35 protein-coding genes are annotated in these 41,344 nt (G+C 50.0%); 13 read left to right on the top strand and 22 right to left on the bottom strand.

The window, feature by feature from the left end; all coding sequences use genetic code 11:
• The 4 genes from WKT05_RS07650 to secG all read right to left on the bottom strand — a co-directional run.
• Positions 1 to 4,707, bottom strand: a 4,707-nt coding sequence (locus tag WKT05_RS07650; protein WP_340413611.1) for a leucine-rich repeat protein, incomplete at its 3' end; no start/stop codon positions are given.
• Positions 4,708 to 4,766: 59 nt separating this feature from the next.
• Positions 4,767 to 9,023, bottom strand: a complete 4,257-nt coding sequence (locus WKT05_RS07645; RefSeq protein WP_340413610.1) for a S8 family serine peptidase — start codon at positions 9,021 to 9,023, stop codon at positions 4,767 to 4,769.
• Positions 9,024 to 9,491: 468 nt separating this feature from the next.
• On the bottom strand, positions 9,492 to 11,495 hold the full coding sequence (locus tag WKT05_RS07640; protein WP_251374966.1) for a sodium-translocating pyrophosphatase: 2,004 nt from the start codon (positions 11,493 to 11,495) through the stop codon (positions 9,492 to 9,494).
• Between the two features lie 12 nt (positions 11,496 to 11,507).
• Positions 11,508 to 11,741, bottom strand: a complete 234-nt coding sequence (secG, locus tag WKT05_RS07635) for a preprotein translocase subunit SecG (RefSeq protein WP_215508672.1) — start codon at positions 11,739 to 11,741, stop codon at positions 11,508 to 11,510.
• A 162-nt stretch (positions 11,742 to 11,903) separates the two neighbouring features.
• Here secG and WKT05_RS07630 point away from each other — a divergent pair, with 162 nt between their 5' ends.
• Together WKT05_RS07630 and WKT05_RS07625 are read left to right on the top strand one after the other, a co-directional pair.
• Positions 11,904 to 13,529 carry a gamma-glutamyltransferase family protein gene (locus tag WKT05_RS07630; RefSeq protein WP_340413609.1) on the top strand — a complete coding sequence of 542 codons (1,626 nt, stop codon included), beginning with the start codon at positions 11,904 to 11,906 and terminating at the stop codon, positions 13,527 to 13,529.
• Positions 13,530 to 13,551: 22 nt separating this feature from the next.
• Positions 13,552 to 13,776, top strand: coding sequence for a hypothetical protein (locus tag WKT05_RS07625; protein WP_340413608.1), 225 nt, complete (start codon positions 13,552 to 13,554; stop codon positions 13,774 to 13,776).
• Positions 13,777 to 13,829: 53 nt separating this feature from the next.
• Here WKT05_RS07625 and WKT05_RS07620 read toward each other — a convergent pair whose 3' ends face one another.
• The 14 genes from WKT05_RS07620 to gap all read right to left on the bottom strand — a co-directional run bounded on the left by WKT05_RS07620 (position 13,830) and on the right by gap (position 28,573).
• Positions 13,830 to 15,239, bottom strand: a complete 1,410-nt coding sequence (locus WKT05_RS07620) for a phospholipase D-like domain-containing protein (RefSeq protein ID WP_340413607.1) — start codon at positions 15,237 to 15,239, stop codon at positions 13,830 to 13,832.
• Between the two features lie 78 nt (positions 15,240 to 15,317).
• A complete protein-coding gene (locus WKT05_RS07615; RefSeq protein WP_340413606.1) occupies positions 15,318 to 16,112 on the bottom strand; it encodes an ATP-binding cassette domain-containing protein in 795 nt (264 codons plus the stop codon).
• On the bottom strand, positions 16,105 to 17,088 hold the full coding sequence (locus tag WKT05_RS07610; RefSeq protein ID WP_340413605.1) for an ABC transporter ATP-binding protein: 984 nt from the start codon (positions 17,086 to 17,088) through the stop codon (positions 16,105 to 16,107). Before WKT05_RS07610 ends, WKT05_RS07615 begins: the two co-directional genes overlap by 8 nt.
• Position 17,089: 1 nt before the next feature.
• Positions 17,090 to 17,941, bottom strand: coding sequence for a nickel transporter permease (gene nikC / locus WKT05_RS07605; protein ID WP_215508676.1), 852 nt, complete (start codon positions 17,939 to 17,941; stop codon positions 17,090 to 17,092).
• A gap of 9 nt (positions 17,942 to 17,950) precedes the next feature.
• A complete protein-coding gene (locus WKT05_RS07600; protein ID WP_340413604.1) occupies positions 17,951 to 18,877 on the bottom strand; it encodes an ABC transporter permease in 927 nt (308 codons plus the stop codon).
• A 72-nt stretch (positions 18,878 to 18,949) separates the two neighbouring features.
• A complete protein-coding gene (locus WKT05_RS07595) occupies positions 18,950 to 20,479 on the bottom strand; it encodes an ABC transporter substrate-binding protein (protein ID WP_340413603.1) in 1,530 nt (509 codons plus the stop codon).
• Between the two features lie 96 nt (positions 20,480 to 20,575).
• Positions 20,576 to 21,841, bottom strand: coding sequence for a UDP-N-acetylglucosamine 1-carboxyvinyltransferase (gene murA / locus WKT05_RS07590; protein WP_340413601.1), 1,266 nt, complete (start codon positions 21,839 to 21,841; stop codon positions 20,576 to 20,578).
• A 144-nt stretch (positions 21,842 to 21,985) separates the two neighbouring features.
• Positions 21,986 to 22,363 (bottom strand): lactoylglutathione lyase, encoded by a 378-nt coding sequence (gene gloA, locus WKT05_RS07585; RefSeq protein WP_340413600.1) that lies wholly within the window; start codon positions 22,361 to 22,363, stop codon positions 21,986 to 21,988.
• Positions 22,360 to 22,803, bottom strand: coding sequence for a SixA phosphatase family protein (locus WKT05_RS07580; RefSeq protein ID WP_340413599.1), 444 nt, complete (start codon positions 22,801 to 22,803; stop codon positions 22,360 to 22,362). The genes gloA and WKT05_RS07580 overlap by 4 nt, the downstream gene beginning before the upstream one ends.
• Before the next feature lie 9 nt (positions 22,804 to 22,812).
• Positions 22,813 to 24,090 carry a phosphopyruvate hydratase gene (gene eno / locus WKT05_RS07575; protein WP_340413598.1) on the bottom strand — a complete coding sequence of 426 codons (1,278 nt, stop codon included), beginning with the start codon at positions 24,088 to 24,090 and terminating at the stop codon, positions 22,813 to 22,815.
• Between the two features lie 9 nt (positions 24,091 to 24,099).
• A complete protein-coding gene (gene gpmI / locus WKT05_RS07570; RefSeq protein WP_340413596.1) occupies positions 24,100 to 25,611 on the bottom strand; it encodes a 2,3-bisphosphoglycerate-independent phosphoglycerate mutase in 1,512 nt (503 codons plus the stop codon).
• Complete coding sequence (gene tpiA, locus WKT05_RS07565; RefSeq protein ID WP_215508684.1) at positions 25,604 to 26,338, bottom strand: triose-phosphate isomerase; 735 nt, start codon at positions 26,336 to 26,338, stop codon at positions 25,604 to 25,606. The genes gpmI and tpiA overlap by 8 nt, the downstream gene beginning before the upstream one ends.
• Position 26,339: 1 nt before the next feature.
• Positions 26,340 to 27,518 (bottom strand): phosphoglycerate kinase, encoded by a 1,179-nt coding sequence (locus tag WKT05_RS07560; RefSeq protein ID WP_340413595.1) that lies wholly within the window; start codon positions 27,516 to 27,518, stop codon positions 26,340 to 26,342.
• A 44-nt stretch (positions 27,519 to 27,562) separates the two neighbouring features.
• A complete protein-coding gene (gap, locus tag WKT05_RS07555) occupies positions 27,563 to 28,573 on the bottom strand; it encodes a type I glyceraldehyde-3-phosphate dehydrogenase (protein ID WP_215508686.1) in 1,011 nt (336 codons plus the stop codon).
• A gap of 159 nt (positions 28,574 to 28,732) precedes the next feature.
• Here gap and WKT05_RS07550 point away from each other — a divergent pair, with 159 nt between their 5' ends.
• Together WKT05_RS07550 and WKT05_RS07545 are read left to right on the top strand one after the other, a co-directional pair.
• Positions 28,733 to 29,257 carry a hypothetical protein gene (locus tag WKT05_RS07550; protein WP_340413594.1) on the top strand — a complete coding sequence of 175 codons (525 nt, stop codon included), beginning with the start codon at positions 28,733 to 28,735 and terminating at the stop codon, positions 29,255 to 29,257.
• A 92-nt stretch (positions 29,258 to 29,349) separates the two neighbouring features.
• Entirely contained in the window at positions 29,350 to 30,300 is a 951-nt protein-coding gene (locus tag WKT05_RS07545; protein ID WP_340413593.1) for a DMT family transporter, read from the top strand.
• Between the two features lie 67 nt (positions 30,301 to 30,367).
• Here the strand turns inward: WKT05_RS07545 and WKT05_RS07540 are convergent, their stop codons facing one another.
• A complete protein-coding gene (locus WKT05_RS07540; RefSeq protein WP_340413592.1) occupies positions 30,368 to 31,186 on the bottom strand; it encodes a copper amine oxidase N-terminal domain-containing protein in 819 nt (272 codons plus the stop codon).
• A gap of 202 nt (positions 31,187 to 31,388) precedes the next feature.
• Here WKT05_RS07540 and panD point away from each other — a divergent pair, with 202 nt between their 5' ends.
• Positions 31,389 to 31,772: an aspartate 1-decarboxylase gene (gene panD, locus WKT05_RS07535; RefSeq protein ID WP_340413591.1), complete on the top strand. Its 384-nt coding sequence runs from the start codon at positions 31,389 to 31,391 to the stop codon at positions 31,770 to 31,772.
• Between the two features lie 114 nt (positions 31,773 to 31,886).
• Here the strand turns inward: panD and hcp are convergent, their stop codons facing one another.
• The 3 genes from hcp to WKT05_RS07520 form a co-directional block, all read right to left on the bottom strand.
• Positions 31,887 to 33,506 (bottom strand): hydroxylamine reductase, encoded by a 1,620-nt coding sequence (gene hcp / locus WKT05_RS07530; RefSeq protein WP_340413590.1) that lies wholly within the window; start codon positions 33,504 to 33,506, stop codon positions 31,887 to 31,889.
• A gap of 91 nt (positions 33,507 to 33,597) precedes the next feature.
• On the bottom strand, positions 33,598 to 34,251 hold the full coding sequence (locus WKT05_RS07525; protein ID WP_340413589.1) for a Crp/Fnr family transcriptional regulator: 654 nt from the start codon (positions 34,249 to 34,251) through the stop codon (positions 33,598 to 33,600).
• A complete protein-coding gene (locus WKT05_RS07520; RefSeq protein ID WP_340413588.1) occupies positions 34,241 to 34,573 on the bottom strand; it encodes a hypothetical protein in 333 nt (110 codons plus the stop codon). The genes WKT05_RS07525 and WKT05_RS07520 overlap by 11 nt, the downstream gene beginning before the upstream one ends.
• Positions 34,574 to 34,780: 207 nt before the next feature.
• Here WKT05_RS07520 and WKT05_RS07515 point away from each other — a divergent pair, with 207 nt between their 5' ends.
• The 8 genes from WKT05_RS07515 (at position 34,781) to WKT05_RS07480 (ending at position 41,314) form a co-directional block, all read left to right on the top strand.
• Complete coding sequence (locus WKT05_RS07515; protein ID WP_215508693.1) at positions 34,781 to 35,467, top strand: nucleotide-binding protein; 687 nt, start codon at positions 34,781 to 34,783, stop codon at positions 35,465 to 35,467.
• 12 nt (positions 35,468 to 35,479) lie between these two features.
• On the top strand, positions 35,480 to 35,701 hold the full coding sequence (locus WKT05_RS07510) for a 4Fe-4S dicluster domain-containing protein (protein WP_108831611.1): 222 nt from the start codon (positions 35,480 to 35,482) through the stop codon (positions 35,699 to 35,701).
• 12 nt (positions 35,702 to 35,713) lie between these two features.
• A complete protein-coding gene (locus WKT05_RS07505) occupies positions 35,714 to 36,772 on the top strand; it encodes a 3-methyl-2-oxobutanoate dehydrogenase subunit VorB (RefSeq protein ID WP_215508694.1) in 1,059 nt (352 codons plus the stop codon).
• Position 36,773: 1 nt separating this feature from the next.
• Positions 36,774 to 37,520, top strand: a complete 747-nt coding sequence (locus WKT05_RS07500; RefSeq protein ID WP_340413587.1) for a thiamine pyrophosphate-dependent enzyme — start codon at positions 36,774 to 36,776, stop codon at positions 37,518 to 37,520.
• On the top strand, positions 37,520 to 38,077 hold the full coding sequence (locus WKT05_RS07495) for a 2-oxoacid:acceptor oxidoreductase family protein (protein ID WP_340413586.1): 558 nt from the start codon (positions 37,520 to 37,522) through the stop codon (positions 38,075 to 38,077). The genes WKT05_RS07500 and WKT05_RS07495 overlap by 1 nt, the downstream gene beginning before the upstream one ends.
• Positions 38,067 to 38,561, top strand: a complete 495-nt coding sequence (locus WKT05_RS07490; protein WP_340413585.1) for a ferritin-like domain-containing protein — start codon at positions 38,067 to 38,069, stop codon at positions 38,559 to 38,561. The genes WKT05_RS07495 and WKT05_RS07490 overlap by 11 nt, the downstream gene beginning before the upstream one ends.
• Positions 38,562 to 38,767: 206 nt before the next feature.
• Entirely contained in the window at positions 38,768 to 39,646 is an 879-nt protein-coding gene (locus WKT05_RS07485) for a MoxR family ATPase (RefSeq protein ID WP_340413584.1), read from the top strand.
• Positions 39,647 to 39,649: 3 nt separating this feature from the next.
• Positions 39,650 to 41,314: a VWA domain-containing protein gene (locus WKT05_RS07480; protein ID WP_340413583.1), complete on the top strand. Its 1,665-nt coding sequence runs from the start codon at positions 39,650 to 39,652 to the stop codon at positions 41,312 to 41,314.
• The last annotated feature ends 30 nt before the right edge of the window (positions 41,315 to 41,344 follow it).

Here is a 41,344-nt window from a genome sequence, read left to right as displayed (position 1 = left end):
TTTCTTTATCTCCTTCGTAAAAGTTAGCGTTATTGTTTGCTCAATTCCATCTGCAGTTTCTGCCAGTAATTCTACAGTGCCCGGCTTTTTCCCATAAACACGACCATCTGGAAGTAGCCTTGCAATCTTTCTCTTTGTACTTGCCTTCGACCCGTAGCTAAAGATTAGATTTTGATTTGTCGCTGTTTGAGGGGTAAAAGTGCCTACAATTTTAAACGGTTCATTTAAAGCGTGTTCTGTTTTTCCATCCAGAGTACCCAACTGAAGTTTTTCTATGGGGGTATATTCGCCTGACGGATTGGCTACAACTTTAATTTTACTGTATCCGGTCTCCGTGTCATTAAAGTTTTCATCGCGCCGATTACGGTAAACGACATATCCGAACATGGACTCTCCTACTTTTTTAGCGTAAACTGTTCCGTCCGGTAAAATTGCAATGTTCTCATCATATGGCTTTGTTGCGTACGACGCTTGCGTATAGAATGTTTCGATATCTGTTAATGGATCGACAACATAATCTGATGGATCTGCCTTAAATTTAAGTTTTACTGAAGTTCCCACCGGAATTTCGTAGGTTTCTTGTTCCGGCATAATGGATTTGATCGCCGGTAATGCCGAACGTACTGTTATTTCAATATAATCAGCAAATCCCTCCTCATTCAACACTGTGACAAGGGTCTTCCCCGGCTTTTTCCCTTTAATTACTAGTTTGTTTCCTTCCAATTGGGCGTCGATAATCTCCTTATTAAAATCTAATTTAAGGTTTTCAAACTCCGCTCCTTTTATGGAGGTATTCAAAGAATAACTCGTCGATTGACCTACAGCAATCACATTTGATTGATTATTATTACGCCATATTTCCACATCTGTCGCTTTGGGTGCCACGATCTCTAATTGACACTCTGCGGTCAAACCATTTTTGCTCGTCGCTACAACGGTGATTTTTCCCGCCTTTGGATAGTATCCGCTCTTCGCTACAACAGTTGCTTCAAAATCTCCTCTCTTGTCATAAGGAATACTTGCTTTTCCTACGCTTCCACTTTTAATTTTCCAGCTTTGAATGACATCTCCTGTCCCATCTGGTGTGAAAATGGCTTTAATCTTTGCTTCTTCCCCAAATGTTATAGTCTTTTTATCCGACTCAAGGGTTAATTTCTTTTCTACAGGTTTTTCGCTATCGCCCACTGTAATGTGACATGTTGCGGACGTTCCGTTTGCTAGTGACGCTTTAATCGTCGCCTTCCCTTTGCTTTCAGCATACACTTGCCCTTGTCGGTCCACACGAACGATTCCTTCCGGCTCTACTTCCCATTGCATTGCTTTCAATACGTTGCTCGATATTTGAGGGCTAAACTCCAATTGTTTTTGTTCGTATTGTTGCATGCTTAGCTCTGCTTCCTTAAAAGCGAGAGTTTTTGGGTAGATCGTTTCGTCAACAATAGCATAAATCGACGACGCAAAATCTTTGATTGCCACATTAAACAGCATTTGTCCATCATGCTCAATCGGCTTAACCGCTGTGTCATCAAAACTTCCTTGATCCGTTTTCCGCAATAGTTTTACGGTTTTCACATCAAACTGATCATTGACAGGGATCTGGAGCATACCTTTTTCCAGTTTTCCTCCGTTTAACGAAATTTGGAAAATTTGGGCATGGTCGTAGTTATCTATCTTATTGTTCTTTTTAACCACATTTAACGTTATCTTAGGATCCATTTCGCCGCTAACCGCAATGCCGGTTGCCGCATCTTTTATAATCCTCTCATGTTTTTGAGATAAAAGCTCTTTCAAGTGTTCCGGACTATTATATTCGATGTATCGAATACCTTTTTCTATGGCAAACTGTTTACCTGGCGACGCTTTAAAAGGCGTGTCAGCCGGAACATATAAGGTGACATTTTTATTTACTTTTTCCAACGCATAGTCCGATCCAAACTTTACAAAAGTGGTAGGTACTACAATGCGTTCCAAACTCGACATACCATCAAAGGCAGCCGGTTCCGACTGCAAAAAGCCTTCCGGAAGGTCCAAATGCGTCATCGCACTGCAATCTCTTAGGGCATAAAGTTCCAGGTATTTAAAATCTTCCGGCCATTTTATGTCCTGCAATGCTACACATTTTTCAAAGAAACATTGCCCGATACTCTCTGCCTTGGCATTGATGGTAACACTTTTTAAATCCTTACATTTCTTGAACATGGAATCCCCAAGGATTTCAACCGTTTTCGGAATCGTACAATCAACCAGTCCACTCTCTGCAAAAGAAGCAGTGCCCAATTCTTTAAGATTGCGGCTAATGGTGATGTGCTTTAATGCTTCCGCACCTTCAAGAGCGCCCGGCCATGTTTTTGTCACCTTATGTCCTTGAACAGACTCGGGAATCGTATAGTCCGGTCCTTTACCGCTGGGGTAAATTTGCAGGCAATAGGTATTATCTTCAACGTCTCGGTTTTTAGCAAAAATAACGCCATCTTGCTCAATATATTTATTATCTTCTACAGGTCCTGCCAGTTTAACTTCTTTTATTGCCGTACTTCCCTTAGTAATATTCCCTGTAATCTCTTTTACATGTTTCGGTAAGACGAGCGTTTTCAGTTTTGGACATCTGGCAAAGGCATCTAATCGAATGGTCAATTGGGTACCACCCGGTTCAAAGGTCACCTTTTCCAAATTGGGCATATTCTCAAACGCTTCATAACCAATCGTTGTAACACTGGCAGGTATTGTTATTTCTGTAATCTCTTTATTACCTTTTAAGGCTTCCGACTTAATGCTTGTTACACTACTTGGAATTTCTACTTTCCCGCCGGGTCCATGGTAACCTGTTAATAAGCCATCCTTAATTAGGCAATATCTATCACTTGCATTTTTTCCTTCTACGGTTACATGGCAAGACGCCTTTAAACCGTTCGATGTTTTTGCCACAATTGTCGCCGTTCCGGGACGTTTGGCGTACAAGCTTCCTTGCTGATCTATCATTGCAATAGAAGAATTATCAGACTCCCATGTTACTTTTTTATAACTAACATTGTCAGGCGTGAAAATAGCTTGTAATTGTTGAGATTCTCCTGCTTTAATAACGAGCTCCTTCGGCTCTAATTCTAAGCTCGATGCCATAATGGAATGGTCTACTATTCCATAAATGCCCGTATTGTTTTGTGGCAAGAGCAATTCATTCGTTTCAGCAGCTAATGACGATGGCAACAATATGGCCTCATCTCCCGAAAGATCATAAACAGCCGTTGTTTTTCCGTCATAATAATCCTTTAAGGATATTGCCAATGATGTTTTCGACGATGATGAAGTGCCTTTGGGAATGAGCCCTATATTCAGAACCTTTTTATTTCCCACATTGGGGTCCTTTATCTTAGATAGCAACTGATCGCTTTTTTCTTCTACTACACTGAGATTGGTTCCTATTGGAAATTTACCCTTTAAGGACACACCATATTGATCATTCCGCAAAACCATATCTAAATCGCCAACATCTGCAGGTGATACTAACTTTTTCAGGCGATACCTACGCGCCTTAAGGTCTTTAACAAGTTCATTCTTTTCCAGCCATTTATCTGCGAAAGAATTCATTTCGACGTATACTACCAAGTCTCTTGAGCAGTTTTCAAAAGGATCATAGTTTAAACCCATCTGAATCGTCGACGGAATGGCGACACGAGATAAGTTCTTGCAGCCGTCAAAAGCACCGATTTCAACCAATGACAAGCTATTGGGCAAATAAACACTGTTTAATGAAGTGCAGTTTTTAAAAGCGTCTGCTTCAATGCTATTGACTGCTTTTGGAAAATTAAAGTCTGTCAATGCTGTGCAGCCATAAAAAAACCGATTGGGAATGGCTGTTATATGGTCAGGCAGATGTACTTTTTGTAGCTTGGAGCAACCTTCAAATAAAGAAGATCCTACACTTTCTACTGTATCCGGAATATACACTTCGGTTAAACTCGTATCTCTAAAAGCAAACCAATCTAAACTCTTAATGGAGGGTGTTATTTCTATTCCCTTTAAGGTTTTAACACTTTCAAACGCGCCGGCAAAAACAGATGTTACAGGTAATCCATCGACTGTTTCCGGAATTTTATAGTTTTGAGGGTCTTTTCCTGCCGGATAGGCTTGGAGTTTTAAAACAGGTGGATCTATAAGTTCACTGGGTGTGTTTGGCTTTGCAGCCTTCCCGAATAAAACACCATCTTTTACAAAATAATTTGGGTTCCCCTTCGCTACCTTGATCTCTTTTAAGGCAGACGATCCCTTGAAAACATTCGCCACAATATAGTTCGCATGTGCAGGAATCTCAATGGTGCTGAGCTTAGGACAATATGAAAATGCGTCGCTGCGAATTGTAAGCGTCGTTCCCGGCTCAAACACGACCTCCTTCAACGCTTTACACTTTTTAAATGCATCCCATTTTATATTTTGAACACTTCCCGGAATTGTAACTTTGGTGATATTATCATTTCCTAAAAAAGCATTCTCTTTAATGGTTAGTACAGTATTGGGAATGACAATTTCTCCTCCGTCGCCATTATAGCGTTCCAACGTTCCATCTTTTATTTCGAATTCCCACCGTTTATTTTCTTTAACATACTTTTGATTTGAAGACGTTTTTACCTGAGCAAATACGTCTTTCGACAATGACATGCCTAGGATGAAAACCAGTGCCATCAAGCAGGCCATTACGTTTTGCTTCCTCATTTTTACCTCCTTAAGTTTGGTAAAGCTACTTTTCAGGTGTAATGTGTTTTTATACAAGCCTATTTACACGCCTTTAAAAACTCAGCATATGCCCAGTGGCTTCGCGGTAAATCGCTATACATAAGTTCTTTTTTTCCATCTTCCGCACTCAATTTAAAATATCTATTGAGAATACAAACCGCTTCTGCACGAGTAAGTGCACGTTGAGGTTTAAAGCTTCCATCGGGATAACCTTGAATATAACCCGCATCAAGTGCATTTTGAATGGCGTTTTGTGCCCAGTGTCCCTCGATATCATTGAGAACATTGCTCTTCACACGAACCGCTGATTGGTTGCGCATAAGGACAGACACTATCTCTGCTCTTGTCATCGGCTTATCCGGCTTGAAGCTTCCATCGGGATAACCTTGAACCCATTGATTCGTCACAGCCCATGCAATAGCATTTTTCGCCCAGTGGTTTTCTGTATCGGTCAATCGAGTTCCCTCTTGTGACTTGCTGCCATAAGCTTCATACAAAATAGTGACCAACTCACCTCTTGTAATCAATTTCTCAGGACGAATCGTTCCATCAGGATAGCCATTCAAGTACGGAAGGAGATGTTTTGCATTCTTTTGGACGACCTCTTCTTTCGCTTGCTCTACATCTGCTTGTTGTATTCTCGGCGTAGGTTGAACAGGTTGAATGATAGGTATTGTTCCACTACCTCCGCCCGGTTTATGATCCGGCTTCGGCGCAGGTCCCGGCTCCGGTGTAGGATCCGGCTTCGGCGCAGGTCCCGGCTCCGGCGTAGGATCCGGCTTCGGCGTAGGCACCGGCTCTTGTTCCTGTTCCGCTTTTACAACCTCAAAATTAATCGTTTCAGAAACATCTCCACACATTGCTATAATAGAAACCTTTCCTACTCCTTTAGCCTTCACTTTATAGCTTCCTTCTTCATGGAGAATTTCAGCCTTTGTAACGTCACTACATTTTACCGTTATGTCGCCTTCTGCGTCAGTCGGTTCTTTCGCTAATTGTAACTCTGCTACTTCTCCGATTTTCAGCTTAGAAGACGATAGTGCCATGTGAATTGCCTTAAGTTTCGGTCTCTGTTCTTCTTGAATAAAAGGCTCTTTTAAGGAAACGAGCGGACTTATGCTTTCATTGTTCGCATAATCTATTAAAGCCACACGTACTTTCTCTTTATCCGAAAGTACCCCTTGATCAAGACGAAGCTCACGCACTACTTCTTCACCTTCATTCTCATGAAGAATAGCTGTTTCCGGTACATATTTTTCTTTATCACTTTCAGGCCCTAATATCATATAACCTTGTAAATAGTGATTATCTTTCATATGCAGTCGAAGCCAACGCGAACCATCTGCCTTTTTTATCAATTCGTGCTTTGTAAGTTCAGGCTTCTGATCATCTAGGAAAATATCATAAGACGCCATTTCTTTCTTATCGCTATTTAGGTACTTTCCTTCAATACTATAAATGTAGTGACCTGCCGGCAACTTAGGTAGCTTCTCTAGCCAATTACCGCGATCTCCAGCCGGCAATACGGCATGGTGTTCTTTATCATAGGTGCTTTTCCCAATTAAATGATCTGTGTTCTCGTAATGAACCACTCCTTTTGCATCGGTCAATTGATAGGTAAGTCTTTCCATATTTCTCAAAAGTCCCAAAGAAAGGCTAAAAGTGTCTATTTGTGGATTGAACTTTTCATTAATTTTACTAATGGCTAATTTGCGTCGATCATATTTTCCTTTCATGCCTTTTTTCAGAAAAGCATTATTTCCCAAAGTTTCTAAACGCGCATACTCGGAATCATAAGATCCGTTACTAATGCCCAATAACGTCGCAAATCGAGCCGGTTCTTCCTCACTGTAAATATCCTTGTCAAATGCCGGCTGTTTCGTCCAGTCGCCATAGAACCCTAAAAATGGAATCGAAAGCGGTATAGTTTCTTCATCCCCTCCTTCTAACAGGACAAAGCCGTCAATATAAATTCCGTTATCGAACACCGCTAATTTCTTTTTCCCTTTTTCTGTTAAATCAAGGGACACTTCTATTTCCTTTGTTTCCCCTGGGGAAACTTTTACCGTGCCGGGTCCTTTAATAATGACATCTTCTTCTGTCAAGGGCTCAGCTGCTTGTGCCATATATTGCTTTCCAGCCACTTCTCTTAATGCTTCGGTCAAAACAATTGGCTTTACTCGATACACCCTTTCTCTGTCATCACGGCTGATTACTTTAAATTTCAGCTGAAAATGACCCTGCTCATTAGCTCCGAGTTCCAGCTTGGGTTTTCCTCCTTCCAAATTTGAAAGATAAGTCTTTGTCTTAACCGCCCGATTAATATTCAACAAGCCTGCCCCTTGTTTTCTTGGAGAGTAATATATTTCATTTTGATCTTTTTGTGGTATCGCAGTGCTCATTAGAACGTTTTCTTCAAGGTTTCGCCTTGTTATTTTGTCTAGATTTTTAATACCTTCATTTTCCATCATGGCTTGATGTAACACCATTAAAGCACCACTAACATGTGGCGCAGCCATAGATGTTCCCGATAATGTTTTATTCCTTCCATTCAAGTATGCCGAGTAAATATTGCCTCCCGGTGCTGTTATTTCAGGCTTGATTTTTAGATCTGGAGTCGGCCCCCATGACGAAAAGTCCGACATTCTTCCACCAAACTCATCCGGAATATCTGTAAAGTTTCCACTGGGAATAAGAAGTTCCTTTTTAGTTTGATCGAGCATGTATTCACCCATACTCTTGCTAATGGCAACACTTGGAATCCTACCAGTCGTCACCATCTTCGGTATTTCTCCGACCGCATTGTCATAGACGACCATACCTATAGCTCCATGTTCTGCTGCTATACGCTCTTTTTCGGCAAAAGTAAAGGGATTTTCTCCCAACATACCGCCTCTTTTTACTAAGGCTATTTTATCTTTCACGTCTATGTCCTTATACGACTCTTCCAACCCCTCACCTACAGGAACATACTCAAGTGAAGCATTTCCGGTAAGCATTAAAAACATTTTTAATGCTCGCTCCTCGGAGTCAATATAAGGTATTTTTTTACCGTTTACTTCAAAATAATAAGATCGCACCGACTTATTGTTAATGCTGGCCACTGACATAGACGCATCGTACGTGGAAGGAGATGCTACGATTCCATTATCCGGGAATGATGGCTTTGGAAAGTCCACCGAAGGTTCTACGTGATAATAAGAGGAATTATTGTTTCCTGCCGCTACAAGTAAGTGTATTCCCGCTTCTTTTACTCCATTGTAGACACGTGCTGTTGTTTCGTCTCCTGCTATTGAAAAACCCGCATCCATGCCTAAACTCATGTTAATGGCATCGACACCTAAAGTGACAGCATCTTCTAATGCACTAATAATCGCCGTTTCAGAAGCACCGCCTCCCTTGTCACCAAACACTTTCATGATGACCAGCTGAGCATCGGGTGCCACACCTTTAATTTCTCTGCCATTCCCTGCCACAATCCCTGCGACATGACTCCCGTGACCTACCCCGGTTGCAACATTATAGTCGTTTCCCGCATAATCAAATGCAAATGGAACTTTTGGGCCCTTATAGACAACATCTGAAGATATCTTCCCAACTTTCATTTTGTTATCAACAATGATTCTTTCGATATCCTTTTTACTGTATTTAGGTTTTAAAGGAAAAGCATTCGTAAATGCATTGTGATCCAAATCTAATCCTGTGTCTATAATAGCTACTGCTGTGCCTTTCCCTGTATAGCCGGACTCTTGTAAAACTTTAGCACCTATATAGGGAACGCTATGTATTACCTGCGGTATGTTTTCCTTTACAGGTTCTACCAGTGCATAGTGACGTTCTAAAAAAACATTTTTCACGCCTGGTATCTTTGCTATTTTTTTAATATCCTCTTGGGATCCTTCTAAAGCAAAACCTGATAAAAGTCTTGTAAAAGAAACCTTCGCATTTGTACCTGTAATGGCTTCTACCTGTTTCTTTACGCCTTCCTGAGATCGCTCTATTGCGTCTTCCGTTCTTTCTCCACTTGCACTTTTTGCAAATAAAGAAAAACTTTTGTAACCTTGATTTCTCAGGCTATAACGCTCCACCAACGAAGGCGCATCCAACTCAACAATAAGCGTTCCTTTTTCTTGTCGCTGGGGACATGTGATTTCATTCTCCTTCTGAAACAAAACAGATTCATGCTTATAGCCCTGAGCATTAATGCCTACTGAGCCGGAAAAAGTTAAGATAAAGGCGAGCAACCACACCATTCCCGCTCTTAAAAAAACATTTTTTCTTTTTAAAACTTCCATAGTTTCCTTCTTTCTGCTATCCAACGAAGCATCGGCACTCTCTTTTGAAACATAAATTTAAAACATTATGACCTGCTGCCTTCATCAAAACTACCTTTTTCCTTCTTGCAGCATCTTTTTAATCACAGGTCTGCTCTTCCCCTTAACTGTAGTTTCACTTAGTTTTTCACCCCTCTCTGTTGACAATTGATCCATTGTGTGATTCTATTCCGGCAAGCATAACTCAGCGGATTACGAATCACATGTTTTAATGATATTGATAATCGTTCTCTTGACATGTTAGCATACTTTCGTTTATTTGTCACCTTCTGTGCGAAAATATATTTTGACCTATGTCAACTATTGGTGAGTCTTACGCAAACCAGGCTCTTTTGTACATTAGAAACCCCCGGCATAACCGGGGGTTCTAATGCACAAAAAAACAACTCGCCGAAGCGAGTTGCTTATAATTTGATCGAGTGGGATCGACTACATAAAGATGCCGCCGAATTGTACAAAGAGCGGTGCGAAGACCAAGGAAACGATGGTGATCAGTTTGATTAAGATGTTCAAACTCGGTCCGGACGTATCCTTGAAGGGGTCGCCGACGGTATCGCCGGTAACGGCCGCTTTGTGTGCATCGGAGCCTTTGCCGCCGTGGGCGCCGCCTTCGATGTGTTTCTTGGCATTGTCCCAAGCGCCGCCGGCATTACTCATAAAGATAGCCATTAAGACGCCGGTAACCAGTGCGCCGGCTTGCAGACCACCTAATGCTTCCGTGCCTAAGCAGAAGCCGACAACTAAGGGCACGATCACGGCGATGATGCCGGGAACGATCATTTCTCTTAATGCGGCGGTGGTGGAAATGTCTACGCATTTTGCGTATTCCGGAGTCGCTTTTCCTTCCATGATGCCGGGGATGTCTTTAAATTGACGACGTACTTCTTCGATCATGGCCGTGGCCGCATTGCCGACTGCGCTCATGGTTAAAGCGGAGAAAGCGAAGGGCAGCATGCCGCCGATGAAGGTCCCTGCGATAACGCCGGGCTTGGAAATATCGATGCCTGCAAGGCCCGTAGCTTGAATGTAGGAAACGAACAAGGAAAGGGCGGTGAGGGCTGCAGAGCCGATGGCGAAGCCCTTGCCGATGGCAGCCGTGGTGTTACCGACGGCGTCTAAGGAGTCGGTAATGCCGCGGACTTCTTCGGGGAGTTCGCACATTTCGGCGATCCCGCCGGCGTTGTCGGCGATGGGGCCGTAGGCGTCTACAGCGATGGTGGATGCGGTGGTTGCCAACATACCTACTGCGGCCAAAGCAATGCTATAAAGGCCGAAGACCGGGTTTTCGTGGCCGCCGCCTAAAGCGTATGCAGCGATAATGCCGATAGCCAATACGATGATCGGGCCGACGGTGGACATCATGCCCACAGAGAGGCCGGCGATGATGTTTGTGGATGCGCCGGTTTCCGATTCGTGTGCGATTCGTTGAACGGGCTTATAGTCGTCGGCGGTGTAGTATTCGGTGATCTTGGAAATAACCAAGCCGACGCAAACGCCGATGATGACGGGCCAGAACAAGGTGAGTTCGCCGAAAATCATGTTTGCGCAAATACCGGAGACGATAATGGTGACGCCGGATGCAATATAGGTGCCCATGTTCAATGCTTTTTGCGGGTTCTTGTCCCCTTTAACGAAGAACATGGAAATAATCGAAGCAATAATACCGATGACGGCGATGGAAAGGCCGTATTGAATCCCTTTGTCTTGGGAAGCCAGGAAACCTAAGGTAATAACGGAAAGGAGTGCGCCGACATAGGATTCGAACAAGTCGGCACCCATACCTGCCACGTCGCCGACATTGTCGCCGACGTTATCAGCGATAACGGCCGGGTTTCTCGGGTCGTCTTCCGGAATACCTGCTTCAACTTTACCGACCAAGTCGGCGCCGACGTCTGCAGCTTTGGTATAGATACCGCCGCCGACACGGGCGAAGAGGGCGATAGAGGATGCCCCTAAGGAGAAGCCGGTGATGATTTCAGCATCGCCGAACCACAGGTAGAAGACGGAAATCCCTAAAATACCTAAACCGACGACGACAAGACCCATAACGGCACCGCCGGAGAAGGCGATATCCAGGGCCGCTGCCATGCCGCTTTTGTGGGCGGCGTTGGCGGTACGAACATTGGCTTTGGTGGCCGTGTTCATGCCGATGTAGCCGGCGGTAACGGAAAAGATGGCGCCGACGATGAAGCATACAGCAGTGCGCCAGCCGATAGCGAATGTTAAAACGGCGGCCAATACGACGACAAAGACGACGAGCGCTTTGTATTCACGTTGTAAAAAGGCCATGGCTCCTTCGTGGATATAGCCGGAGATTTCTTTCATCCGATCGTTACCCGGATCTTGCTTTCCTACGTAGGAAGATTTCATAAGACCGAATAAAATAGCTATAATACCGACGATGGGAGCGATGAATAAAATATTAATATCCATGATTCCTCCTGATTATTGCATAACTGCTACAAGCAAAATAGTAGCGATAAAAAAGATTGTCGAAGAGACCATGGTAATGCGCTTGAGCATTTCCTTGCGACTGGTCCCACGATTGGTCCCCCATTCCGACGACGGCGAGCTACCGTCTAAGGTACCCAAGCCCACTTGATTGGATTCCTGAACGACGATGGCCCAAATGGTCGCGATGGCCGACAGGGCGACGATAACACTGATAAATGTAGTCATATTTACACCTCCTCGATCCAAACTATCTATCAATAACATTACTATCCTAACATAATCCATTGTGTATTGCAATTGGAAGCTGCCGCAAAAAGGCTTGTTTTACGCATTTTACTGGTTAGTTTTAGAGAGAAGGGCTATAATCATCTTAAAGGAGTGAAGCCATTGAATCAGACCTATCCCTATCCTTCGAAACGCAGTTTGACCTACGGCCGCGCCATGGCTCTTGCCTCCAATCCCTCGGCGGCCGCGGCGGGCAGAAAAATTTTAGAAGCGGGGGGCAATGCCGTGGACGCATCCGTCGCCATGGCCGCCGCCCAGGTGGTGGCAGAGCCCACCTCCAACGGCCTCGGGAGCGATCTTTTCGCCATCGTCGCCATGAACGATGTGCTTTACGGTTACAACGGCAGCGGCAAAAGCCCCGCCGCCATTTCCCTCGCCGCCATGAAAGAAAAAAATTGCGAGGCCATGCCGGAGTTCGGCATCGAAGCCGCAGGGGTTCCCGGCGCCGTACGGGCCTGGGCGAACATTCATAAAAAACACGGCCGCCTGCCCTTTAAAGACGTGCTGGCTCCCGCCATAGAATACGCTGAAAAAGGCTTCGTCCTCTCCCCCACCGTGGCGCGGCTATGGGCCATGGAGCTCGAAAAAAGACGTGCCAATCAAGGTGCTCTTTACGACGGCTTTTGGGCGCAGTTTTCTTTTGAAGAAAAGGCGCCGGAGGCGGGCGATGTAATTACTTTTCCGGACATGGCCCGCACATTAAAATCCATTGCAGAAGACGGCGGAGAAAGTTTCTACGAAGGGGCCATCGCCGAAAAAATCGACGCCTTTATGAAAGCCCACGGCGGCTTTATGCGAAAAGAAGATCTCGCCGCACAGAAAACCTTAGAGGTTGAGCCCCTCTCCCTTTCCTTCGAAGGAGCCGAGGTGTGGGAGCTGCCTCCCAACGGCCAGGGCATTTCCGTCCTCATGGCCCTGGAGATTTTAAAGCACAAGCCCACGATTCCCGACGACGAAAAAAGCGCCCACGTCATCGCCGAGGCCATTAAGCGGGCCATGACCGACGTGGCGAAATACGTGGCCGATCCCGAATTCATGTCCCTCTCCTCGGAGGATCTTTTAAATCCCGAGTACCTGAAAAAATGCAGCGATGCAATCGGCGAGAAGGCGGAGATCGTTCACTACGGCAATCCCTTGGATCGCTCCACGGTTTATTTCTGTGCAGGGGATAATGAAGGCAACATGGTCTCCATGATTCAATCCAATTACGACGGCTTCGGCGCGGGCATCGTCGTGCCGGAGACGGGGATCTCTTTAAACAACCGCCTCTTGAATTTCACTTTCGAAGAAGGCCACGACAATTGCCTCGCCGGGTCCAAGCGCCCCTACCACACGATTATCCCGGGCTTTTTGACGAAGGAAGGCAAGCCCTACGGCGCCTTCGGGGTTATGGGCGGCTTTATGCAGCCCCAGGGCCACGTGCAGACTCTCCTTCAGCTCTTGCGCTACGGGCGTAATCCCCAGGCAGCTCTCGACGCGCCCCGCTTTATGTGGACGGGAGATAAAGACCTCGTCGTGGAAGAGGATTACAACGAGAAGGCCGTGGAGGAATTGATTCGCCGGGGCCACCGAGTGATTCGACCGCCCCACGATTTGGACATGGGCCGGGGCCAATACATGCTCTACGACCGGAAGCGAAAAATTTATGTCGGCGGCACGGAAAAGCGCTGCGACGGCACCATCGCCGTGGCGGACTCGTTTCTTTACAAACCATTCGCCGGTAAGTAGAATAGTGGTGAGAGTTGATATCATGAAAAATTGGAAAATAAGGATTTTGCTCATTGCAGAATACTTTGTCTTTCTCCTTGCGGTAAACTACTTCGTTTCCAAGTGGCTCTACGGCCATTGGGAATTCAGAGATTTTTATACGAATACCTTTTATTGGGTCTTTCTGGGATCCACCATCTTTTTCAAAATCCTCATTTCCATCCTTCGCAAGCATTTTAAAAAAAGCGATACAGAAAACAAATATTGATTTTGCCCAATCAAAAACCGGAGACAACCACGTCTCCGGTTCTTTTTTTGCACTTACCAGGTGCATAGGCCCGTGGCCTCTTGGAACTTCCACAGGGGCCGAATGAAGAAGCGTTCGTCTTTGTACGCCTCAAAGGGCAAGGTGTACTCCCCGTCTTCGTTGGTCCAAATGCGGTGGAAGTAATTCTCCACAGCCATGTGCATGGGGGAATTGTATTCCATTTCCACGGCCACGTCCGTTTCCAAATTGTAGTTATCCAAATTTCTGCGGGTGAAATTGCCGCTCCCTAAAATCGCGAGAGGCTTTTCATCCTTGAAATCGAAGTAAATCATTTTCGTGTGGTATTGCTCGCCATGGGTGTTGTACCAGCGGATCTGAATGCTCGGTGCCTTCTCCTTCAGCTCGCTCAGTGCCGGGCGATTGGGGGCGCCGTTTTTCTCAAGCCCAAAGGCATCTTTGTTTAAGTCGGCGACGATTTTTACATCGACACCGCGATTGGCCGCCGCCTCCAAGTCCTTTAAAATGCGAAATTCCGACAAATAGAAAATGCCGATGTTGATCGAATCGCCCTTCTTGCTCTTGTTAATATTCTCGGATATGGCGTCGTAGATCGCCCCTTCGGTGATGACCTTCAGCCGATCCGGCGACGCAACCTCTTCGGCCTTGTAATCCTTTACCACAGGAGGCAGTTCCTTATAAAAGATGCTTTCCGAGCGAATCAAATCCTCTATGCCCTTCCCGCGAAAGAGGACGGCCACATTGGAATGGTAAGCGCTGGGGTCGTGGGGATTGGCGGAAGCCACCATGGCTTCTTTTTCGGAAATCACCACTTTTCGGTGATTGCCCTTGAAATTCATAAGCTTTAATACGGAGCGCACCGTCACCTTCTCCCCTTCTTTGGCGAAGAAGTTTCTGATGCGGCCCTTCCCCGCCGTGCCGAAGAACTGAATGTAGGCGCGGTAGCTGCCGGAGAACAGAGGATTGGAATCCCGCATGGAATTTAGATCCGTGACCACCACCTCGATGCCATTCTCTTTCAGCCGCTTTATATTGGCCCCTTCGTAGGCGCCGTAGAAGTTATTGATGGGATCCGTCACAAACAAAATGGGCATGGCGGGATTTTCACGCTTCTTTTCGATTAAAAGATCCGTCATGGCCGCCACCTGTTTCGGGCAGTCCACGTCCTTATCGTAAGTGGCATTAAAGAGGAAAAAATCCACCATGAGAAATTTTTCGGCCCCCTCGATCATTTCCATCTCTCGATCGAAAATTTTCTGCTCGTGCACCTTCTCCCCGTCTTTTACATAACTCAAATCATAGATAAATTCCGCCTCCGCCGGAGAAAATTCACCGGAGACATTACTTCCTTCAGGATTTTTCGTGGTCAGGCTATAAGCTGTGGGAATCAACCATAGGAGAAGAAGAATCCACAGGACGCGTTTTTTTCTCGATAATCGCTTCAATAGGCTCTCCTTTTTTCATCATTAGAACAAAAATGCACCGTCCCTCGGCGAAACATTCCCCGGGGTGGGTGCATTCATTTATTTGCAGTGGGGATCCATGGGCGGCACCGCCGAGAGGAGCTTTTTCGTGTAGTCCGCTTGGGGATTGTTCATGATGCTGTCTCGGTCGTTGATCTCCACCAGTTTGCCTCGGTACATAACGCCGATGCGATCGGCAATGTGTTCCACCACGGCGATGTCGTGGGAAATAAAGAGGTAGCTTAGATTTCGCTCCTCTTGAAGCTCTTCCAGAAGATTAATGATCTGGGCCTGAATGGACACGTCCAATGCCGAGGTGGGCTCATCGGCCAAGATTAAGGTGGGCTCCACCACCAGGGCACGGGCCACGCCGATTCTTTGCCGCTGGCCCCCGGAAAATTCGTGGGGGTAGCGGCCGAAGTGGGCTTTCGACAGCCCGCAGAGGCTCAAGGTCTCACGGGCTTTTTCCCGAATGTTTTCGCCACCTAAATTCCTTAAAGGCTCCATGACGATTTCCTCGGCGGTCATTTGAGGATTCAGGGAACTGTAGGGATCCTGAAAAATCATCTGCACGTCCCGGCGAATGGCCTTCAGCTCCTTGGCGTCGGCCTTTAGTACGTCCTTGCCGCGGTAGAGGATTTCCCCTTCGGCGTCGGGATAGAGGCCCAAAATGCAGCGGGCCAAGGTGGATTTGCCGCTGCCGCTTTCCCCGACGATGCCCACGGTTTCCTTTTCGCCTAAAGTAAAGGACACGTCGTCCACGGCGGTAAACATCTTTCGCTCTTTAGAGAACAGGGCTTTTTTCCCCACGGGAAATTTCTTTACTACGTGATTTAATGTCAACAGATCAGCCACAGCACGCCTCCCCTTCATAGAGGAAACAGGCGACGCATTGGCCCGGCCGGTGTTCCCTCAATCGCGGCACTTCCCTGCCGCAAATGTCCATGCGCTTGTCGCAGCGGGAATAGAATGGGCAATGCCCTTCCATTTCCGACGGCGGCGGCACATTGCCGGGAATGTTGTAGAGTTTTTCCCCGCGATTTTCCAGTGTCGGCCGCGCCCGCAAAAGCCCGATGGTGTAGGGATGGAGGGGCCGATCGAAAATCGTGCACACGTCGGATTTTTCCATGACCCTGCCCCCGTACATGACCACTACGTGATCGGCCATTTGGGCCACCACGCCGAGGTCGTGGGTAATGAGCATAATGGCCGTGCCCATGTCCCGCTGTAGGCTCTCCATAAGCTCCAGCACTTCTTTTTGAATGGTGACATCCAGGGCCGTGGTGGGCTCATCGGCGATTAAAAGCTTCGGCGAAGAGGCCAGGGCCATGGCGATCATGACCCGCTGCCGCTGCCCGCCGGAAAGTTCGTGGGGATAGACGCGGGCTTTGTTTGCCGCATCTTTAATCTCCACCATCTTCAGCATTTCCACGGCCTTCTTCTTCGCCTCGGCCTTGGAAAGGCCCATGATGCGACGGTAGACTTCCTCGATTTGAAAGCCGATTTTCAGCGCCGGATTCAAGCTGGTCATGGGCTCTTGAAAGATCATGGCCAGATCCCGGCTGCGGAGCCTGCGTCGCTCTTCTTTTTCCATGGATAAAATGCTTTCGCCTTTGTAGAGAATGTCCCCCTCTTCGATTTTTCCGTAGGGCTTCGGCAAAAGCCCCATAAGGGACAGAGCCGTCACGCTTTTTCCGCTGCCGCTTTCCCCTACTACGGCGGTGGTGGAGCCTTCTTCGATGGAGAAGGTGACGCCGTTGACGGCGTGTACCGGGCCGGAATCGGTGAAAAAGGTCGTATGCAGATTGTTAAATTCTATGAGTTTCGACATATTAACCCCTTTGCGTTGCATCCAGCGCGTCTCGCAAGCCGTCGCCGAAAAGATTCAAGGAAAAAATCGTAAGGGCGATGGCGAGACCCGGGAAAATGGTCATGTGCGGATAGTCTTGAATGTAGCTTCTGCCTTGAGAAAGCATGCCGCCCCATTCCGGCGTCGGCGGTTGCACGCCCAAGCCGATAAAGCTCAAGCTCGCCGCCTGCAGTATGGAGGTGCCAACGCCTAAGGTCGCCTGAACGATGATGGGGCCCAAGCAATTGGGCAGAATGTGGCGGAAGATCAGTCGGAAATTGGACGCGCCGCCGATTTTCGCCGCCTCCACATATTCCTGTTCCTTCACGGAAAGGACGCTTGCGCGCACGATGCGCGCGTAATTCGTAATCCCCGACAGGGACACGGCGAGAATCAAATTGCGAATCCCCGTGCCCAAAACGGTTGAAATGGCGATGGCCAAAATCAAGGACGGAATGGAGAGGATAATATCCACGAGGCGCATAAGCACATTGTCCACGCCGCCGCCGAAAAAGCCCGCCACGGCGCCGATAATGGTGCCGAAAATGACGGAGAGAATCGTGGCGAGAAAGCCGATGAAAAGGGAAATCCGCGCCCCGTAAACCACATTGGAAAAAATATCCCGGCCGAAATTATCCGTGCCGAAAAAATGTTGGCTCGAGGGGGATTGGAAGCGATTGGCGAGATTTTGTTCGTAGGGCACCTGTGTGGCGATCAGCGGCGCGAAAATTGCCACGGCGATCATCACTGCAATAATGACAAAGCCCATAACCGCCATTTTATTTTTCTTAAACAGGCGAAGGAGGTCGTAGAACCTGGATTGTTTTGAAATCATAGGGCCTCCTTATTGGTACTGGCTGCGCACGCGGGGATCCAAGAAGCCGTAGAGAATGTCCACGATCAAATTGAGCACGCAGTAGGAAAGGGAAATCAAGAGCACCGCCCCTAAAATCATGGGGTAGTCCATGGCGGAAATACTTTGCACCATGTGGCGACCGATGCCCGGAATGGAGAAGATGGTTTCCGTCAAGACACTGCCGCCGATTAAGGAACCGGTCAAAAGTCCGGCGCTGGTGAGTACGGGAATCATGGCGTTTTTCAGGGCGTGAACGAAGAGAATGTAGTGCTCTCTGAGCCCCTTGGAGCGCGCCGTGCGAATGTAATCTCTGCTCAGCACCTCCAGCATGGAGGAGCGGGTTTGGCGCATAATCACGGCCATGGATTGAAAGCCGAGGGCGAAGCCCGGCAAAATTAAGTGCTTAAAAGAGCGCAGCCCCGAGGAGGGCAGCCAACCTAATTTCACGGAAAACAGGAGGATAAAAAGCATCCCCGACCAGAAAATAGGCATGGACAGACCGATCATGCCGAAAAACATGGAAATCTTGTCGATCCAGGAATACTTGTACACGGCGCTTAAGACGCCGAACAAAATCCCGAAGATCACGGCCACGGCCAAAGAAAAGACCGTAAGCTTCACCGTGGCGGGGAAATATTCCTTCAGCGTGTCCCCTACGTCGGCGCCGGAGAGGTAGCTCTTGCCCAAATCGCCGTGAAGGGCCCCTTTCATGTAGCGTCCGTATTGAACGATAAAGGGATCGTTCAGACCCAGTTTTTCCCGATACGCCTCGATGGCTTCCGGCGGCGCCTGTTGTCCCAACTTCGCCACCGCCGCATCGCCGGGGGTTAAATACAGGAGGCCGAAAATGATGAAGCTCACGCCCAACATGGTGGGCACCATGAGTAGGAGTCGTCGAAGGATAAATTTGCTCATGCTCTCCTCTTTCCATACATTTCATACATCTTATGTAATAAAGACTCCCGAGGGAGCCTTTATCGTCGTGGTTTATTCAAACGTAATGTGGTAAAACTCGTTGCTGCCGCAGGGATCGGGCTCAAAGTTCTTAATGTTCTTTTGTGCGCCGATAATTTGCTCACCGTAAAGGGCGAAGATGGCCGGGCGTTCTTTAATAACCAGCTCTTGGGCTTCTTTGTAAACCGCTGCCCGTTCTTCTTCAGGTGCTCTCAGGCCCTTTTCGATTAAAGCATCCAGTTCCGGATTGCCGTAGAACATAAAGTTCGGTCCCACACCTTTTTTCGCCGTGGCATAGGTGGCGTAAAGGGGATAGTGGGGATCCACAACGGAAGGCGACCAGCTCATAATGAACATATCGTGTTCGTGGTCGGGCTTGCCGAGGGCGGACATATAGGCGTTCCATTCCATGGCGTTGATTTCAACATTTAAGCCGACTTCGGCCAATTGGGATTGAATAATCGTCGCCATGTCCTTTCTGGCTTGTTGGTCGTGAACATAAAGCTTCACCGTATCCCCTTCCTTGACCCCGGCTTCTTTTAAGAGGGCCTTGGCCTTTTCGATGTCCCGCTTTTCGGGCTTAATGGAATCGGAAATGGAGTAGGAAATATTCGGGTTCACCGGTCCCGTGGCGACTTTGCCGTGGCCCATGTAAACCGCATCGATGATGGCTTGCATATCCAAAGCGTAGGTCATGGCTTCTCTGGCCTTCGGGTCTTTGAAAATACCCCGATCCACGGTGAGGCCGATAAAGTGTACGGAGTTGTCCAGCTTCGTGTAAAGGGCCAGGTCTTTATTGTCTTCCACCTTGGATGCGTCGTTGGGCGCCACTTCCATGGCGATGTCCGCCTGGCCGCTGTCCAATTCGATGACGCGGTTGGCATCTTCCGGAATAATGCGGAAGACCATTTTCGTAAAGGCCGGTTTTTCGCCCCAGTAATTTTCATTGTAGCTGAGGGCGGTGTTGTCCAACTTCTTCCAGTCGTCCAACTTAAAGGGGCCGGTACCTACGGGATTGGTTCCCAGGGCTTCAGGATCTTTTTCCGTGGTGGTCTTATCTACAATCGATGCCGCCGGGTGGGCCAAAGCCGCCTTAAAGGTGGCATCCGGTGCCTTTAATTTAAATTTAATGACGTGAGGATCCGAGGTGTCGTAGCTGTTGGGATCGATTTGGCCGAAAATGTAGCCGTAAGCATCCGATTGAGCCACGCGGTTTAAGGTGTAGGCCACGTCTTCGGAAGTAAAGTCTTCGCCGTTAGAAAACTTCACGCCTTCTTTCAACTTAATGACATAAGTGACATCATCGGGCTGTTCGATGGATTCCGCCAGGCGGTTTTCCATGGTGCCGTCGGGTTTACGAACCACCAGGGGATCGTAAATTTGTTTAATGATGTTTTCTGCGTAAATGCTGTTTTGAATGGTGGGGTCCATGGACTCGGCATCGGAGGCTTGGGCGATAACCAAGGTGTCCTTGTCCTTTTCCGCCGTCTTCGAGCCGCCACCGCCGCAGGCCGTGAGCAGCATGGCCATAGCCAGGGCCACTGCCGCAAATTTTTTCTTCATGAACGATCACTTCCTTTTCATCATGGTCTTCTTCAGGCTGTATACTGTTTGGATAAAGTATACCCGAAAGAAAATCGGCGGAATCAAAATTTCCTTTTATACCTCGTCGCTTTCCACCCGGGAAATGACGGCACCGAGATTTCTGAACTTCTCTTCGATGTCTTCATAGCCTCGGTCGATGTGGTAGATGTCATGAATATGGGTCTTGCCTTCCGCCACCAGGCCCACGAGAATCAGTGCGGCTCCGGCGCGCAAATCGCTGGCGCGGACGTGGGCGCCTTTTAAATGCTTCGGCCCGATGACCACGGCGCTTCTGCCGTCGATTTTAATGTCCGCCCCCATTTTTTCAAATTCTTCCACGTGCATAAAGCGGTTTTCGAATACCGTCTCGATGGTCACATTGCTGCCCTTACACTGGGTCATATAGGCCATAAATTGGGCCTGCATATCCGTGGGAAAGCCAGGATAGGGCAGGGTCTTAATGTCGATGGCTTCGGGAATGGCCCGGCCGATGACGCGGACATTCTCCCCTTCTTCGATGACTTCGGCGCCGGATTCTTTCAGCTTGGCGATGACGGGCTTAATGTGATTGGTTATGACATTTTCCACGAGGACATCGCCGCCGGTAATGGCCGCCGCCACCATAAAGGTGCCCGCTTCGATGCGGTCGGGAATAATGGCGTGGCGCGCGCCGCCTAATCGCTCGACGCCGACGATACGAATGGTGGATGTGCCGGCACCGGTAACTTTGGCGCCGAGCTTTCTCAGGAAATTGGAAAGATCCACGATCTCCGGCTCCTTGGCCGCATTGTCGATAACCGTTTCCCCTTCGGCCAGTACCGCCGCCATCATAATGTTTTCCGTGGCGCCGACGGAGGGGAAGTCGAGATAGATCTTTTCGCCTACGAGCTTGTCGCAGGAGGCGGTAATGTTTCCGATGTCTTCGTGAATCTCCGCACCCAGTGCGCGGAAGCCTTTTAAGTGGTAGTCGATTGGCCTCGCGCCGATGGAACACCCTCCGGGAAGGGAGTTTTCCGTCTTGCCCACGCGGGCGAGCAAGGGCCCCATGACGAGAAAAGATGCCCGCATCTTGTTCATTAATTCGAAAGGCGTCTTGTATTCCGAGAGACCTGCGGAATTAATCTTGAGCTTGCCTTTGCCCAAAACTTCCACTTCGCTGCCCAAAGCCTCGAGAACCTGACACATAATGTGCACGTCTTGAAGCTCCGGCACTTCTTCCAGGTAAATATCCTCTGTCCCTAAAAGACAGGCGGCCAGAATAGGCAAGGCGGCATTTTTCGCTCCGCTAATGCGTACGCGCCCCTTTAGGGCAGGACTTTTTTCCACGACGATTTTTTCCAAAAATATTCTCCCCTTACTTCTGCTGATTTATTGAAAGGACCTCAGTCCTCATAATACAAATAGAACGCCGGGAGCATACACTCCGAGCGTTCTTATTGTATCATATTTAAAGCCGTCGCAAACCATGGTTTACGGCTTTTGTCATCAAATCCCTCGACGAATCACTTCCGTCTTATAGCCGTCGGGATCCGTGACGAAAAAGTAGCGGGGCGCTTCGCCGGGCAGGCCTTTTAATTCCGTCACATCAAAGCCTTCCGCCTTCATGCGGGCATGATCCGCCTCCAGATCGTCGCTTTCCACAGCCACGTGGCCGTAGCCGTCGCCGATGTCGTAGGCGCCGTGGCCGATATTGTAGGTAAGCTCAAGCTCCGCCTTGTCCCCTTCCAGGGCCAAATAGACCAACTTAAAGCCGTCGGCACTGTGGTCTTTTTCGCGGGTCACATGATAGCCCAGGGCCTTTTCGTAAAAAGCGATGGAAGCCTCTAAATCCTTGACGCGAATACAGGTGTGTGCGTAATTCACGACCTCACCCTTTCAATTTTGTCTACATAAACGCCCTTGTCCAAAATGGGATCATACTCGATTTTGTGAAGGCTCGCTTTTCTCACGGCCACCACTTCACCGGTGATCTCTTCGATGGTGTAGCCCAAAGAGGGTTGATGGGCGATAAACAAAATGGGCTCGTCGGTAATGTAGGTCTTCATGTTCCGCCAGCGGGTGGCGTCTTTGTAGCTCACGACCTTCACGTCGTGTACGCCTAATTTCTTCGCCATAACCTCCGCCGTTTCCACGGCGCGCTTATATTCCGAAACGATGATCTTTTGGGGCAGGGGCCATTCCCTGCGCAAGAAAGCTTCCGCCGTGTCTTCCGCTTGAAAAATACCTTCCCGGGTCAAGGCGCGCTCTTCATCGCGGGAAGCCACGTCTTCCGCCTTGCCGTGTCGCATTAAATATAAAATCATAATGACCTCTTATCTAAACAGATTTTTTCCCTCGTAGCGGGCCAATTCGCCCAATTCATCTTCGATTCGAAGGAGTTGATTGTACTTGGCGACGCGATCGGTTCTCGCCGGCGCGCCGGTTTTAATTTGTCCCGTATTCAGTGCCACGGCCAAATCGGCGATGGTTGCATCTTCCGTTTCGCCGCTTCGGTGGCTGATGACCGCCGTCATAGACGCCCGGTGGGCCATGTTCACGGCGTCGATGGTTTCTGTGAGGCTGCCGATTTGATTCAGCTTAATTAAAATGGAATTGCCCACGCCTTCTTCGATGCCTCGCGCCAAGCGCTTCACATTGGTGACGAATAAATCGTCGCCTACTAATTGAATCTTCTTGCCCAGACGTTCGGTGAGCATTTTCCAGCCTTCCCAATCGTCTTCATCCAGGCCGTCTTCGATGCTCTTCACGGGGAAGCGGCTCACGATGTCTTCATACCATGCCACCATTTCTTCCGCCGTAAGCTCTTTGCCTTCGCCTTTTAATACATAGACCTTTTTGTCGCTATCGTACATTTCCGATGCGGCTACGTCCAGGGCAAAGACAATGTCTTCTCCGGGAGTTAGGCCCGCTTCTGTCACGGCTTCCACGATGAGTTCCAACGCTTCCACATTGCTCTTTAAGTCGGGAGCGAAGCCGCCTTCGTCGCCGACGCCGGTGGAAAGGCCCTTGGATTTAATGACTTTTTTCAGGTGGTGATACACTTCGGCGCCCATGCGCAAGCCTTCTTTGAAGCTTTCGGCGCCGACGGGCATAATCATAAATTCCTGAATGTCTACATTGTTATCGGCGTGTTCCCCGCCGTTTAAAATATTCATCATGGGCACAGGCAAGGTGCGGGCGCCGACGCCGCCGATGTATTGATACAAAGGCAGGCCCAATTCGTCTGCGGCAGCTTTGGCCACGGCGAGAGACACGCCTAAAATGGCGTTGGCACCGAGCTTTGCCTTGTTTTCCGTGCCGTCTAAATCCAAGAGGGCTTCGTCGATGCCCAATTGATCCAATACGTCGTAGTCGAGAATTTCGTGGGCGATGACTTCATTAATGTGGGCCACGGCATTTTCAACGCCCTTGCCCAGGTAGCGATCGCCGCCGTCGCGCAATTCGATGGCTTCGTAGGCGCCGGTGCTGGCGCCGGAGGGAACGATGGCCCGGCCGAAACCGCCGGCCGCCGTGTACACTTCCACTTCCACCGTGGGGTTTCCGCGGCTGTCTAAGACTTCGCGACCATAAACTTCGATAATGCTGCTCATATTTGCTCCTTATTTCCATAAACTGCGGCCGGTCATGGCCTCGGGTTGTTTTATCTTTAATTCCTCAAGCATGGTGGGGGCGATGTCGGCGAGAACGCCGTCATCCAGCGCCCGATCAAATCCCACGGGAATGAGGAAGACGGGGTTGGTGGTGTGGGAGGTAACGGGATTTCCCGCTTCATCTTTCATCACGTCGCAATTGCCGTGATCCGCCGTAATCAACGCCCGCCCGCCTTTTTTGCGAATGGTTTCTACCACCGATTCCAGGCATTTGTCCACCACGCCCACGGCCTTAATGGCCGCATCGAGGTTTCCCGTGTGGCCGACCATGTCGGGATTGGCGTAGTTCACGATGTACACATCGGCCAAATCTTTTTCAATGGCGTTGATTAAATGGCTGCTCACCAGCTCCGCCCGCATCCCCGGTTCCATATCGTAGGTGGCCACTTTCGGCGAAGGGATCAAAATGCGGTACTCCCCTTTAAAGGGATTTTCCCTGCCGCCGTTTAAAAAGAAGGTGACGTGGGCGTATTTTTCCGTTTCGGCGATGCGCAATTGCTTCATGCCCTCACGAGCCAAGATTTCGCCGAGGGTGTCTTTAATTTCTTCCTTAGGATAGATCACGTGGGTGTTGGGAATGGTGTCGTCGTAATCGATCATGGTGACCACGTGCATATGAGGATAAACTTTTCGATCGAATTGATCGAAGCCTTCATCGGCAAAGGCACGCACGATTTCCCGCGCCCGGTCCGGGCGGAAATTGTAGAACAAGAACACGTCGCCGTCTTCCATGCGGCCCACGGCCTTGCCCTCACGTTCCAAATAGGCGGGCTCGAAAAATTCGTCGGTGTTGTCCGCCTCGTAGGACAGGGCGAAGATCGAATCGCTGTCGGTAAAGGCTCGGCCCACGCCGGAGGTGAAGAGGTCGTAGGCTTTTTCCACCCGCTCCCAGCGATTGTCCCTATCCATGGCGTAGTAGCGGCCCACGAGGCTCACGAGTTCACCGGCGCCCCATGCATTTAGCTTGGCCTGAAGCTTTTTCACTTCTTCCCGCGCCGATGTCGGCGCCACGTCACGGCCGTCTAAAATGCCGTGGATGTAAATTTTTTCCACACCGGCCGCCTTCGCCAGTTGAATCAGGGCGTAGAGGTGATCCCGATGGGAGTGCACACCGCCGTCGGAAAGCAGGCCCACCAAGTGCAGGGCGCCTGCCTTCGCCTTTTCAAAGGCCTCTTTCAGCACCTTGTTTTTCGCTAAGGTACCGTCTTCCGCATCTTTCGTAATGCGGGTAAGCTCTTGATACACGATGCGGCCGGCGCCGATGTTCGTGTGGCCCACTTCGGAATTGCCCATTTGTCCCGCAGGCAATCCCACGGCTTCGCCGGATGCCTCCAGCACGCCGTAGCCCTTTTTCATGAGGCTGTCGATAAAGGGCGTCTCGGCCATGTAAAAGGCATTGTTCGGCCCCGCTTCGGCAAGGCCCAGCCCGTCTAATATGGCCAGAAGCATGGGTTTAACCATGGGACGCCTCCCCGACGATGGCCTTAAACTCATCGGCCTTTAAGCTGGCGCCGCCGACGAGCACGCCGTCGATGTTTTCCTTCGCCACAAAGCCCGCCACATTGGAAGACTTGACGCTTCCGCCGTAGAGAATCCGCACCGTATCTTGAACGTTTGGATCCAAGGCGGCTCGCACCGCGCCGATGACTGCATCGGCATCGGCGGCATCGGCGGTTTTGCCCGTGCCGATGGCCCAAATGGGCTCGTAGGCCAAAGTGATTTTATCTAAATCTTCGATTCCCGCAAGGGAATCTTGTACTTGCTTCTTTAAAAAGTCGATTCGTTCGCCGGATCCGTAAACTGCTTCGCTTTCGCCGAAGCAGATAATGGGAAGAAGGCCCGCATCCAAGGCGCGAGCGGCTTTTTTCGCCACTGCCTCATCGCTTTCGCCGCGGCCGCGGCATTCGCTATGGCCCACGATGACGTAATCGACGGAAAGATCCGCGAGCATTTCCGCCGCGATCTCCCCGGTGTGGGCGCCGTAGGTATCTTCCGATACATTTTGCGCGCCGATGAAGACATCGGTGTCCTTAAGTGCCCGGGCCACCCGGTCGATGTGGGTAAATGGCGGGGCCACGAGCACGTCCACGGAGCTTGTGTCCACGTCCCGAAGGGCCTCGGCCAGAGCTTCCCCTTCAACCACGGTGGTGTTCATTTTCCAGTTTCCGGCAATTAACAACCGTCTCATCTTACACCTCTTTCATAACGGCGATGGCGGGAAGGATTTTTCCTTCCAAAAATTCCAAGCTGGCGCCGCCGCCGGAGGAGATGTGGCTCATCTTATCTTCAAGGCCCGCCTGTTTAATGGCCGCCGCGGAATCGCCGCCGCCGATGACCACTTCGGCATCCAAATCGCCTAAAATCTTTGCCAGTGCCACAGTGCCCTTGTCGAAGGGCGCCGTTTCAAAGACGCCGGCCGGTCCGTTCCATACGACGGACTTGGCGTGCTTTAATCCTTCGCCGTAGGCTTTTACCGTGTCTTCGCCGATATCCAGGGCCATTTCATCGGCCTGAATGTCGTCCAAATGGGCGGTGCGGGCGGTCTTCGGTTGGTCGATGCCCTTGGCTACAACCAAATCCACGGGCAGATTCAACGCCACGCCTTTTTTCTCGGCCTTGGCCATGAGTTCCTTGGCGTGATCCACTTCGTCGACTTCCACGAGGGATGCGCCCATACCGTGGCCCTTCGCCAAAAGGAAGGTGTTGGCCATGGCGCCGACGATAAAGATTTCATCGACCACGTTCATTAAATTGTCGATGACGGAAATTTTATCGCTTACTTTCGCGCCGCCTAAAATGGCCCTGAAGGGACGTTTAGGCTTTTCGATTAAATCGGAAAGCACCTGCACTTCTTTGCCCATTAAAAAGCCCAGTGCGGCAGGCAATTTCTTCACGATGCCCACATTGGATGCGTGGGCCCGGTGGGCGGTGCCGAAGGCGTCGTTGACATAACAGTCGGCGAGGGATGCCAATTCAGCAGCAAAACCGTCGTCGTTTTTCTTTTCTTCATTTCTGAAGCGCAGATTTTCCAAAAGGCCTATCTCACCCGGTTTCAATTCGCGGGCCATGCGCTCAACATTTTCGTCGACCACGGCGCCGGAGAACATGGGAATGATCTTGTGATCCAATACTTTTTCCGCCGCCTTCAATACAGGCGCCATGGAAAATGCTTCGTCGTAAGTTCCCTTGGGACGGCCCCGGTGGCTCATTAAAATCACCGATGCGCCCTTATCCAGCAAGTAGTCGATGGTGGGGCGAGCCGCTTCGATACGGGTCACATCCGTCACCTTGCCGTCTTTTACCGGCACATTAAAATCCACGCGCACCAAGACGCGTTTGCCCTGAACGTCCAATTGTTTTAAGTCCATAATTCCTCCAAAAAAATCGAGCCCGTAAAGAGCTCGACTTCCTATTACATCTTTTCTGCAACTAAGCTTGCCAAGTCGATGACTCTTTGGCTATAACCCCATTCGTTGTCGTACCAAGAGAAGAGCTTCACGAAATTGCCGTTGGCCAAGGTAAGGGACGCATCGAAAATCGAAGCGTGGGGATTGGCGATAATGTCGGAGGAGACGATGGGCTCTTCCGTGTATTCCAAAATTCCCTTCATGGGGCCTTCTGCCGCCTTTTTAATGGCTGCGTTAATTTCTTCTACGGTAGCGGGTTTTTTCAGTTCGAAAACCATGTCTGTAATGGATCCCGTGGGAACGGGTACGCGAAGGGCGTGGCCGTCGAGTTTGCCCTTCAGTTCCGGCAATACTTGTGCCACGGCTTTGGCAGCGCCGGTGGAGGTGGGGATAATATTCTCCGCCGCCGCACGGGCTCTGCGCCAGTCTTTTTTGTGCTTGGCGTCGTGGATCTTTTGGTCATTGGTGTAGGCGTGGACCGTGGTCATCATGCCCTTTTCAATGCCGAAGGTATCCAGTATAATCTTTGTCACCGGCGCCATGCAGTTGGTGGTGCAAGACGCATTGGACAGGAAGTGGTGCTTTTCGTTGTCGTAAAGATCACTGTTGACGCCCATGACGATGGTAATGTCTTCGCCCTTGGTCGGCGCCGATACGATGACCTTCTTTGCACCGGCCTTGAAGTGTTTTTCCGCACCGTCGCGGTCTTTAAATGCGCCGGTGGTGTCGATGACGATGTCCACCTTGTTTTCTTTCCAAGGAATGTTTTCGGGATCCCGTTCGTCGGAAATAATAATGTCTTTGCCGTCGATGTTAAAGCCCTTGTCCGTTACCTTGACGGTGCCGGGGTAGTTGCGGTAAATGGTATCGTGGCGGAACAGATGGGCCATAAGCTCCCAGTCCCCACTGGCATTTAATTGAACCAATTCGAAGGGCAGGTCGTCTCGTAAGCAAATTCCGCGAATCACGTCGCGGCCGATGCGGCCAAACCCATTAACACCTACACGAATAGTCATTGTATCCTCCTTGTATCGATTGTTTCCGATTGTTATCTGTTTAAATGATACCCAAAGGCGGGAATAATCACCGCCCTCGATCATAAAAATCCATCCTTTTCATCATATCAGAAACTGCCCCTCAATGCGATAAGCAATGATAAATAGAAAGGACAAATTATGCTCTTCGTCCTCCAAGGTCCTTCCGGATCGGGAAAAACCACCCAGGCCGCCCATTTGGCCCGCGAAAAAAACTTTGAAAAAATTATTACCGCCACCACAAGACCGCCGCGGGAAGGGGAAATGAACGGCCGTGACTATTATTTTCTCGACGAGAAAACCTACGACGCCCGCCTGAAAAACGGCGAGCTCTTGGCCCCCACCGCCATTCACGGTGCGAAATACGGCATCCCGAAGGCGGATCTTCTTTCGATTATCGGGAGCGCTACGCGCCACGCCGTCGTCGTGTTAGACGATAGGGGGGCGGAGGAGCTACGCGCAGCCGGGGCCTATGTCATCGGCCTTCGCTTAGACGAGGCCACCCGCCACGCCCGCCTCATAAAGCGGCGGGATGAAGACCGCTTCGACAAGGAACATTTCAAACTTCAATGCGACGCCATCGTCGACGGTTCCGGATCCGAAGAGGCGGTGTTCGATGCGTTGAATCAGGTTGTGGCGCGTGCCCTTATCGAAAGAGAAAGGTGAAATCTTTCACAAAAATTTTTCGTTCCCGTAAATTTTTCTTCCCTTTTCCCCGCCATTTTATAAAATTTTTGATAGAATGAGTGGGAGGTGACATGATGAATTATTTATACGTGTTCGCAGCTGCATTCCTGTTTTCGTCTATGGAGGTCGCCATTAAATTTACCGGCGGCGCCTTTAATCCCGTTCAACTAAACTTTATCCGCTTTTTGGTGGCGGGGATACTGCTCTATCCCATTAGCCGCAAAGAGCTTTCAACGCTTACATACAAACTGGTGAAAAAAGACTACCTCCACTTCGCCTTTACGGGCTTTTTGTGCATCGTCGTGTCCATGACCTTCTACACCTTGTCCGTCTCCTTCCTCGACGCCCACGTGGCCGGCGTCCTCTTTTGCGCCAACACTTTTTTCTCCATGCTCCTGGCCCATTTCTTTACCACGGAGAAAATGAATCGGCCCATGCTATTCGCCGTGGCCCTGTCCTTCGTGGGCTTTCTCGTGCTCATTAATCCCGCCCACTTCAAGGGCTCCCTTTTAGGCGTCGTCATCGTGTTGATTTCGGCCCTCTCCTTTTCCTTCTACGCCTTAGTGGGAAAAATCCTCTACAAAGACGCTCCCTTTAAGGCGCCCACCATTACCTCCCGCTCCTTCCTCTTCGGCGTGGCGGAACTTTTCATCTTGATTATGATCTCCCGCACAGCCCCCGTGGCCGGTGCCCTGAAATCCGCGGGCCTCGATGTCTTCGCGAATATTCCCATTCTAAAGGGCATTGCCGCAGACAACATCCTCATTCTTCTCTACATCTCCGTCTTCGTTACGGGCATGGGCTTTGCCAGCCACCTTTTCGCCGTGGAAACCAATCCCGTGGCCGTGTCCTCTCTGGTCTTTTTCGTAAAACCCATTCTCTCGCCGATCCTGGCGGCGATTTTTCTCGGAGACATTATTTACAAACACGAAATCGTCGGCATCCTTCTCATCGCCGCGGCATCGAGTTTGATTATCTACGAGCAACACCGCCGAGAGCAAAAAGCCCTCGCCGAAAACTAAATACAAATAGCCTTTCCGGGCACGAAAAAAGACGGCGTCACAACGGACGTCGTCTTTTCTAATGGGCTTATTTCGTAATTTGAACGGTAGAAAGAATTTCCGGCAATTCTTTCCGCGCGTCATTGTAGGCTTTTTGTAATTCCTTGTTTTCCAAACTGGTTTGCACGTCGGAGGCGCAGATAAAGATCAGGTACTTGTTTCCGATCCGCCCCACGACGTAAGAGGGAATGTCGCCTTCCGGTTTGTCGGCGATGTCGAAGCAGCCCACCCAGCCGATGGATTCGTCGGCGGCGTGGTTTTTCTTTTCGTACAGGCTCTTTCTCAAAAAGCCGCCATCCATTTTTTCTTCCTTGTACAGGAACATGTCTTTCTTGTCTTCGGGAATGGTGACGGTGACGTTTTTATAGACCTGAACTTTTTCGCCCTTCACCTTTTTGCCGATGTCCATGTCGCCGAAAAGGGCCGCGCGGTTCTTTTCGTCCCATTGAACCTTCACGCCGAGAGCTTCGGCGACGAAGCGCATGGGAAGATAGGTGCGGTCTTTGGAAATCCGCGGCACCGTGTCCATGGTCTTCTTCACGCCGTTGATCGTGTAGGCTTTCTTACCGATAGTCATGACCACTACGTTTTTGCCGTGGGTTAAGGTGACTTCCCGGGTCTTGCCGTTCCAGTCCGCTTTTCCGCCCAGGCCTTCGGCAACGACGCGAACGGGAAGGGTGATGCGGTCGTTCTTCACTTCCACGCCGGTAAAGCCTTCGTACATGCCGGCTTGAACGCCCTTAATATAGACGTCGATGGGGTATTCGTCGTCGTCTTCCGGGCCGTTGGCAAAGGCCAAGGTGGGAATAAAGCACAAGGCCAGCAAGATAAGTACAAATTTTTTCATGATTTCTCCTTTCTAAAACAGTATCTACATTAGTATTGTACCCCCCCCCGATAAAAATACAACCAATAAAAATAAATTGCAATGCCTCTCGCATCGGCGTATAGTATGTTCCGGAGATCGTATTTTTTTAAACGATACTCGCCCTTTTATGGGGCAGGCAAAACCAGCGGATTTTTCCGCCGACAATTTTATAAGGAGAATTATGCAAGTAGAGATGTTACAGGGAAAAATTCACCGGGCGACGGTGACCCAAGCTGAACTTAACTATGTGGGAAGCATTACCATCGATGAGGCGCTCCTGGAGGCCTCGGGCATTAGAGAGTATCAGAAGGTGCAAGTGGTGGACATCGACAACGGATCCCGTTTGGAGACCTACACCATTGCCGGCGAACGCAACAGCGGCGTGATTTGTTTAAACGGCGCCGCCGCACGATTGGTCTCTGTGGGAGACAAGGTGATTATTATGAGCTACGCCGCCTACGAGGCCAAGGAGCTTACGGACTACGCGCCGAAGGTGGTTTTTGTGGACGAAAACAACGGCGTCAAGCAAATCGCAACCTACGAAAAACACGGCACCTTGTCGTAAAGGCAATGCAATAAGGGGCGAAATTCATTTTGCCCATGAAAAAACCCGCTTCGAAGCGGGTTTCATAATCAGGATGAAGGAAGGATTCCCTTCCTTCTTTTTTTGTTCCAATCCTTAGGACAGGATCAGGTTTTGAATGTCTTCTTCTACCGTGCCGTTGGGGGCGATGTTGAAGTTTTCCACCAGCACCTTCACCACATTGTCGCTTAAGAAGGCGGGCAGGGTCGACCCCAGGTGAATGTTTTTTACGCCTAAGGACAAGAGGGCCAAAAGCACAATGACGGCCTTTTGTTCGTACCAGGCGATGTTGTAGACGATGGGCAGCTCGTTAATGTCGGCGAGCCCGAAGATTTCCTGCAGCTTCATGGCGATGACGGCGAGGGAGTAGGAGTCGTTGCATTGGCCGGCGTCTAAGACGCGGGGAATGCCGCCGATGTCGCCCATGTGCAACTTGTTGTAGCGGTACTTCGCACAGCCCGCCGTTAAAATCACCGTGTCATCCGGCAATGCCTTGGCGAAGTCTTCGTAGTAATTGCGGTCCCTTTGCCGTCCGTCGCAGCCGCCCATAACCACAAATTTCTTAATGGCGCCGGTCTTTACCGCATCCACGACCGCATCTGCGAGAGCGAAGACTTGATTGTGGGCGAAGCCGCCGACGATGGTGCCTTCTTCGATTTTCTCAGGCGCATCGCAGCCCTTGGCCTGTTCGATGATGGCACTGAAATCCTTGTGGCCCTTGTCGTCTTCGTCGATAAATTTCGCACCCGGATAGCTTGCCACGCCGGTGGTATAGAGGCGATCCAAATAGCTGCCTTCTTTCGGAGGCACGATGCAATTGGTAGTCATGAGAATCGGGCCGTTAAAGGAGGCGAACTCTTCTTTTTGGTGCCACCAGCTGCCGCCATAATTGCCGACGAAGTGGTCGTATTTCTTAAATGCGGGATAGTAGTTGGCGGGGAGCATTTCCGAGTGGGTGTAGACGTCCACGCCGGTGCCTTTCGTTTGTTCGAGGAGCGCTTCCATGTCCTTTAAATCGTGACCGGAAATTAAAATCCCCGGATTGTTCCGCGGCTCAAGGGATACTTCCGTGATTTCCGGATGGCCGTACTTGGTCGTGTTGGCTTCATCCAAAAGGGCCATGGCCTTCACGCCGTTTTCCCCTGTTTTTAAGGTGAGGGCCACGAGATCCTCCACAGACAAATTATCGTCGGTGATTTTTTCCAGGGCTTCCGCCATAAATGCGTGAACCTCGTCATCTCTAAATCCCAGCACATTGGCGTGGCGGGTGTAGGCCGCCGTGCCCTTTAAGCCGTAGGTAATGAGTTCTCTTAAAGAGCGAATGTCTTCATCTTTCGTGGCGAGAACGCCGATTGCATCGGCTTTCGCCGCTTCCGTGAGCCCTTCCCGCACGTCGAATGCAGCTTCGGCGGGAAGATCAGCCATGCCCTCGGCCAATTCCTTTTTCATGTCCAGCGTCTTTACAATGTATTCTTCCACCGTTTGCGGATTGAAGTTCGCATTGGTAATGGTGGTGAAGAGATTGTCGGCGATGCGGTCTTGTACCGCTTCTTTCATCTCGCCTAAGTCCCCCTTGCGATTGGCCACTTGAGCCAGGCCCTTGGTGACGTAAATCAACAAATCCTGCAGATCCGCCACGTCTTTCGTCTTTCCGCAAACCCCTTTTACCGTACAGCCTTTATTGCCGGCGGTTTCCTGACATTGAAAACAAAACATAAGCTACCTCCTATTTCTTCTTTGCTTGATCGTATTTTCAGTATAAGCGCCGGCGAAAAAAATAGACGTAACTTTTGTTACGCCTAAGCCATTAAAATAATAAAGTTTCCAAGGTTTTCGGATCAAAGGACACGTTTCGCCCTTTCAGGTCGATAAATCCGTCCCGATGCATTTTCATCAGGGTGCGAGAGAGAGAAGGCCGTGGCACGGCCAAGTAATCCGCCAGCGCCTCCCGACTCATTAATTCGAAACCTTCCCCCGTGGGATTCACAAAGAGCAGGTGGCGGGCGATTTTTTTCTGAAGGCTCCCCGCCGAAAGCACCACCATCTTTTGATTGAGAAAATACGCCTTCTTCGCCAATACCGTGAGCATATTGGCCGTCATTTTCTGCGCCACGTCGCCGCCTGCTGGATCGAAGGCGTTCTTCGGCAGAAAGAGGAAACGGCTGTCCTTGACGGCGCGACAGGCAAAATCATAGGGCCTGTCATCTAAAAAAAGATACACCTCGCCGAAGACCGTGTCCTTTTGGCAAAAACGATTCACCATTTGCCGCTTGCCTGTAAAATCGTTTTTCTCCACTTCCACGGCCCCGCCCAAGAGAATAAAAAGCCCCTTCGCCTCGTCGCCTTCGCGAAATACATAGTCTCCTGATCGAACCGTTGTTTCTCTCGCACCGCACGCCTTTAAATGCTCGCGAAGCGCCTGCTCGCCGATGCCTGAAAAGAGATTGTATCTACCGGCCACGGCCTTCACCTCGTCTCAAGCGGCGCAGGCGAAAGTTCGTCTCGTGCACGGTCCGGGACAGATCCGCCCCGGTGAAAAACCGCCGTCGAGACGAAAGCCTGGCCCTCTGAATCCGCCGCGAAAGATACATGGGGCGCCGCCTGTTTGAAAGGCTGCGCAAAAAAGCCGCAGCCACCGCCGCCGACGCCTTTTTTCCGAGAAGAGGCAAGACTCTATCCGACTGGCGCTTTTTAAATCGACGCACCGCTTCTTCCGCTTCAAAGGCCCTTGTCCTTTTCTGTTTATCATCTATAATATATCGTTCAAATGTATGCTTTTTCATAAAGCCCTCCCGTTAACAGATATCTTTCTATAAAAATAACCAAATACGCTACATATTAAACCATTTAACGAAAATTTAGATGTAATTTGCTAAATTTCCACGACTCCTTTCGCAATTATCTTTTATATGGTATATTGTCCTTAGCAGAAAACGTTACCGAAAAAGCTAATGTTTTCTCGCTGCGATTCTTTAAGAAAGGAAGAAATTATGGATTGGAAGAAGCATCACAGGATTCTCATTATTACCGGCCACTTCGGCAGCGGTAAAACGGAAATGTCCATCAACTTGGCCCTCAAACTTCGCGAGGAGAATGAAGAGGTGGCGGTCGTGGATTTAGATATTATTAATACCTACTTCCGCATCAGAGATAAAGATGATCTCATGAATGAAAAGGGGATCCGCACCCTCTCTACCGGCGTGAAGGCAAGAGCCGTGGATATTCCCGCGCTGGATCCGGCGATCGACGCGATTCTTTTAAACAAGGATACGCGAGTCATCGTCGACGTCGGCGGAAATCCCTCCGGTGCTCGCGCCCTCGCCCGCTATCGCCCGACTTTGGAAGACACGGGGTATGAACAAATCTTTGTCATCAACTCCAACCGCCCGGAAACAAAAACGCCTGAGCAGGTCATCAAATTTATGGAAGACACCCAGGCTACGAGCGGTACGCAAATTACCGGCTTGTTCAACACCGCACACTTCCTGAAGCACACCACAGCCGACGATGTTATCGAAGGCTTGAAGTTGGCCGAGGCGGTCAGCGACCAAACAGGCCTGCCTCTGTTGGGAACAGTTTGCAAGAGCGACTTAGTCGATGAAGTTCGAGCGCGCACAAACGACGATCTGTATATTCTTCCCATCGATCTCTATTTCCGAGATCAATGGATGCTATAAGGAGGAAAACCAATGGCAAAAGGAAAAGTCACTTTCGATCAAGAGTACTGCAAGGGTTGCGCCCTCTGCGTCTCTGTCTGCCCCAAGGACGTCTTGGCTCTTAAAACCGACGAATTAAACCCGAAGGGCTACAGACCTGCCTACGCAAAAAATCCGGATGATTGTATCGCATGCACATCTTGTGCTATCATCTGCCCCGACTCTGTCATCAGCGTCTACCGCATCGAAGAGTGAAAGGAGTCTCACATGTCTGAAAAAATTCTAATCAAAGGTAACGAAGCTGTCGGCGCGGCACTCATCGCCGCCGGTTGTAAAACATATTTCGGCTACCCTATTACGCCTCAATCCGAAGTTCCCGAATACTTAGCAAGAGAATTACCGAAAATCGGCGGTACGTTCCTGCAAGCCGAATCGGAAGTTGCTGCAATCAACATGATCTACGGCTCCGCCGGTACCGGTACCCGCGTAGCTACCAGCTCCTCGTCTCCCGGGGTTTCCCTTATGCAAGAAGGCATCAGCTACATCGCTGCTTGTGAACTTCCCTGCATGATCATCAACATGATGCGTGGCGGCCCGGGCCTCGGCTCCATCCAACCGTCTCAAACCGACTATTTCCAATCCACGCGCGGCGGTGGTAACGGCGACTATCGTACCTTAACCTTAGCACCGGCATCCATCCAAGAAATGGTCGACTTAATTCACTTAGGCTTCGACTTGGCAGATCAATACCGCACCCCCGTCATCATGTGCGGCGACGGTATGCTCGGTCAAATGATGGAACCCATCGAATTTAAAAAATTCGAAACCAAGACATTCGACAAATCCGATTGGGCAGCCACCGGTACCCAAGGCAAGCGCGAACCCCACATCATCAACTCCCTCTTCCTTTCTCCCGACGAATTGGAAGCACACAACCTGAAGTTGATTGCTAAATACAAAGCCATTTCTGAAAACGAAAAACGCGCCGAAGTCATCGATGTTGAAGACGCCGATATCGTCTTTACCGCATTCGGTACCACCAGCCGTATTTGTAAGTCTGCAGGCGAACTGTTAAAAGCCAAAGGCTACAAAGTCGGTTACGTGCGCCCCATTACCCTCTGGCCCTTCCCCAACGAAGCTTACGACAAGATCAATGACAAATGTAAAGTCATCTTGGACGTGGAATTGAACCAAGGTCAAATGGTCGAAGACGTACGTCTTTCCGTTCTCGGCAGAATCCCCGTAGAATTCTACGGTCGTCAAGGCGGTATGATTCCCACGGCTGAAGAAATCGCAGACGTAGCTTTAAAGTTATTGGAGGCGTAAAATGGAAAAACTTATCTACACGAAAAGCAAAGCATTAACCGATGTCCCTACTCACTACTGCCCCGGCTGTACCCACGGCGTTATCCACAAACTCGTGGCTGAATGCTTGGAAGAATTAGGACTCACCGGCGACACCATCGGTATCGCACCGGTAGGTTGCGCCGTACTCGCATACAAATACTTCAACTGCGATATGTATGAAGCCGCTCACGGCCGTGCACCGGCTGTTGCTACCGGTATCAAACGTTCTACGCCCGACAAATTCGTCTTCACCTACCAAGGCGACGGCGACTTGGCATCCATCGGTTCCGGCGAAATCGTACAAGCGGCTCACCGCGGCGAAAAGATTTCCACCATCTTCGTTAACAACGCCATCTACGGTATGACCGGCGGCCAAATGGCCCCCACGACCTTGATCGGCCAAAAGACCACCACTTCTCCCACCGGCCGTCAAGTTGATTGGTCCGGACGCCCCATTCGCATTGCCGAAATGCTCGCAACCATCGACGGCGCAAAATTCGTCGAACGTGTTGCAGTAAACACTCCGGCAAACATCCGCAAAGCGAAAAAAGCCATCAAACGCTGCTTCGAAATTCAATTAGAAGGCAAAGGCTTCGGTATCGTCGAAGTACTTTCCGCTTGCCCGACCAACTGGGGTTACCCGCCGGCAGAAGCATTGAAATGGTTAGAAGAAAACATGATTCCCTACTATCCCTTAGGAAATCTGCGTAACGGGGAGGATCTATAATGACTACAAACAGAGTAATTGTATCCGGCTTCGGCGGCCAAGGCGTTATGGGTATCGGCCAATTATTGACCTATGCCGGCATGTTCGATAACAAACACGTATCCTGGTTACCTTCTTACGGTCCCGCTATGCGTGGTGGCGCCGCAAACTGCTCCGTCATCATTTCCGACGAACCCATCGGCGCACCGAACATCTCTACTGCCGATGCAGCCATCGTTATGAACGAACCTTCTCTGGACAAATTTGAATCCTACGTTGCTCCGGGCGGCCACATCTTCATTAACAGCTCCCTGGTCAGCAAAGACACCTCCAGAAAAGACATTACTTCTCACCACCTGCCCGTCAACGCATTGACCGAAGAATACGGCAACCCCCGTGTACTGAACATGATTATGATCGGCGCATTTAACACGATCCTGAACATGGTCAGCCAAGAAGCTTTGGAAAAAGCCGTTGACAAACTCTACGGCAAAAAAGGTGAAAAGATCATGAAGATGAACTTAGACGCCCTGAAATTCGGCGAAAACAAAATGAAGGAGATCCTCAATGCGAAATGAAGTTGAAATTCTAAGACAAGCGATGTTAAACGAAGTGGAAGGTGCTGAATTTTACAAACTGTCTGCAGAAAAATTCGCTCCCTCTTCCACGAAAGATGCCCTCTTAGACTTGGCGCGCCAAGAAGAAGATCACATCGAATATTTAAAGAGCCTCTCCGAAAAGCTCATCGACGATTCCAGAAGCATTAACTTCGATCCCGAAACCCTGAAAAAAGAAGTTCCCTCTCCGGGCATCTTCAAATGGGACAAGGTTGACGAAGACATGGTTCGCTTGGCCGTTACCGTCTTCTCCGTAGGTCTGAACATGGAAAAAGATTCCGTGAAGTTCTACACCGAAGCAAAAGACAAAGTTGAAAGCGAAGAATCCAAAAAGCTTTTCGACATCTTAGCGAAATGGGAAGAAAGCCACGTCGAAACCCTTCAAAAACAATACGACATCTACCAACAAGAATGGTGGAACATGCAAAACTTTGAACCCTTCTAAAGAGAAGAGTTTCTCGACAAAAGAGTCCGCTTCGGCGGGCTTTTTTTGTTGCACTTTCTTTGTTTGTTCAAGGCAAATTTCCGCTCGCCGCTTTATCTATGAGACTCCCCATAAACGGCAGCAGAATTTCGTGGTACAATACATATAAGACCACCTGTTCATGTATTGAACGCAAACCGAAGTGAAAGAACAAATGAGAGATGAACATGAATCAAACAGACCCTATTCAAGCATTTATTGAAAGCAATCCCCTTCCCGCGGCCTACAAGAGCCGCATTCCCGATCCCCGCTTCCGCTACCACGGCGAGGAGATCCTGCGTGCCGCCACCGCCGCCATTTTGTCCGGGAAAAATCTGCTCCTCGTCGGCGAAAAATCCACGGGAAAAAACGTGCTGGCGGAAAATTTGGCCAAGCTTTTTCAGCGGCCATTGTGGAATGTGTCCCTGCACATGAGCATCGACGCCGCAGCCCTTATGGGCGACGACAGCTTAAAAGACGGCAATGTCTTCTTCCGGGAAGGCCCCATTACCATGGCATCGAAAGTCGGCGGCTTTGCCGTGCTGGACGAGATCAATATGGCGAAAAACGAAGCCCTGGCCGTGCTCCACTCCACCTTGGACTACCGCCGCATCATCGATATGCCCGGCTACGACCTCATTAAAATCCACCCGGCTACCCGCTTCATCGCCACCATGAACGAGGGCTACGAAGGCACCCGGGACTTAAACGAAGCCCTGCTCTCCCGCTTCGTCGTATTGAAAATGCCCGCCATGGCCGAGGAGGATCTGAAGCAATTAATCGAAGAGACCCACCCGCGTCTGAAGCCCGCCTTTGTTCGCGACCTGGCCCGCCTCGTGGCAGACATGGACAAAAAGGCCGCCGCCAACGAAATTCCCCGCCACGCCGTAGACATTCGCGGCCTCTTCGACGCCTTGGATCTGGTGAAAGAAGGCCTGGAGCTGAAAAAGGCCCTTACCATGACCTTGTCGAACAAACTCTTCGATCCCTTCGAAGAAGAACTCCTCGCCGATCTATTCAAGGTTCGTTTCAAAGACGCCTTGTATTTCGACGACCTCGCGGACTGATCCATGAACACCCGCGGAACAAACAGAACCGACAACCTTCAGTGGGCGGGAGCGGAAAACTACCACTTCACTCCCTCTCTCTACGGCAAAGACCTGGCGGGGAATGATGATTTCTACTTAAACTTCATCCTGGGTCTTGCCGCAAAATACTTCGGATCCGACACCTTGGAGCGCCTCTTCGCCTCCTTCTCCGGCCAAATTCACCGAGAGAAATACGATCTCTTCGCCCTCTACCTTTTGGAAGAGGTCGTCTATCACCGCGAAGTGAAGGTGCGGCCGGTGCTTTCAGATCTCAGACGCGCCTTCGCCCGCCGCTTTTTAGACGACGGCTACGACCTGCGCAGGCGCACCCTGGCCCTGCGGCAGCCCCTCTTCTACACTATGGAAATGAAGCGCACCCACGACATCCTCGGCCTGCCCTATAAAAAACTCAGCAAAAAAGAAGCGGCCATCTACGGCGACCTTCGCCTCCCGGAAGACACGACGGCATCGGATCTCCAGGCCCGCGTGGAGGCCCTCTTCGCCCGCGACCTGCGCTTTCGAAAGCACGCCCGGCCCCCGGTGATCCCCTTGCCCGCCATTCACCTTTTCTCCATTCCCGGCTACGTCTCCGTGGCCCGAGACAATGTGCCCGGCATGTTTCACGACGGCGGTGGCGGCGAAATGCCCCTCTTCTTTCATTTCTTTCGCGCCTTGAAAAAAAGTCGAGACGATGAAATCGAACAAACCTTCGGCAGAAACCTTTTCTCCGACGAAAAGAGCCTTGCCCTGAACCGCGCCATTTGCACGGAGGGCCACAGAAAATCCCGCATCTACTTTACCCGCGGCATCGACGAGAAAGACAAAAGCCAGGATCAGGATTTAAACGCCTGCACTGTGAACCGCCACCTGCTGAAATTTCAGGAAAACAAAAGCAGCTACAACCGCGCCATCAACGACTTGACCCGGGCCTTTAAGCTGAAACTGGCTTCTGTTACCACCACGGGCGGCGAAGTGGCCCGCCGAGGCAAGCTCATTCCCCGACGCGCCTTTCGCGCTGAAATATCGAGTCGCGCCGCCATTTTCGAGCGAAAAAACCTCCTTCCCGCCCCGAGCTTTCACGTGGACCTCATCCTCGATGCCTCCGCTTCCCTTCTCGCCATCGAATCGGACATCGCCATCGAAGCCTACATCCTCGCCAAATCCCTGGAAAACAACGGCATTCGAAACCGCATCCTCTCCTACCAAACGGTGGAAGATACCACCGTCGTCACCATTTTAAAAGACGACGACGATCCCTGCGACATGAAACAAATCTTCCGCTACAAAGCCATGGGCTGGAACCGCGACGGCCTCTTCTTTAAAGCCTACCCCACCCTTCTCGATGGAAAGGCGCCACAGCTTTCAATCGTGCTCACTGACGCCAATCCCAGCGACTTCAAGCCCCTGGCGGGAAAAGGCCTGCGCCCGGGCAAGGCCTATGCCGACAAGCCCGCCCTGGAAGATACGGCCCGCTATCTGGACGCCCTGGCTCGAAAAAACGTGAAAATCCTCGCCCTCTTAAACAGCGACCACGTGGACAATGCGGACACACTTTTCCGCCACCGCTTCGTGAAAATCCAAAAAATCGAACAAATCGCCCACGTGGCGGGCAAATGGATCCAAAAAGAACTGGTGAAAATGAATTAACCACGCAAAAAGGCGCCGACTCTCGGCGCC

Origin of the sequence: Peptoniphilus sp. HCN-40583 (assembly GCF_037892835.1) — a bacterium.
Taxonomy (GTDB): domain Bacteria; phylum Bacillota; class Clostridia; order Tissierellales; family Peptoniphilaceae; genus Aedoeadaptatus; species Aedoeadaptatus rachelemmaiella.
This window is presented reverse-complemented; position numbering and strand designations above follow the sequence as displayed.

Coding starts and splice junctions, on each gene's coding strand:
- WKT05_RS07645 (WP_340413610.1), bottom strand. CDS start 9,023: ATGGAAGTTTTAAAAAGAAAAAATGTTTTTTTAAGAGCGGGAATGGTG.
- WKT05_RS07640 (WP_251374966.1), bottom strand. CDS start 11,495: ATGGATATTAATATTTTATTCATCGCTCCCATCGTCGGTATTATAGCT.
- secG (WP_215508672.1), bottom strand. CDS start 11,741: ATGACTACATTTATCAGTGTTATCGTCGCCCTGTCGGCCATCGCGACC.
- WKT05_RS07625 (WP_340413608.1), top strand. CDS start 13,552: ATGAAAAATTGGAAAATAAGGATTTTGCTCATTGCAGAATACTTTGTC.
- WKT05_RS07610 (WP_340413605.1), bottom strand. CDS start 17,088: ATGTCGAAACTCATAGAATTTAACAATCTGCATACGACCTTTTTCACC.
- nikC (WP_215508676.1), bottom strand. CDS start 17,941: ATGATTTCAAAACAATCCAGGTTCTACGACCTCCTTCGCCTGTTTAAG.
- WKT05_RS07600 (WP_340413604.1), bottom strand. CDS start 18,877: ATGAGCAAATTTATCCTTCGACGACTCCTACTCATGGTGCCCACCATG.
- WKT05_RS07595 (WP_340413603.1), bottom strand. CDS start 20,479: ATGAAGAAAAAATTTGCGGCAGTGGCCCTGGCTATGGCCATGCTGCTC.
- WKT05_RS07580 (WP_340413599.1), bottom strand. CDS start 22,803: ATGATTTTATATTTAATGCGACACGGCAAGGCGGAAGACGTGGCTTCC.
- eno (WP_340413598.1), bottom strand. CDS start 24,090: ATGAGCAGCATTATCGAAGTTTATGGTCGCGAAGTCTTAGACAGCCGC.
- gpmI (WP_340413596.1), bottom strand. CDS start 25,611: ATGGTTAAACCCATGCTTCTGGCCATATTAGACGGGCTGGGCCTTGCC.
- tpiA (WP_215508684.1), bottom strand. CDS start 26,338: ATGAGACGGTTGTTAATTGCCGGAAACTGGAAAATGAACACCACCGTG.
- WKT05_RS07560 (WP_340413595.1), bottom strand. CDS start 27,518: ATGGACTTAAAACAATTGGACGTTCAGGGCAAACGCGTCTTGGTGCGC.
- gap (WP_215508686.1), bottom strand. CDS start 28,573: ATGACTATTCGTGTAGGTGTTAATGGGTTTGGCCGCATCGGCCGCGAC.
- WKT05_RS07550 (WP_340413594.1), top strand. CDS start 28,733: ATGCTCTTCGTCCTCCAAGGTCCTTCCGGATCGGGAAAAACCACCCAG.
- WKT05_RS07545 (WP_340413593.1), top strand. CDS start 29,350: ATGATGAATTATTTATACGTGTTCGCAGCTGCATTCCTGTTTTCGTCT.
- WKT05_RS07540 (WP_340413592.1), bottom strand. CDS start 31,186: ATGAAAAAATTTGTACTTATCTTGCTGGCCTTGTGCTTTATTCCCACC.
- panD (WP_340413591.1), top strand. CDS start 31,389: ATGCAAGTAGAGATGTTACAGGGAAAAATTCACCGGGCGACGGTGACC.
- hcp (WP_340413590.1), bottom strand. CDS start 33,506: ATGTTTTGTTTTCAATGTCAGGAAACCGCCGGCAATAAAGGCTGTACG.
- WKT05_RS07520 (WP_340413588.1), bottom strand. CDS start 34,573: ATGAAAAAGCATACATTTGAACGATATATTATAGATGATAAACAGAAA.
- WKT05_RS07515 (WP_215508693.1), top strand. CDS start 34,781: ATGGATTGGAAGAAGCATCACAGGATTCTCATTATTACCGGCCACTTC.
- WKT05_RS07510 (WP_108831611.1), top strand. CDS start 35,480: ATGGCAAAAGGAAAAGTCACTTTCGATCAAGAGTACTGCAAGGGTTGC.
- WKT05_RS07505 (WP_215508694.1), top strand. CDS start 35,714: ATGTCTGAAAAAATTCTAATCAAAGGTAACGAAGCTGTCGGCGCGGCA.
- WKT05_RS07500 (WP_340413587.1), top strand. CDS start 36,774: ATGGAAAAACTTATCTACACGAAAAGCAAAGCATTAACCGATGTCCCT.
- WKT05_RS07495 (WP_340413586.1), top strand. CDS start 37,520: ATGACTACAAACAGAGTAATTGTATCCGGCTTCGGCGGCCAAGGCGTT.
- WKT05_RS07490 (WP_340413585.1), top strand. CDS start 38,067: ATGCGAAATGAAGTTGAAATTCTAAGACAAGCGATGTTAAACGAAGTG.
- WKT05_RS07485 (WP_340413584.1), top strand. CDS start 38,768: ATGAATCAAACAGACCCTATTCAAGCATTTATTGAAAGCAATCCCCTT.
- WKT05_RS07480 (WP_340413583.1), top strand. CDS start 39,650: ATGAACACCCGCGGAACAAACAGAACCGACAACCTTCAGTGGGCGGGA.